The 57,671-nt window shown below is 74.9% G+C and carries 42 protein-coding genes, 1 tRNA gene and 9 pseudogenes (1 of these 52 running past the window's edge); 28 read left to right on the forward strand and 24 right to left on the reverse strand.

All coding sequences use genetic code 11. The annotated features are described in order from the left end of the window. Positions 1–143 precede the first annotated feature (143 nt). On the forward strand, positions 144–1,532 hold the full coding sequence (locus LUW75_RS01570) for a hypothetical protein (RefSeq protein ID WP_250334016.1): 1,389 nt from the start codon (positions 144–146) through the stop codon (positions 1,530–1,532). A gap of 429 nt (positions 1,533–1,961) precedes the next feature. Here the strand turns inward: LUW75_RS01570 and LUW75_RS01575 are convergent, their stop codons facing one another. The 3 genes and pseudogenes from LUW75_RS01575 to LUW75_RS01585 all read right to left on the reverse strand — a co-directional run bounded on the left by LUW75_RS01575 (position 1,962) and on the right by LUW75_RS01585 (position 4,856). Continuing rightward, a complete protein-coding gene (locus LUW75_RS01575) occupies positions 1,962–2,621 on the reverse strand; it encodes a nucleotidyl transferase AbiEii/AbiGii toxin family protein (RefSeq protein ID WP_250334017.1) in 660 nt (219 codons plus the stop codon). Next, on the reverse strand, positions 2,618–2,980 hold the full coding sequence (locus tag LUW75_RS01580; RefSeq protein ID WP_250334018.1) for a hypothetical protein: 363 nt from the start codon (positions 2,978–2,980) through the stop codon (positions 2,618–2,620). Before LUW75_RS01580 ends, LUW75_RS01575 begins: the two co-directional genes overlap by 4 nt. Before the next feature lie 1,076 nt (positions 2,981–4,056). Continuing rightward, positions 4,057–4,856 (reverse strand): annotated as a pseudogene (locus LUW75_RS01585) (IS5 family transposase). A gap of 663 nt (positions 4,857–5,519) precedes the next feature. Between LUW75_RS01585 and LUW75_RS01590 the strand changes: the two are divergent. Together LUW75_RS01590 and LUW75_RS01595 are read left to right on the forward strand one after the other, a co-directional pair. After that, positions 5,520–6,395, forward strand: coding sequence for an alpha/beta fold hydrolase (locus LUW75_RS01590; RefSeq protein ID WP_250334019.1), 876 nt, complete (start codon positions 5,520–5,522; stop codon positions 6,393–6,395). A gap of 255 nt (positions 6,396–6,650) precedes the next feature. Beyond that, positions 6,651–9,758 carry a GmrSD restriction endonuclease domain-containing protein gene (locus LUW75_RS01595; protein ID WP_250334020.1) on the forward strand — a complete coding sequence of 1,036 codons (3,108 nt, stop codon included), beginning with the start codon at positions 6,651–6,653 and terminating at the stop codon, positions 9,756–9,758. 457 nt (positions 9,759–10,215) lie between these two features. Here the strand turns inward: LUW75_RS01595 and LUW75_RS01600 are convergent, their stop codons facing one another. The 6 genes from LUW75_RS01600 to LUW75_RS01625 all read right to left on the reverse strand — a co-directional run bounded on the left by LUW75_RS01600 (position 10,216) and on the right by LUW75_RS01625 (position 15,984). Next, complete coding sequence (locus tag LUW75_RS01600) at positions 10,216–10,425, reverse strand: hypothetical protein (RefSeq protein ID WP_250334021.1); 210 nt, start codon at positions 10,423–10,425, stop codon at positions 10,216–10,218. A gap of 248 nt (positions 10,426–10,673) precedes the next feature. Then, a complete protein-coding gene (locus LUW75_RS01605) occupies positions 10,674–11,147 on the reverse strand; it encodes a protease inhibitor I42 family protein (RefSeq protein WP_250334022.1) in 474 nt (157 codons plus the stop codon). 25 nt (positions 11,148–11,172) lie between these two features. Next, a complete protein-coding gene (locus LUW75_RS01610; protein WP_250334023.1) occupies positions 11,173–12,756 on the reverse strand; it encodes a peptidoglycan-binding protein in 1,584 nt (527 codons plus the stop codon). Between the two features lie 11 nt (positions 12,757–12,767). Further along, positions 12,768–13,154: a hypothetical protein gene (locus LUW75_RS01615; RefSeq protein WP_250334024.1), complete on the reverse strand. Its 387-nt coding sequence runs from the start codon at positions 13,152–13,154 to the stop codon at positions 12,768–12,770. A 167-nt stretch (positions 13,155–13,321) separates the two neighbouring features. After that, on the reverse strand, positions 13,322–14,497 hold the full coding sequence (locus tag LUW75_RS01620) for an amidase family protein (protein ID WP_250334025.1): 1,176 nt from the start codon (positions 14,495–14,497) through the stop codon (positions 13,322–13,324). Between the two features lie 398 nt (positions 14,498–14,895). Next, the gene (locus tag LUW75_RS01625) at positions 14,896–15,984 is read right to left on the reverse strand and encodes a DNA polymerase III subunit beta family protein (protein WP_462933779.1); all 1,089 of its coding nucleotides are present in this window, start codon (positions 15,982–15,984) and stop codon (positions 14,896–14,898) included. A 494-nt stretch (positions 15,985–16,478) separates the two neighbouring features. Here LUW75_RS01625 and LUW75_RS01630 point away from each other — a divergent pair, with 494 nt between their 5' ends. The 3 genes from LUW75_RS01630 to LUW75_RS24235 all read left to right on the forward strand — a co-directional run bounded on the left by LUW75_RS01630 (position 16,479) and on the right by LUW75_RS24235 (position 17,639). Then, a complete protein-coding gene (locus tag LUW75_RS01630) occupies positions 16,479–16,736 on the forward strand; it encodes a hypothetical protein (RefSeq protein WP_250334027.1) in 258 nt (85 codons plus the stop codon). Between the two features lie 95 nt (positions 16,737–16,831). After that, positions 16,832–17,227, forward strand: coding sequence for a DUF6461 domain-containing protein (locus tag LUW75_RS24230; protein ID WP_284453793.1), 396 nt, complete (start codon positions 16,832–16,834; stop codon positions 17,225–17,227). Further along, on the forward strand, positions 17,175–17,639 hold the full coding sequence (locus tag LUW75_RS24235; RefSeq protein WP_284453794.1) for a DUF6461 domain-containing protein: 465 nt from the start codon (positions 17,175–17,177) through the stop codon (positions 17,637–17,639). Before LUW75_RS24230 ends, LUW75_RS24235 begins: the two co-directional genes overlap by 53 nt. Positions 17,640–17,680: 41 nt before the next feature. On the opposite strand, the gene LUW75_RS01640 is transcribed toward LUW75_RS24235, so the two are convergent. Then, positions 17,681–18,439, reverse strand: a complete 759-nt coding sequence (locus LUW75_RS01640; RefSeq protein WP_250334028.1) for an aminotransferase class I/II-fold pyridoxal phosphate-dependent enzyme — start codon at positions 18,437–18,439, stop codon at positions 17,681–17,683. Positions 18,440–18,567: 128 nt separating this feature from the next. On the opposite strand from LUW75_RS01640, the gene LUW75_RS01645 reads away from it, so the two are divergent. Further along, positions 18,568–19,005 carry a YczE/YyaS/YitT family protein gene (locus LUW75_RS01645; RefSeq protein WP_250334029.1) on the forward strand — a complete coding sequence of 146 codons (438 nt, stop codon included), beginning with the start codon at positions 18,568–18,570 and terminating at the stop codon, positions 19,003–19,005. Then, positions 19,002–19,235, forward strand: coding sequence for a hypothetical protein (locus tag LUW75_RS01650; RefSeq protein ID WP_250334030.1), 234 nt, complete (start codon positions 19,002–19,004; stop codon positions 19,233–19,235). Before LUW75_RS01645 ends, LUW75_RS01650 begins: the two co-directional genes overlap by 4 nt. A 130-nt stretch (positions 19,236–19,365) precedes the next feature. Here the strand turns inward: LUW75_RS01650 and LUW75_RS01655 are convergent, their stop codons facing one another. Both LUW75_RS01655 and LUW75_RS01660 read right to left on the reverse strand, forming a co-directional pair. Next, the gene (locus LUW75_RS01655; protein WP_250334031.1) at positions 19,366–20,214 is read right to left on the reverse strand and encodes a rhomboid family intramembrane serine protease; all 849 of its coding nucleotides are present in this window, start codon (positions 20,212–20,214) and stop codon (positions 19,366–19,368) included. 146 nt (positions 20,215–20,360) lie between these two features. Further along, the gene (locus LUW75_RS01660; RefSeq protein WP_250334032.1) at positions 20,361–20,591 is read right to left on the reverse strand and encodes a hypothetical protein; all 231 of its coding nucleotides are present in this window, start codon (positions 20,589–20,591) and stop codon (positions 20,361–20,363) included. Positions 20,592–20,723: 132 nt separating this feature from the next. On the opposite strand from LUW75_RS01660, the gene LUW75_RS01665 reads away from it, so the two are divergent. The 4 genes from LUW75_RS01665 to LUW75_RS01680 all read left to right on the forward strand — a co-directional run bounded on the left by LUW75_RS01665 (position 20,724) and on the right by LUW75_RS01680 (position 23,406). Further along, entirely contained in the window at positions 20,724–21,236 is a 513-nt protein-coding gene (locus LUW75_RS01665) for a gluconokinase (protein WP_250334033.1), read from the forward strand. Between the two features lie 158 nt (positions 21,237–21,394). Next, a complete protein-coding gene (locus tag LUW75_RS01670; RefSeq protein WP_250337509.1) occupies positions 21,395–21,799 on the forward strand; it encodes a DUF1622 domain-containing protein in 405 nt (134 codons plus the stop codon). Next, complete coding sequence (locus LUW75_RS01675) at positions 21,796–22,044, forward strand: hypothetical protein (RefSeq protein WP_250334034.1); 249 nt, start codon at positions 21,796–21,798, stop codon at positions 22,042–22,044. Before LUW75_RS01670 ends, LUW75_RS01675 begins: the two co-directional genes overlap by 4 nt. Positions 22,045–22,350: 306 nt before the next feature. Then, entirely contained in the window at positions 22,351–23,406 is a 1,056-nt protein-coding gene (locus LUW75_RS01680) for a glucose 1-dehydrogenase (protein ID WP_250334035.1), read from the forward strand. A gap of 71 nt (positions 23,407–23,477) precedes the next feature. Here the strand turns inward: LUW75_RS01680 and LUW75_RS01685 are convergent, their stop codons facing one another. The 3 genes from LUW75_RS01685 to LUW75_RS01695 all read right to left on the reverse strand — a co-directional run bounded on the left by LUW75_RS01685 (position 23,478) and on the right by LUW75_RS01695 (position 27,236). After that, on the reverse strand, positions 23,478–25,283 hold the full coding sequence (locus LUW75_RS01685) for a thiamine pyrophosphate-requiring protein (RefSeq protein ID WP_250334036.1): 1,806 nt from the start codon (positions 25,281–25,283) through the stop codon (positions 23,478–23,480). A gap of 181 nt (positions 25,284–25,464) precedes the next feature. After that, on the reverse strand, positions 25,465–26,151 hold the full coding sequence (locus LUW75_RS01690) for an ABC transporter ATP-binding protein (protein ID WP_250334037.1): 687 nt from the start codon (positions 26,149–26,151) through the stop codon (positions 25,465–25,467). Then, entirely contained in the window at positions 26,148–27,236 is a 1,089-nt protein-coding gene (locus tag LUW75_RS01695) for an ABC transporter permease (protein WP_250334038.1), read from the reverse strand. The genes LUW75_RS01690 and LUW75_RS01695 overlap by 4 nt, the downstream gene beginning before the upstream one ends. 737 nt (positions 27,237–27,973) lie before the next feature. Here LUW75_RS01695 and LUW75_RS24850 point away from each other — a divergent pair. Then, a pseudogene (locus tag LUW75_RS24850) lies at positions 27,974–28,531 on the forward strand (sensor histidine kinase); the annotation flags it as partial. A gap of 93 nt (positions 28,532–28,624) precedes the next feature. Then, a pseudogene (locus tag LUW75_RS01705) lies at positions 28,625–29,261 on the forward strand (response regulator). Positions 29,262–29,753: 492 nt separating this feature from the next. On the opposite strand, the pseudogene cimA reads toward LUW75_RS01705, so the two are convergent. The 3 genes and pseudogenes from cimA to LUW75_RS01720 form a co-directional block, all read right to left on the reverse strand. Continuing rightward, positions 29,754–31,322 (reverse strand): annotated as a pseudogene (gene cimA, locus LUW75_RS01710) (citramalate synthase); the annotation flags it as partial. A gap of 369 nt (positions 31,323–31,691) precedes the next feature. Then, positions 31,692–32,183 (reverse strand): hypothetical protein, encoded by a 492-nt coding sequence (locus tag LUW75_RS01715; protein WP_250334039.1) that lies wholly within the window; start codon positions 32,181–32,183, stop codon positions 31,692–31,694. Further along, positions 32,180–33,628 (reverse strand): WGR domain-containing protein, encoded by a 1,449-nt coding sequence (locus tag LUW75_RS01720; protein WP_250334040.1) that lies wholly within the window; start codon positions 33,626–33,628, stop codon positions 32,180–32,182. The genes LUW75_RS01715 and LUW75_RS01720 overlap by 4 nt, the downstream gene beginning before the upstream one ends. A gap of 378 nt (positions 33,629–34,006) precedes the next feature. Between LUW75_RS01720 and LUW75_RS01725 the strand changes: the two genes are divergently transcribed. Continuing rightward, on the forward strand, positions 34,007–34,774 hold the full coding sequence (locus LUW75_RS01725) for a peptidoglycan recognition protein family protein (protein ID WP_250334041.1): 768 nt from the start codon (positions 34,007–34,009) through the stop codon (positions 34,772–34,774). Here the strand turns inward: LUW75_RS01725 and LUW75_RS01730 are convergent. Both LUW75_RS01730 and LUW75_RS01735 read right to left on the reverse strand, forming a co-directional pair. Next, positions 34,740–35,225 (reverse strand): SGNH/GDSL hydrolase family protein, encoded by a 486-nt coding sequence (locus LUW75_RS01730; protein ID WP_250334042.1) that lies wholly within the window; start codon positions 35,223–35,225, stop codon positions 34,740–34,742. The two genes, LUW75_RS01725 and LUW75_RS01730, sit on opposite strands and share 35 nt — an antisense overlap. Beyond that, complete coding sequence (locus tag LUW75_RS01735; protein ID WP_250334043.1) at positions 35,222–35,410, reverse strand: SGNH/GDSL hydrolase family protein; 189 nt, start codon at positions 35,408–35,410, stop codon at positions 35,222–35,224. The genes LUW75_RS01730 and LUW75_RS01735 overlap by 4 nt, the downstream gene beginning before the upstream one ends. A gap of 224 nt (positions 35,411–35,634) precedes the next feature. On the opposite strand from LUW75_RS01735, the pseudogene LUW75_RS01740 reads away from it, so the two are divergent. Both LUW75_RS01740 and LUW75_RS01745 read left to right on the forward strand, forming a co-directional pair. After that, positions 35,635–36,123, forward strand: a pseudogene (locus LUW75_RS01740) (sigma-70 family RNA polymerase sigma factor); the annotation flags it as partial. A gap of 445 nt (positions 36,124–36,568) precedes the next feature. Beyond that, complete coding sequence (locus LUW75_RS01745) at positions 36,569–37,213, forward strand: CAP domain-containing protein (RefSeq protein ID WP_250334044.1); 645 nt, start codon at positions 36,569–36,571, stop codon at positions 37,211–37,213. 16 nt (positions 37,214–37,229) lie between these two features. Here LUW75_RS01745 and LUW75_RS01750 read toward each other — a convergent pair whose 3' ends face one another. Then, positions 37,230–37,793: a CAP domain-containing protein gene (locus LUW75_RS01750; RefSeq protein WP_250337510.1), complete on the reverse strand. Its 564-nt coding sequence runs from the start codon at positions 37,791–37,793 to the stop codon at positions 37,230–37,232. 499 nt (positions 37,794–38,292) lie between these two features. On the opposite strand from LUW75_RS01750, the gene LUW75_RS01755 reads away from it, so the two are divergent. The 9 genes and pseudogenes from LUW75_RS01755 (at position 38,293) to LUW75_RS01800 (ending at position 52,871) form a co-directional block, all read left to right on the forward strand. Next, a complete protein-coding gene (locus LUW75_RS01755) occupies positions 38,293–38,697 on the forward strand; it encodes a CU044_2847 family protein (protein ID WP_250334045.1) in 405 nt (134 codons plus the stop codon). Positions 38,698–38,754: 57 nt separating this feature from the next. Further along, complete coding sequence (locus LUW75_RS01760; RefSeq protein ID WP_250334046.1) at positions 38,755–39,786, forward strand: 2-dehydropantoate 2-reductase; 1,032 nt, start codon at positions 38,755–38,757, stop codon at positions 39,784–39,786. A gap of 141 nt (positions 39,787–39,927) precedes the next feature. Further along, positions 39,928–40,899 carry an RBBP9/YdeN family alpha/beta hydrolase gene (locus tag LUW75_RS01765; protein ID WP_250334047.1) on the forward strand — a complete coding sequence of 324 codons (972 nt, stop codon included), beginning with the start codon at positions 39,928–39,930 and terminating at the stop codon, positions 40,897–40,899. A 485-nt stretch (positions 40,900–41,384) separates the two neighbouring features. Further along, positions 41,385–42,964: pseudogene (locus LUW75_RS01770) on the forward strand (vWA-MoxR associated conflict system protein). Beyond that, a pseudogene (locus LUW75_RS01780) lies at positions 42,961–43,892 on the forward strand (MoxR family ATPase). The pseudogenes LUW75_RS01770 and LUW75_RS01780 overlap by 4 nt, the downstream one beginning before the upstream one ends. After that, the gene (locus LUW75_RS01785; protein WP_250334050.1) at positions 43,885–47,406 is read left to right on the forward strand and encodes an SAV_2336 N-terminal domain-related protein; all 3,522 of its coding nucleotides are present in this window, start codon (positions 43,885–43,887) and stop codon (positions 47,404–47,406) included. The pseudogene LUW75_RS01780 and the gene LUW75_RS01785 overlap by 8 nt, the downstream one beginning before the upstream one ends. Beyond that, complete coding sequence (locus LUW75_RS01790; RefSeq protein ID WP_250334051.1) at positions 47,298–48,914, forward strand: NaeI family type II restriction endonuclease; 1,617 nt, start codon at positions 47,298–47,300, stop codon at positions 48,912–48,914. The genes LUW75_RS01785 and LUW75_RS01790 overlap by 109 nt, the downstream gene beginning before the upstream one ends. A 458-nt stretch (positions 48,915–49,372) precedes the next feature. Continuing rightward, positions 49,373–50,746, forward strand: a pseudogene (locus tag LUW75_RS01795) (DUF7507 domain-containing protein); the annotation flags it as partial. 1,537 nt (positions 50,747–52,283) lie between these two features. Continuing rightward, a complete protein-coding gene (locus LUW75_RS01800; protein ID WP_250334052.1) occupies positions 52,284–52,871 on the forward strand; it encodes an LOG family protein in 588 nt (195 codons plus the stop codon). A 202-nt stretch (positions 52,872–53,073) separates the two neighbouring features. Here LUW75_RS01800 and LUW75_RS01805 read toward each other — a convergent pair. Continuing rightward, positions 53,074–53,147 (reverse strand) — tRNA-Pro (locus tag LUW75_RS01805). A gap of 138 nt (positions 53,148–53,285) precedes the next feature. On the opposite strand from LUW75_RS01805, the pseudogene LUW75_RS01810 reads away from it, so the two are divergent. Further along, positions 53,286–53,810: pseudogene (locus tag LUW75_RS01810) on the forward strand (DUF309 domain-containing protein). A 37-nt stretch (positions 53,811–53,847) separates the two neighbouring features. On the opposite strand, the gene LUW75_RS01815 reads toward LUW75_RS01810, so the two are convergent. Both LUW75_RS01815 and LUW75_RS01820 read right to left on the reverse strand, forming a co-directional pair. Beyond that, positions 53,848–54,228 carry a DUF488 domain-containing protein gene (locus LUW75_RS01815; RefSeq protein WP_250334053.1) on the reverse strand — a complete coding sequence of 127 codons (381 nt, stop codon included), beginning with the start codon at positions 54,226–54,228 and terminating at the stop codon, positions 53,848–53,850. A 346-nt stretch (positions 54,229–54,574) separates the two neighbouring features. Continuing rightward, entirely contained in the window at positions 54,575–55,954 is a 1,380-nt protein-coding gene (locus LUW75_RS01820) for a carbohydrate-binding protein (RefSeq protein ID WP_250334054.1), read from the reverse strand. A 468-nt stretch (positions 55,955–56,422) separates the two neighbouring features. Between LUW75_RS01820 and LUW75_RS01825 the strand changes: the two genes are divergently transcribed. Beyond that, a protein-coding gene (locus LUW75_RS01825) for an NADP-dependent isocitrate dehydrogenase (protein ID WP_250334055.1) crosses the window boundary here: on the forward strand, positions 56,423–57,671 show its 5' portion. Its footprint extends 971 nt past the window's final position; the window shows 1,249 of its 2,220 coding nt (coding positions 1–1,249); the start codon lies at positions 56,423–56,425; the stop codon falls past the right edge of the window.

Below are 57,671 nucleotides of genomic sequence, written 5' to 3' on the forward strand. Positions count from 1 at the left end.
AGCGAGGCGGGGCCAAGGCGCCGAGACCGGCCCGCCCGGGCCGAAGCCCAGGTCACGCGCCCCTGCGCACTTGCGTGCGCCGCTCCTCCCTTCCGTACGGTCCAGCCAATGCGAACCGCCCGCGCACGCCGTGAGGAGAGCTGTTGAAGCCGACCGAGGAAGTGCTCCAGGACCTGACCCAGCCGTCGAACGTCTCCGTCCACTCCGACGTGGCGCTCGTCGGGAAGGTGAAGGCCGCCATCACGGCGGACGACGAGAAGCGGAAGGAGAACGAGGACGAACCGCTCCGCCGGAAGCCCGCCCTCGTCCCGATTCCGCAGACGGAGCTGCCCCAGCAGTTCGAAGTGACCCTCTGGGACGTGCTCCACACCCTCGCCCGGGCCACCTCCCTGTCGTGGCGTGGTGCGAGCCGGGGGCTGGCGGAGCACTGGGGCGCGCTCAAGTACACCCAGGCGCTGGCCGGCGGTCGTGACTCCTTCCTCGGCCTCACCGACGAAGGCCACCGCATCGCGGACCACTACAAGTCGCTGCAGTCCGGCGAGCTCGGCATCGGCTTCGCGCTCACGCTCGCCGAGCACATGCTGCGCAGCCGCTTCCCCGACCACTCGGTGACGATCGTCCCAGCCGACACGGCGTTACGCGCGGGCTGGGCCCTCACCAGCAGGGACAAGGGCGAGAAGGTGAAGTACCGCTATCGTCCCCAGTACTTCGCCGAAGTCTGGCGGCCGGGCGAGCCGTCCCTTGCCATCCCCCTCGCCTGCAAGGGCAACCACAGCGACTCCGCCACCTCCGCCGAGCAGCTGGCGTCCGCCTCGGCTCACGCCGAAGCGGTCCACATCGGCGCGTGGAACGAGACCCCCGGCCTGCTGTTCAGCACGCAGCTCCCGACGGACGGCGGCACGGTGACCGTCCACGCCCTCCAGGCACCGGGCAGCGGCGGTCGGCTGTCCCCGGCAGAGGGCCGGGAAGCGAACCTGAACGCCCCGCCGTTCCAGGCGAACGTGATGCCGGACATCCACCCGCCGGCCGAGGGCCTGGTGGCACCGGAGCCCGTACGGGGCTGCCATGTGCAGCCGAAGGACTACGCCTGGTTCCAGGAGTCCCTGGCCCACACCACCGCGGCGGGCCTCATGGCCTTCACCGGCTCCGGCCACGCCACCGCCCGCCACCTGACTGACCGACAGGGCCGCAAACGCTACACCGGTCTCGAACACGCGGCCAGCATGAGCATCCAGGACGCCGCCCACACCCTCTTCGGCAACGAGTACGTCGGCACCGACCACGTCTTCCGCCTCAACGGCCCCCGCGTCGAGGCGTTCTCCGGCGTGGACGAGGGGGTCTTCCGACTCCTCGCCAGGGGCGACATCGAGGAGTACCGCGCCCTCGTCCACGCGAGCCGCCACGTCCGCCCCCGCCTCACCGTCGACAAGGACTGGGGCGGTCCGGTCTCCGTCCACGCCGACGGCTCTGTCTTCACCCTGCGGCTGCTGCCGGGGCAGAACGAGGAACCCTGCGCGTGCTCGTCTCGCTGACGCACCGCTGAGACGACAGTTCCGTCCGGACGGCCTCTGGGCGGACGACCAAACCACATGACGGCCAGGAGCGTGGGCCTCGACTCGCGGTGACGGTGTAGGCGCGGGCGATGCAGAGCATGGTTTTGCTCACCCGCCCCGAAGGACGGCAGCGGATCCAGCCGGAAGCCTTCCGACCAATTCTTCGAGTGGCCGTTACCGAGTTCCACCGTCGGGGCCCGGACTGGGAGTGGGAGCGGGATGCCGTGTTTGACCGTTACCGCAGCCCGGTTTCGCCGTAAGTCCACTGCGGGGTATCGCGCGGCTGCCCTGCACGACGGATGTGCAGGGCAACCACCCACCGTGGACGGCTCCGGGTTGGAACCTGTTGGCTACACCGCACCCTTTCGTTGCAACAGCGGTAGAGGGGACGGACGCGATGACCGCCTCTCAGGCGTTCTCGTCATGGATTCGCGCACCCAGATCCTCCGCCCACTCCAGCGCCCACGCCTTGAGTTCTTCGATCTGCCGGAAGGTGAGCCCGTACGCGGTGTAGTCCTCATCCTCGTACCAGTCCGCGCCGATCAGCCGGTCCCGGAGGTCCTCGAGACTGAACTCGTCGTGGGCGCGACGGCGGCCCAGGGATTCGAGGTCGGCGGTGGAGCGGTGGCGGGAGGCAGCCTGGACGTCGATGAGATCGCGAACGGTGCCTCGGTCGGCGAGGGCACGGACCTTGGTGCCAATCACGTCGTCGAGGGAAAGAACGGGGCCGTAGGGAGTCTGGGCAGGCGGAGCCCAGAACGCCTCCTTGAGCACGTCGACCTCGCACTCCTCGCCTGTGTCCGGATCGGTGACGAGGAACCGGCCGCTGAGCGGATCGGTCTGGACGTGCGTGGTCCGCCATCCGCGCGCGCTGAGGCCGGCTGTGAGTGAGGCGACGACCTCCTGCATCGGAGCGGGGTTCTCGGTGGCGACATCGAGGTCACGGCTGAAGCGTTCGACCAGGCCGTGGGCCTGCACGGCGTACCCGCCGGTGAGGACCAGAGGGTAGAGGGAGCCGAGGTCGAGGATGTCGGCGAGGAGACGCTCCTGGAGCGGAGTGAGCTTCACGCGGCGGTCATAGCGGCCGGAGCGGTGCGGAGCAGCTCGGGGAAGGCGTCCTCCCAGACCTCGCGGATGTAGGGACTGATCAAGCGCCGCAGCACGGGCCACTGCTCGGCGAGCAGCCGGTGGTGCAGGAGGGTCACCAAATCCTCGTACAGTCCTTCGGCGAGGACGATCCGGTAGAGCGTCATGCGGGACTTCGGACGGTCCAGGCTGTAGCTCGTCCGTCCGGACCAGACGATGTGGAGCGGCAGGTCCACGTTACCCTCGGCGGGGCCGGCCAGCTCCTGCAAGCGCTCGGGCAGTCGGCTGCGGTAGCGGTCCCGCAGCACCTCGGCGCGGGGCGCGGTGATCGTCGTGTCCATGCATCCAGTATCGCCGCTCGGAGGCGGCATGGCGGATACGGGGTCCCCTGCCGCACGTACGGGCCGGGCGGCCGCCCGCCCTTCTCGGACATCTCACCCAGTGGGCGCTTAGCACACATCCTCGCCTACCCGTGCAGGCCCCCAGGTGGCGCGGCAACCGGCTGTCCTGCACGCCCGGACCAGCCCGCCTGCGGGCGCGGGTGATCACGACGCAGCAGGTCACGCGGAGGGCCGCCGCGATCGGACCGGCTGCGGCTTCGGTGGGAGCCAGAGACCTGTCGAGGTCACCCGTCATGGCGGCCACCTGGTCAGCAAGCCGGGACGCTCCCGCGCCCGATGCTGACCGTTTGCTGACCTGAGTGGAGCCATCAAGCTCTGATCTGCAAAAACACCCAAGTGCTAGATCTTGGACTTGAACACAGTACGCAGCACTTTGGACTCCTGTAAGACGGCTCCCTGCCCGCTTTCTGCAGGTCAAGGGCAGCCTCGACCTTACACCGACACCCCCGTTCGATGTTTGTGGGGAACATCGCTCCGGTCAGGCCAGACGGCTTCCCGCCGGGGCTTTCGCGCCGTCATCGGCCCCTATGCGGGAAGACCCGGCGACCCATGCCGACCGGATGCCGACTCGCCTGATGAGCCGTCACCAGGCGGGAGGCCCCTCCGTACACGGACGGCGTGCGTCCACGCACCGCTGACAGTGATGATGTTCACGGTGACGCCGTTGGCGGGTCCGACCCAGCCACTGACGGTGACCGAGCGGCGTACGAGCGGGCGGTGGCCGGCGAGTCCACGCTGTACGCCGTATGGCCCGGTGAGTGGTCCAGCCGCCTTCTCGTGTTCGACGATCTGGGCGAATACGCCAAGGCTCACGGCATCAAGCACGATGTGCAGCGGACAGGACTGACCGAGCATGTTCACCGGTCCGGTGGACCGAACCGGACGGCAAGCGGATTCCTCGCAGCCCGTGCACGGGGAACGAGGCTTGCTGGACTGCGGATGCAAGATCGACGGTCTCGACGCGTTCGCCGAGCAGATGCGGCACGTCCATCGGGTGGAACCGCTAACCGATCGTTTCAGGATGGGGTTCGGAGGCGGCGGAGGCATAGGGGGCTGCAGGCCAGTTCGAGCAGGCCCTGGTGGGGTCGGTACGTCGTTCGTGGCGGGTGCGGAGGGGTTTGAACTGGTGCAGCCAGGCGAAGGCGCGCTCGACGGCCCGGCGGACCTTGCCCGGTCCGGAGCCGTGGGCGACGCCGGGTCGGGCGATCAGCGGTTTGATGCCGCGCTTCCACGGCGGGCGGCGGTACGTGTCGAAGTCGTGGCCCCGGTCGGCGTACAGGTGTCGGGGCTTGCGGCGGGAGCGTTCCCGCCGGCCCCGGATCGGCGGGACGGCGTCGAGCAGGGGCAGGAGCTGGGTGAGGTCGTGCCGGTTGCCGCCGGTGAGGGTGAGGGCGGGGGTGTGCCGTGGCGGTCGACGATCAGGTGGTGCTCGGGGCGGGTGCGGTCGACGGGCGAGGGGCCGACGTGATCCCGCCTTCGAGGGCCTGGACGTGGGAGCCGTGCACGGCTCAGTCGTCCAGGCCCAGCAGGTCGGCGCGGCGTAGTCCGGCCGGCAGGGCGGCGTGCAGGTGTGGCCAGACGCCGGTCCCGGTCCACTCCCGCAGTCGGCGCCGGGCCGTGACTCCGGGGCAGCCCACGGTCTCGACCGGACGTCGCGCCAGGCGACACCGGTCCGCAGGACGTACACGATGCCGGCGAGAGCCGCCCGGTCCGGAACGCGAAGCCGCCCGGGATGCCGGCGGCGCCGGTCGGGAGCGGGCGGCAGCAGCGGGGCCACCGGCTCCCCCGGGTCGTCAGGAACGAGACCAGCACGCACCCGGACACCCTGCCGACCAAGATCGGCGAGTGCGAGACCTGCGGCTCAACCCATTCCGAAACGGCCAGTGAGGCTCCCTGCCTGCGTTTTCGCAGGTCAAGTGCGTTTTCTCTACCCTACGACGAATCGCAGGTCCGGGCAGCGTTCCCCGGGGTTTTCAGGACTCGCGCTGACCACTTGCCGACTTTTCCGACACACCGTCAGGCGGGATCGAGAGGGCTTGACCCGCCCCCTTCACCCCCGGCACGGGGGCAGCACCAGCCTACGCAACGCCCCCGGAAGGCGTCCGTGACCATCACCACTACGACGGTCTGCCCGGAAGCCGGGCGCGAAGGCGGTCGGTCGGCAGTCAAACCGGGCACCGCCCAGAAACCGCCCCGAGCCCTCTTCACCCATCCCCTGGGAGGGGAAGCCCCACGGCCTGACAGCAGATCTGGCAGTCCAAGCGGCGCGGCGACACAGCAGCGGATCCCCGGTTGGGGAACCCGGGGATTTCCGTGACTGGCTTCGTCCACAAGAACGGGCAGGGGAGGTTCACCACTTCGGGGAACACCGGAGTGTGCCTGCCGGGTCCGGCAGCGTGTGGGCTCCGCAGCGCCTGCCTCGTTGCCGCGACCGGTGGCGGGACGGCAGCCGGGACGCGTACGGGGAACAATACGGATCATGGACTACGGCGTGTGCGAACCAGCGAGGCTCGGACAGACCCAACTGCCGGACGGCAGGCTCCTGGGCTGGGCGGAATGGGGACCAGCCGACGGCACCCCAGTGCTGCTGTGCCCGGGGGCGGCCACCAGCAGGCGGCTCGGTTTCGGCGGCGGTGTCATCGACGCAGCAGGCATCCGGCTCATCAGCGTGGACCGGCCCGGCCTTGGCGCCTCCGACCCCGCCCCCGGCCGGACCCTGACCGGCTGGGCCACCGACATGCGGCACCTCATCCAGGAGCACGCCCTGCGAGCCCCGTCGGCGGTGGGGTTCTCGCAAGGGGCACCGTTTGCCCTCGCCCTGGCCGCAGACGGTCTGGTGAACGCGGTGGCCGTGGTGTCCGGCAGCGACGAACTCGCCCATCCTCGCTTCGCACACGCCCTGGCCCCGCAGGTGAGGGACATGGTGAACGCCGTCGCAACCGACCCCGACGCCGCCGAGGCCTCCTTCGCCTGCTTCGGCAGCGCCGACGCGTTGTGGGACCTGATCGTCACGACGAGCCCCGAGGCGGATCGCACGGTCTACACCGACCCGGTCTTCCAACGCGCCTTCCGGCGCGCGATGGACGAGGCGTTCAGCCAGGGCCCAGCCGGCTACGCACGCGACACCGTCCTGGCGATGGGCCCCTGGCCGTTCGACCCGGCTGACATCGCCGTCCCGGTCGAGCTCTGGTACGGAGAGCAAGACACCAGCCCGGTCCACTCCCCGGATCTGGGAGAATCACTCACCCGGATGATCCCCAGGGCAACCCGACACCTGCTTCCCGCCGCCGCGGGCTCCTTGCTCTGGACGCATGCCGAGGCCGTTCTGCGCACCTTGCTGACCCACGCCCGATGACGGCGGTGGAACCGAGCCGCCCACCTGCGGCCAACCGGCTGGACCGGGAGCCGAGCGGCGCTCTGGGGCGGTGCTTCCCGAGGTGGTGACCGTCTGCTGCCCGTTCCCGTGAACAGAACCGGTTCGGGACGGGTGCCGGTTCCCCGGACGGCCGCCAGGGCGGGGGCTGCGGGGTTCCCGCGCCGAGGAGGTGAAGGGAGTGGGTGACGTCGTCCGGGCCGAGGCGGGCGGCGAGAGCGGGACGAACGCGGGGGGATGGTCTTCCCCCACGCACGTCCCGTCCTCCGCGTCCACCGCCGGCGGCCCACCGGCCGACGCGGGAGTCGCGAGACGGTCTGCGCCGTCACCGGCCTCGACGCCCACCGGACCACCCGGGCCGAACTCGCCACCGCCGTCCGCGGCCACTGGACCGTGGAGGCGCTGCACCGCGTCAGAGACGCGACCTGCGCCGACGGCGCCTCCGTCGTCCACACCGGCGACGCACCTCGCGTGACGGCGTCCCTCCGCGACCCGCCCGTCGGCCTCACCACCCTCGGAGCCGTCAACATCGCCGAAACCGCCCGGCAGTCCGCGACCAGCCCGAACGAGCCCTCCCGCTCCTGGGCATCGCCGACAACCCCGGCCCCCGGGAAACCTGATCGAGCCCTGCGCGGGGCCGGCTCACGAGGTGCGGTGCGCCCAGGTCCGACGATTCAGCGCCTCATGGGGTTTTCCGGTACGGGGGCCGCCCGGGCCTGGTGTAATCGGTGGCGGACGATCGAGGATCAGGGGGCCGTCGTGCAGGCCAAGGAGACGTTGTTCGCCGATCTCGTGCAGGGCCGGGCCCAGCAGTTCCAAGTTCCGCTCTACCAGCGGACGTACTCCTGGACCGAGAAGCACCTCAAACAGCTCTGGAGCGACGTCCTGGAGCAGGCCGGGCTGCTCGAGTCGGCGGAGGAGAAGGCGAGCACGCACTTCCTCGGCTCGGTGGTGCTCGCGCCCTCGCCGCAGAACGAGGCGACGTTCCCCCGATGGCTCGTCGTCGACGGTCAGCAGCGACTGACCACGCTGTCCCTGGCCCTGGCCGCCATCCGCGATCACATCGCGGACGACGAGCCGGACGAGGCCGAGCGCATCAACGAGGAATACCTGATCAACAAGCGGAAGAGCGGCGGCGACCACCTCCGTCTGCTGCCGACGCAGGCGGACCGGCCTCAGTTCGCCGCCCACATCCGCAGCTCCCTCACCGGTCAGGCCACCGGCGGCGGCATCGCCACCGCCTACGCGTTCTTCCGCAGGAAGCTCGTCGAGGCGGACGATCCGGCGGCCCCGCAGGACGTGTTCCGCATCGAGCAGGCGATCACCTCCCGGCTCGCGCTGGTGGCGGTGACCGCCGAGCGCGGTGACAACGTCCACCGCATCTTCGAGTCGCTCAACAACACCGGCCTCAAGCTGAGCCAGGCCGACCTGCTGCGCAACTACCTCTTCATGCGGCTTCCGACGCGTGGCGAGCACGTCTACGAGAGCTACTGGCTCCCCCTGCAGAGGAGCCTGAGCAACGACGAGCTGGAACAGCTCATGTGGCTGCAACTCGTACTCGACGGAGATGACCGGGTTCGCCGCCAAGACCTCTATGCCGCCCAGCAGAGGCGCTTCGAGGACACGAAGGCCGGCGAGGCGGAGATCGAGGCGTACATCAAGGAACTGCACCGCCGCAGCGCCCACTTCCGCCGGCTGCTGCACCCGGAGGAAGAGCCCGACCCCGCGGTCCGGGACGCGCTCCGCCGCCTGGACGCGTGGCAGGCGGCCGTCACCTACCCCGCCCTGATGCTGCTGTTCGACCGGCGTGAGCGCGGGGAGCTGGACTCCGCCGGGACCGTCCGCGCCCTGGCGTACGTCGAGAGCTTCCTCGTCCGCCGGATGATCTGCCGCGTCCCGACCAACAACCTCAACCGGATCTTCCAGGCCGTGCCCGGACAGCTCCCGCTCGACGTGCCCGTCACCGAGGGGCTGCACCGGCTCCTCTCCTCCGAGAACCGCTTCTGGCCCGACGACGCCGAACTGCGCGAGAAGATCAGGACCGCGCCGTTCTACCAGTACGGCCGGTGGCAGCAGCGCAAGCTGGTGCTGCAACGGCTGGAGGAGAGCTACGGGCATCCCGAACCGGTCGACTTCGCCGCCGCGCAGCTCACCGTCGAGCACGTCATGCCGCAGTCGCCCGGCGACGAGTGGCTGCGCGCCCTGGGCGAGGAGGCCGACGAGGGCGAGACCGCGGAGGAACTGCACGCCCGGCTCCAGCACACCCTCGGCAACCTGACCCTCACCGCGGTCAACGCGGAGCTGTCCAACCACCCCTTCGACCGGAAGCAGGACCTGCTGCGGGGCAGCCACCTGGAGATGAACCGCCGCATCGCCGCCACCGGGCGCTGGGGCGTGCGCGAGATCCTGGCCCGCGCCGACGAACTCGCGGACCGCGCGATCGCGTTGTGGCCGGCTCCGCTGCGCGGAGTGGGCCGCGCGGAGCGCAGCCGCGACTGGCAGCTCGCCCACCAGGTCCTCGCCGCGCTCCCCCACGGCACCTGGACCTCCTACGGCGACCTCGCCGCGTTCCTCGGCTCCGGTGCCCAGGCCGTGGGCAACCACCTGGCCAACACCCCCGGAGTGGTCAACGCGTACCGCGTCCTCACCTCCGAGGGCAAGGTCTCCGACGGCTTCCGGTGGGCCGCACCCCAGGAGGCGGGAAGCGACGACGTCCGCGCCCGGCTGACCGCCGACGGCGTCCGCTTCACGGCCACCGGGGCCGCCGACCCGGCGCAGCGGCTCACCGCCGACGACCTCGCCGCGCTGCTCGCCGGTACGGACGACGACCGGGCGGACGGCGAGGACACCGCTCGGGACGGAACCGCGGGAACGCCGGGCGGGGAGACCCGCGCCGAGCGGTTCTTCCGCCAGCTCGCCGCGGACGACTCCCCCGAGACGGTCGAAGCGGTCCGCGCGCTCTTCGCCCACTGGGAGGCACTGGGCGGCTGGATCGGCCACGGCGCCGGACACGTCACCACGAGCGCGTACCTCATGCTCGGCGAGGCGGGCGGCCCCGGGCGCGGCGTCTGGCCGATGACGCTCCACCCCGGTACCGGGCGCGGGGGCACGGCGGAGGTGGTGTTCCAGTACATGGCCGCACGGGAACCGTTCACCGACCGCACGCTGCGCGCCGAACTCCTGACCCGTCTCAACGCCCTGGACGGCGTCGGCATCCCGGAGGGCAAGCTGGAGCTGCGTCCCAGCATCCGGCTGTCCCTGCTGGAGGAGGAGCGCAACCGGGAGCTGCTCACCGAGACGCTGACGTGGTTCCGCGACCGCTGGGAGAGCCGGGGATCGTCCTGAGCGGTGCCCGCCGGGCGCACTGGGTCCGCACCGTCTTGCCGCCCGGCGGGCACGGCTCGCAGCCCCGGGTGTCGGCGTGCGAGGCGACCGGGAGCAGACCTCGTCCGGACTCGCCGCCGGCGTCGGTGGCCGGAGTCGGCACGGGCCGGTCGACGGGGGCCGCAGCGAACAGCACCGGCGGTCAGAGGAGAAGCCGACGTCGCGGTGGACGGCGCCGCTCCCCGCGCCTGGGGCGGCACCGGTCTCGGGCCGGTGCCGCCGGTGCCGGTGGTCGACGGGTCCGGCCGGTTCCCCGGGCCGGCCGTCGCCCGGGTCCCACCGCCGCGGTCCGGACCGGGCCCGGGGGCGGGGGGCCGCGGGTTCGACCGTTACCGCGGCCCGGTCCCGCCCTGGGTCCCCCCACGGGTGCCGCCCGGCGGCCCCGCAGCCGCCGCCGGGCCCGGAGCGGCCGCTCGGGTCACGTGCTCCGGCCCCGCGCCCGGGTCAGCTGCTTCAGTTCGATGATGGTGGCGACGGCGCGCAGCCAGGTGGCCGCGGTGTCGTCGGCGCCGATCCCGCCCGCGGGTTCGACACCGGCCCGCAGCCACTCGCGTACGAGGACGGCCGCCTCCCTGCGGGGCAGGGGCTCGGGCAGCTCCGCGGCGCGGGCGAGCCCGCCGGCGCGCACGGTGTCGGCGAGGAACGCGACCGAGCGCGGCTCGGTGCCGAGGCGGTCGAGGATGACGGCCGCGGCCGCGGCGCCGTCGCCGAACAGGGCGGTGCGCAGGGGGCCGGGTCCGGCGGTGAGGCCGTAACGCAGCAGTGCGGTGACGTCGAGCCGGGCCAGTTCGTCGTCCGTGCGGTCCGGCGGGTGCGGGGGTCGTCGTTCATGGTGGGGCCTCGGGGTCGCGTCTCGTGTGACTGGTCCGCTGCGGCTCAGTCGACGGTGACGGTGTAGGTGATGCGCTCGGGCGCCTGGGTGGGGGCGGTCGCCCCCGCGGTCGGGGTGGTGGAGGGGCCGGTCGTCTCGGGGGGCGCGGTGGAGGTGTTGCCCCGGCAGGTGGTGAAGGTGCAGTGCAGCAGCGTGAACCGGGTGGTCCCCCTGCCCTTGGCCTCGAAGGTGAAGGTGAGCCGGCCGCCGGAACCGGCCGCGGGTTTCCCGCCGGAGCCGGGCGTGTACTTCCGGCCCAGGCTGACCAGCACGGAGCTGTCGGGCTCGGGGCCGACCAGGTACCAGTACTCGCGGGTGGAGGCGTTCTGGTCGACGGTGAGCGTGAAGCGCTCGCCCGGCTCGGCGGTGATGCCGGTGTCCTCCACCGGGTGGCTCGTGGTGGTCGTGGGGCGGTTCGCGGAGCCGCCGGCCGGGTCGTCGGAGCCCGGGCCGCAGCCCGTGGCGAGGGCGAGGAGCACGGCCGCGGTCGCGGCCCCGCCCCTGCTACCGGGGGAGATACACGCTGTACGCGTCGGGGAGATCACTGTTGGAAGCCTTGCCCATGCGGCCGTTGATGAAGTCGTCCTCGCTGACCCAGGTGGTCGAGCCCCAGGGGTTGTACACCTGGAGCATGTCACCCTCCTGGGCGATGATGGTCATCGCGTGGGCGCCCTCCTTGCCCGAGACGTCGACGGGTACCGGCCGTCCCTGCGCCACCGACTTCTCGACTTCGGTGAGGACCGCCCTGCGTTCGGCGGCGCCGTCCAGGTCCCGGCGCTCGTAGTCGGTGCCGGTGGCCCGGCCGACGGTGGTGTCGTTGATCCGTTCCTGCCCCTCCGGCCCCATGCCGTTCCAGTTCTCGCCGCCGTCGCCCTCGGTGTGCAGCCGGTGCTGTTCGGCCACCAGCCGCTGCCTGAAGGCGTCGGGGTCGTCCTGCTGCCCGTCGGGGCCGCCGGTGAGGTAGAGCGCGTACAGGGGGTCGACCATGGCGCGGGACGTGACGGTGGACGAGGCCACGCAGGTGCCCTCGGAGCCGTCGCCGCCCTGGACCCATCGCTGGCCGCGGAACGCGGCGTAGTCCTTGTTGTTGTTCGAACCGTCCGGCGCCAGGCCCTCGTCGTCCATGCTGTCCGGGGCGGTGACCACCGGGGTGAGGTGCCGGCGCAGCCAGTCGGGGTCCTTGCCGTGGATCTTGTCCTGGAACTTCCCGATCTCGTCGACGCTGTGGCCTGCGGCCAGGGCCTTCATCAGATAGGCCCGCTCCTGCGGGGTCTCCGCCTTCGCCAGCATCCGCTCCATGGCCGTCTCGTCGTCGAGGCTCAGCAGGTCCATGCGCGTCGACGCGCGGGCCAGGTCGCCGGCCGTGAGGATCTCGTTCAGCTCGGCGTCGGCGCCCGCGACGCCGGTGTCGGCGAGCATCAGCTTGTCGACGGCGGTGAGTTCGCTGGTCTCCATCTTCCCGGCCCGTGCCTCGGCGGCCCACTTGTTCAGGTCCCGGGCCGCGACGCGGGTGGCCTCCTGCGCCTCGGAGACGGCGTCGTGCATCAGGTCGACCGCGTAGGAGCCGAAGTGGGCGGCGTTCAGGCGGTCCCACTCCTCCTCGTCGTCCTCGTGCAGGTCGTCGAAGAAGCCGTCCCTGCCGCCGAGCGTCTTCCTCTGCTCCAGCAGCTGGCCGCGGCCCTGCTCGTCCTTGCGCTGCGCGGCGCCGATCGCGTCGGCCAGCGTCAGCAGCACCGTCGTGCACTCCCGGAACGCCTCGCCCATCTGGCTCGCCGACCGCCCGGCGGCCTTCACCGCGTTGGAGGCGAGGACGCTCGTGTCGCCGACCCACACCTCCGGAAGGCCCTTGCGAGCCACCCGGTCGACCTGGTCGAAGACGCCGCCGACCTGGTCGACCTGGCTGCGGTACAGCCTGGCCAGGCCCTCCAGCACGCCGGGGTCGCCGCCCGGTGCGGGCACCGAGAGGGCGTCGTCGATCAGGTCGAGGAGCTCGTTCTTGCTTCCAGCACCGAGCATCTTCTTGGACAGCCCGGCGAGCCACGCGAGGCGGAAGGAGGGGGAGTCGAAGGGAGAGGAGAAGAACGACACCGGCCCCTCCCTCAGTAGCCCGACAGGGCCGAGGTGCGCCCGTCCCGCGTCGGTGCGCCGGCGCGGCCGCCCGCGTCGCCGGTGGGGACGCCGTCCACGCGCGTCCGCACCAGGCCGTCGGTGCCGCGGTAGGTCTTCTCGGCCAGCTGCACCTTGCCGCCGAGTTCGTGCAGCGCCGACGCCAGGGTCTTGGCCTCCGCCTCCCACGCCTTGACGAAGGCGTTCAGCGCCGACGCGGCGTCGGCGCCGCCGACGTCGCCGTACGAGTACTTCATGCGGGGCCTGACCGCCGAGCCGACGCCGTCCATGTCCGTGCCGGCGTCGTCGAGTTGCCGGGCCGGGCCGGTCATAGCCGCCTTGACCTGGTAGCCGTCCGAGCCCACCGCGCCTCCCCGCATGTCTTCGATCGCGACCGCGGGCAGGTTAACACGCACCGCACACACGAACGATCACACCTCTCCCGTCACACACGCCTCCTCCACACCACCCATCCACGGCATGCCCGGGCGAGCGGGCGCCCGCGGGCCGGGTGCCGGTCGGTGGCCGGTGACCGCGCCGGCCGGGCTCAGGCCGTCGTGGCGGGCGGAACGGCTCCCGTCCGGGTGGCGCGGTCGGCGAGGTCCAGCAGCAGCCGCTCCCCGCGCGGGCGGGCCACGAGCTGGAGGCCGACGGGCTCCCCCCGCGGGGTGGCGCCGGCCGGCAGGCTGAGGGCAGGGTGCCCGCTGATGTTGAACGCCCAGGTCAGCGCAACGCTCATCCGGTCCCCGGGGCCGCCGTGGCCGTGCGGCGGGTTCGGCGTGGTGGGCGTGAGGACGAGGTCGGTCCGCTCGAAGAGGCCGGTCAGCCGTTCCCCGTTGGCCGCGATTCTCCGGACGTCGCCCGGGGAGGGCGAGCCCGCGCGGAGGGCCGCCCACGCCGGAGCGGGGTCGACGAGCGCGAGGTCGGCGGTCTCGTCCACGGTGACCAGTCCGGCCCCGGCGAGCGCGTCGGCGGCGCGCCGGGCGACGGCGGCGACCGCGGGATCGGTGTCGGCGTACCCCAGGGTGGCCGACCAGACCGCGGCGAGCGGACGCGCGGGGCGCGGGGCGGCCGCCTCGGGTGCCCCGCCGACCGCGTCGAGGTAGGCGAGGACGTCGCCGGGGGTCCGTGCCAGGACTCCGGGCGAGTTCAGGCCCGCGCGGTCACGGGCGGGCAGGAGGCCGTTGGTGGGCTTGAACCCGATGACGCCGCACCAGGCGGCGGGGATGCGCACCGACCCGGCGCCGTCCGAGCCGCTGGCGAGGGGGACGAGGCCGGCGGCGACCGCGACGGCCGAGCCCGCGGAGGACCCTCCGGGGGACCACGCCGGGTCGAGCGGGTTGAGGGTGGGACCGCGGTCGGTGTGCCCGTACGTCTGCCAGCCCCGGGCGGTGCGCGGCGCCGACGTGGCGCCGACCGGTACGCACCCGGCCGCCGCCAGGCGCCTGTTCTGGTAGGAGTCGGGCCCCTCGCCGGTCTTGACCCCGAGCGGTACGCCCGCGAGCGGCAGCCGGGCACCGCCGGCGATCCGGGCGTCCACCCGTGCGGCCCCGGCCACCGCCCGCTCGGGCCAGACCTCGGTGAACGCGCGCAGTTTCGGGTCGCGCTCGCCGATGCGGGCCAGCGCCGCGGTGACGGCCTCGACGGCCGTCAGGGTGCCGCACCCCACCAGCCGGGCGATGTCCCGGGCCGACAGGGCCGCGTACTCGCGGGTGGTGATCACAGGCGCTCCCCTCCGGCCCCGGGAGCGGGACACCGCGCTTCCCGTCGTCCTCTCGGGCCGGGAAGTATACGGAGCCCGGGTCCACGCCGGACGGCACCGGCCTTCCCGCCCGGCCCACGGCCCGCCCGCCGGTCGCCCGACCCGGGAACCGCGCACCCGGCCGGGCGTCGCCCCTTGCTGCCGGGGCGGAGCCGCCGACCCCGGCCCTCCCGTCCACGCCCCGCACCACACCTCGGGGGGACGGCCCGGCAGGACGGGTGAGTCGGGGCGGTTCCACCCGGACCGCGTCCCGGGGCGTTCGCGGGGCCCCGCCCGCGCCCGGTGTCCGCGGCGCCCGGTACGGGCGGTACGGACGCCGGGCGCGGGCGGTGTGGACGGCCGGATGGGGGGTTCCGCGGTCAGTTCTCCAGGCGGACCGGCATCAGCAGGGAGAAGGTCTCCTCGTCGTCCAGGCGGCGGACCGCGAGGGGCGCCGTCGGGGAACCGAACTCCAGGACGAGCCGGTCCCGGGCTCCGGCGGCGAGCGCGTCCAGCAGGAAGGCCCGGTTGACGGCGACGTTGTCCGGGTCGTCCTCACCGTCATCGCACAGGGTCACCGTGCCGTCGTCCGCCGCCCGGAGCACGCTGAGGCCGTGGGGCACGCCGTCCTCCCCGCGCGCCTCGCCGGTGCGCACGGGGCCGGTCCGCACCGCCTCCCGGAAGGCCGGCGCGTCGACGACGGCGCGGCGTCCGGCCGGCAGGCGGACCAGGCGGCGGTAGTCGGGGAAGTCGTGGTCGAGGCACTGGCCGGCCGTCCGGCGGTCCACGGTCTCCAGTGCGGCCCGCGTCCCGTCCAGCGCGAGTTCGGCCGGTCCCCCGCCGCCCAGCAGCGCCCGCATCGCGTCCGTGAGCGGGGCCGGCACGAGGGCCCGGACGCGAGGGCCGCCGTACCCCGCGGTGCCCACTCGCGCGACGGCCATCCGGTAGCGGTCGGTGGCCACGACACGGAGGCCGTCGCCCTCCACGTCGAACAGGACGCCGTGGAGCATCGGCAGCTCCGGGTCGGTGCCGACCGCGAAGCGGACCGCGTCCAGTGCGGCGGCCAGCGCGGGGGCGGGGACCGTCAGCCGGGCGGTGCCGGCGGTGTCACGGGGCAAGGCCATGGGGTTCTCCCTGTGGTCGAGTAGAGATCGGAGCGTGGAGAACTCGCTGCGGGCGTCGGACAGCCCGCGTTCGAGACGGCGCAGGTGCGTCTGCAGGAGCCCGCGCACCAGGTCGGTGTCCTCGTTGGACCAGCCGGCCAGCACCAGCCGGATGTCGGCGAGCGGCATGGCGGCCCGGCGCAGCCGAGCCAGCAGCCGGGCCTCCGCCACCTGCTCCTCGGCGTACCAGCGGTAGCCGCTCACCGGGTCCACCCGGGCCGGGGCCAGCACCCCGGCCCTGTCGTAGAACCGCAGGGTGCTCACGCCCAGTCCGCTGTCCCGGGCCATCTCGCCGATGCTGCGCATCTCGTTCTCCACACCCGGAACTCTGCGCCCTGCACAAGGTCGAGGGTCAATCCCGGGCGTCCGGTCCCGGCACGGCCGGGGCGCGGGGCGGTCGGGGCGCGGGGCGGTCGGGGCGCGGGGCGGTCGGGGCGCGGGGCGGTCGGGGCGCGGGGCGGTCGGCCCGCGCCCGGCGGATCGCCGGGCTGCCCGACGCGTCCGTCCCCGTCGCGCCGCCGCTGCGGCGCCTGTGCCCCGGCCGCCGGAAGACGACCGTTCCCCCGCCGGCCGCGCTGCCGCGCTGCGGCTCCGGCGCGCCGATCGGCCTCGGCAGGACGAGGGCGACCGCACGCCCGTGAAGGGCACGGACGCCGACGGGGCCGCCGCTGCTTCGCCGGGGCCCACCGGGGGCCGGGCCGGCCAATGCAGTTGCCTTTGAGTCGCGGGGGATCGTCACCCTGTCTGTGACGGAGTAGGGCGCAGGCCGGCAGGTTAGGCACGTTCCGTACCATCCGTAGGTGATCAATCCGTTCTTCCACACACCCGGACGCCGCTTCATCGCCCTGGCCGCGCTGGTTGCCGTCGTCGCCTTCGGGTGGTACGCCGTTCAGCCGGTCTATCCACGATGCACGATCGGGGTCGGCTCAGGGTCCCTCGTGTCCGCCGGCACCTCGGCGGAAGAGATGGAAGCCGTAGCCCGGCAGGCTTACGAGGACGCCTTGGCCGACGGCGCATGCGGACCATCACACGCTCGATTCCGAGACTGGATTGGCTGACCTGAGCCCGCATCCCCGAAGCGCTGCGGCTCTTGGTGTCGTCGTGGGAGTCTCGGGCTGCAAGTCTGTCAGTGTTGGGAGGCAGACTGCTGTGCATGACTTTGGTGACTGCGCGGGATTACGCCTGGATCCGCTCCTCCCGGATGCTCGGCGACGCACTGAGGGGCGGATACGGCCTGGCCCTCGTCCGCGGCACCACCCCCACCGACGTACTGCGTCTGATGGAGACCGAGCCGAAGGGCACGGGTGAGGGACTGGACGCTCTGGTCGAGGAGCATCCGGAGCATCGCGATGCGACGGATTACCGGGACGACTCCTTCATCGCGGGAACCTTCACCGTGCCGGGCACAGACGGCGAGTGGACGCTCGTCTTCGACTTCAACGGGGGGCGTGGGGATGTCACGGTTCATGCCGTCCCTGTCGCAGGACGGGCGAGCCGTGTCGCATTCCACCAACGGGGGCGCGCCGATCGACCTCTTCGACTGGTTTGAGGACGGTGAGCTGCGGACCGGCTTCGAACGGCCCACGAACAGGTATGGCAGCACCCCGGACGAGCTGGTCCCGATGATGCGTGAGATCGGCTTCGACCTGACCGAGGACGAGGACGACACAGGCCCGGACACCGATACCAAGGCGGCGGTACTTGCCCTCACCGAGCGTCTGACGGGCGTACGACTCACAGAGGAACTTCTCAGGAATGCCCAGTACCACTTCGGGCACGTTCCTGAGGCGCCCGCCGCGGAGTGGACGAAGATGGTCATCGACGTCACCGGCGCGGACGGGGAACGGTTCTACAAAGAGGTCACCCGTGAGGAGGTGGAAGCCGCCTCGTCGGCACGGTCCTCCTCCTGCCCCCGGTGGCGCCGTGGACACACCGGGCCTTTTCGACCCGGCCGTGCGTAGGGCGGCTTCAGGCAACCGGCCTGCGGCGCCTCGCGGCACCGTCACCGGTCGGCGGTCGGGCCGAAAGGGCTCGCCCACCCGGCCGCTGGCCGGAGGGGGGGACCCGCCGGCGGGGCCGCCCCGCCGGGAGGGACGGCCCGGTCCGAGGGCGTCACGGCGACGGGCAGGAGGCGGGCCCGCGCCTCGGTGAACGCACGGATCGCGTGCGGGTGGGTCGGGTGGTCGATCAGGACCTTGTCGCGCGGGGACAGGAGCGTCCGCGCCAGGAGGGCGAGGGCGTGCTGTGCGCCGTTGGTGATCAGGCTGTGGTCGGGTGGCGTGGGCAGTCCGCGCCGCCGGTACCAGTCGGCGACCGCCTCCCGCAGCTCGGTGGTGCCGTTCCGGTCGTAGCCGTGCCGCTCGAAGTGGCGTGGCAGGTGTTCGAGAGCGGCCGCGAACGCGGCGTGGAGGATCTCGGCGGGCGCGGGTGGCGCGGCGAAGGACAAGTCGATGGTCGACGGATCCGTACCCGCCCGGCGCTCGGGCGGCGTGTCGCCGGGGAGCCGCACGGTCGCCCGGGCACGCTCGCGCGTGGCGAGGCACCCGTGCTCGACCAGGGTGCGGTACGCGGTGCCGACGGTGGTCCTGCCGGTGCCGAGCGCGGCGGCCAGGTCACGCTCGCCCGGCAGGGTCGAGCCGAGGGGGAGCCGCCAGTCCAGGACCAGCAGCCGCAGCCTGTCGGAGAGCCTCCGGTGCGCCGGTCCGGGCCCCTCCTGCCAGGCCCCGACCATGCGCGCCACCGCGTGCGAAGTGATCTTCACTCGGCCAGCGTGGCCGTTCTGGCCGTGGAAACGAGGTCCGGATACCCGGAAGCCCTGCCCCATGGCACCTCCTGACCCCCTGCGCCCCCGCCCGCCTCGGCCCCCACGGCCGGTCCCCGGCGGTCCCCGTGAGCGCCTTCGCCCAGATCCGGGCGGGCCGAAAGGCGCGTCGCGTCCCCCAGCTGCTGATCGGCCTGGTGGGATACGGAGCCGCCGTGGCGGTGCTCGTCCACGCCGGTCCGGGACCCGCCGGCTGGAACGTGCTCGCGGACGGCACCGCCAGGACCCTCGGCATCTCGTTCGGCTGGGCGACGAACCTGATCTCCCTCCTCGTACTCCTCGCGTGGATCCCGATGCGGGAACCGCCGGGTCTCGGCACGCTCCTCAACGTCGCCGTCGTCGGATTCGCCGCGGACGCCACCGCGGCCCCGCTTCCCCGTCCGCACGGAGCACCCGTCGAGATCGGTCACCTCGCACTCGGTCTCGTGGTCTCGTCGCGCTGGCCTTCTTCGACGCCCTCTACCTCGGCGCGCAGTTCGGAGCGGGCCCGCGCGACGGCGTCGTGACCGGACTCGTCCGGCTCACCCGCCTGCCCGTCGCGGTCGTGCGCACCGGCGTCGAGGTCACCGTCGCGGGCACCGGTTGGCTCCCGGGCGGGGCCGTCGGGGCGGGAACCGTGCTCGTCGCCATGTGCACGGGGCCGCTCGTCGGCTACTTCCTGCCCCGCGTGACGGTCCGCCTTCCCACCCCGGCCCCGGCCCCGTCCCCGGCCGGGGGCGGACGGCCCGGCCGGTGAGCGGCGGGCGCGCCGCCGCTCACCGGAACGCCCCGTTCCACCGCGCGCACGTCAGCCGGTCCCGGCGGGCGGGAAGTCCGGGACCGGCTGCCTCGGGGGCCCGGCCCGAGGCGCGGTCCGCCCGGCGGGGTCACCGGCCCGGACGCGGGCGTCCCGGCCTGGCGGGGCCGGGGCGCGCCCGTCTCCCCCACGGCGGTCGCGGCGGCTCGGGTGGCGGCGGGGTGTTCCGGCGCAGCGGCACGGCGCACGCCATCCCCACCACGAAGCCGACGACGTGCGCCAGGTACGCCACGGTCCCGGTATGCGAGACGCCCGCCCCGTACGAGTACACGGCCTGGAGGACGAACCACAGTCCGAGCACCGTCCAGGCGGGCAGGCGCAGCGGCAGGAGGATCAGGAACGGCACGAGGGCCCACACCCTGGCCCGGGGGTACAGCACCAGGTAGGCGCCCAGGACTCCGGCGACGGCGCCCGAGGCGCCGATCATCGGCGTGCCCGAGCCCGCGTCGACCAGGGCGAAGCCGTAGGTGGCGGCATAGCCGCAGAGTCCGTAGAACAGCAGGTACCGCACCCTGCCGAGGCGGTCCTCGACGTTGTCGCCGAACACCCAGAGGAACAGCATGTTGCCGAGCAGGTGCAGCCAGCCGCCGTGCAGGAACATCGCCGTCAGGACGGACAGCGGCGGCGACTTGTCGTAACCGGGCGGCCCCAGGAGGCAGCCCGGGCCGGAGGGGCCCACCGCGGCCTGGCCCGTGGGCACCAGCTCCGGCAGCCGGCCGTGGACCAGTTCGCGCGGTACGGCCGCCCACTGCCCGAGGAACGCCTCCAGCCGGCACGCCTGGGCCAGACCGCCCTCGCCCGCCAGCGAGCCCGCCATCCCCGGGGTCCGCAGGAAGACGACGAAGTTGGCGGCGATCAACGCGTACGTCACCCAGGGGATCCGCCGCGCCGGGTTCACGTCGTGAACGGGAATGACCACGTCGGCTCACTGCCCGGTCGTCAGCGTATGAATCCGACCGGTCACCGCCGGTCCTCTCGCCCTGGTCGCCACCGGTCCTCCTCGCCGTGAGTCGTCACGGGCCGTCGGGGATCGCCACGGGGCGCCACGGGACCCGTCGGGGATCGTCACGGGTCGTCGCGGGCGCCGGAGGTCGTCACGGCCCATCGCGGATGTCGGGAGTCGTCACGAGTCGGTCTCCGGCTCCCCGCCCCCGACGCGTCCTCGGACGCGCCCCCGCCGTCCCGCTCCGCGCCGCGCTCCTGCGGCCGGTCGCTCCCGCGCTCCTCCTCCGGGTGGACGTCCTTCTCACCCGTGACCCGCTCCAGCGGGCTCTCGTGGCTCTCCGGTCCGGTCATGGCCACTCCTCACCTCGTGTGCCGTACCCCCGCCGGGTCACCCGGACGGCCGGGCTCAATCCCCCTCGCGTACGGAACGCACCGGGCGGGTACCCGGTCCGTCCGAAGAACGATGCCGAACGGGGACGGGACATGCCGGATCACGCTCCTCCACTGGTCGTCGTCGCGGGGGTCTCGGGCTCCGGCAAGTCCACGGTCGGCCGGGCCCTGGCACAGCGCCTGGGCGTTCCGTACGGGGAGGGGGACGACCTCCACCCCCGGGGGAACATCGAGAAGATGCGGGCCGGCGTGCCCCTGGACGACGAGGACAGGGCGCCCTGGCTGGACCGGGTCGCCGGGTGGCTGCACGACCGCCTCGACAGCGGCGGCGTCATCGCCTGCTCCGCCCTCAAGCGGAGCTACCGGGACAGGCTCGCCTCCGTGGCCCCGCGCGTGTTCTTCGTCCACCTGCACGGTCCGGCCGAGCTGATCGCCGCCCGCCTCACCGCCCGGCGCGGCCACTTCATGCCCCCAGGCCTGCTGCGCTCGCAGTACGACGCCCTGGAACCGCCGGCTCCCGACGAGCACGGCGCCGTGGTGTCCGTGGAGGGCACGCCCGAGGAGACCACGGCGCTGGCGCTCGCCGCGGTGAGGGCCGCCTCGTGAGGTGCGCGGCCGCCGGACCCTCCGTGTACCGGTGGTGCGGGCCGGGCGGGCTGAGTGGGCCGGGCGGGCCCGATGGGCGGGCCGGGTGAGTCCGGTGGACCGGGCGGGCCGGACGCGGCATCGGTGGGGAGGCCCGGGGGTACCCGCCTGCCATGATCATGTCGATGGAGCTCCTGCCCGAGTCGACCCTGCGCGAGGTCATCGGCCTGCTGGTGCGGCTCGTCGAGTCGGCCGGGGCGCTGATCATCTTCATCGGTGCGGTCTGGGCGTTCGTGCAGTTCGTCAGGGCCGGTGTGCGCAGGCCCGACCGGGTGGCCGGGTTCAACCGGATCCGGCTCGGCCTCGGGCGCTTCCTCGTACTGGGCCTGGAATTCCAGTTGGCGGGGGACGTGCTGCGCACGGCGGTCGCGCCGAGCTTCACCGAGATCGGGCAGTTGGCGGCGATCGCGGCCATCCGTACCGCGCTCAACTACTTCCTCGGGCGCGAGATCGCGCAGGAGCGGACGGAGATCACCGACGACGGCGGGCCGCTGGAGCGGTCCGTCCCGGGGACTTCGTCGTGAACGCCTGGCTGCAGGCCGCGTCCGTGCTGGTCACCGGCGCGGGACTGGTCTCGGCGGCGGTCGCCTGCCGGCTGACCGGGGACGCCCGCCGCGCCCTGGCCGTCCTGCTGGACTTCCTGACCGCGGCCGGTCTGATGCGACTGACCGGGGACCCGTCGTGGGGCGGCATCCTGGCGGCTGCCGCCGTGGTCGCGCTGCGCCGTGTGATCGGGTCAGGCCTGGGGCTGTCACGTGCCGCGCCGTAGGGCCGGGCCCCGGGCCGGGGCGCACACCGGCCGGGGGCGGGACCGGACGGCCGGGCCGGGGCCCCGCCGGGCCCGGAATCCCGCCGGAGCGGGGCGGTGCCTTCACGGGGCGACTGTCCCCTCCCGCCCCCGCTCGCCGGCGGGTGCCGCCGCGGCCTCCCCCGCGGCGGAACGGAGCGGCGGGCCGCGGCCCGTGTCCCTCGCCGGGAAACGGCCCCGTGCTCCCCCGGCGCAAAACGGTCCCGTGCCCCTCCCCGACGTGGAACAGGCCCGTGCTCCCCTGACGTGGAACGGAAAGGACGGCCCATGCGCGCACTGACCCTCCGCCCCGGCCCCGCGGCCTCGATGGAGGTCCGCGATCTCCCCCCGCCCGACCCCGGCCCCGGGGAGCTGCTGGTACGGGGGCTGGCGCTGGGGGTCTGCGGCACCGACCGGGAGATCGCCGGCGGGCGCTACGGCGCCGCGCCCGCCGGGCGGGACTGGATGGTGCTCGGCCACGAGTCGCTGGGGCGGGTCGAGCAGGCGCCGCCCGGGAGCGGCTTCTCCCCCGGCGACCTGGTGGTCGGCGTGGTCCGCCGCCCGGACCCCGTCCCGTGCGGGGCGTGTGCCCGCGGGTACTTCGACATGTGCCGCAACGGCCGCTACCGGGAGCGGGGTATCAAGGAGCTCGACGGCTACGGCGCGGAGCACTGGACCGTGGAGTGCGACTACGCCGTCGCCCTGGACCCCGGTCTGGAGGGTGTGGGGGTCCTCCTGGAGCCGACGTCCATCGTGGTCAAGGCGTGGCAGCAGGTCGACCTGGTGGGAGGCCGCTCCTGGTTCGAACCGCGGCGCGTCCTCGTGACCGGGGCCGGTCCCGTCGGTCTGCTCGCCGCGCTGGTCGGCGTGGAGCGGGGCCTGGAGGTGCACGTGCTGGACCGGGTCGGGCGGGGCCCGAAGCCGGGGCTCGTGCGGTCCCTCGGCGCGGCGTACCACAGCGCCGGGCCCCGGGAGGTGATGGACGGGGTGCGGCCCGACGTCGTCATCGAGGCGACCGGTGCCGCACAGGTCGTGTTCGCGGCCCTGTCCGGCACCGCGCCGTACGGCGTCCTGTGCCTGACCGGGGTTTCCCCCGCCGGTCGGCGGGTCACGGTGGACGCGGGGGCGGTCAACCGCGATCTGGTCCTGGAGAACGACGCGGTGGTCGGCTCGGTGAACGCCAACCTCGACCACTACCGGCAGGCCGCCTCGCTACTGGCCCGGGCCGACCGGTCGTGGCTGGGCGGCCTGATCACCCGGCGGGTGCCGCTGGACCGCTTCCGCGAGGCGTTCACCGCGCACGACGACGACGTCAAGGTCGTGATCGACCTCTCCCGCCCCTGACCGCCGCCGGCCCCGGCCGGGGCGCGGGGCGGGGGCCTGCCGGGGAGCGGGGCGGGGCCGGGTCGGTCCCGTCAGGCGGAGCCGCGGCCGCCGGTCAGGTGGTCGGCGAGGCCGGCGAGCTTCTGCCGGACGCCGCGGGTGACGACGCCCACCCCGTCGGGGTCCCGGAGGGCGGCCTTCGCGGTCTTCGCCCCCTGCTCCGCCGTGACGTGCGGCGGGATGGGGGCGACGTCCGCGTCGACCTTGAACTCCAGGACGACCGGCCGGTCGCTGCGCAGGGCCTCGTCCCAGGCCGCGCCGACCCTCTCCGGGTCGTCGCAGTGGACGCCCCCGAGCCCGAGGAGTTCGGCGTACCGCGCGTACGGCACGTCCGGGATGTCCTGGGAGCCGGGGAACTTGGGGTCGCCGGCGAGGGCGCGCTGCTCCCAGGTGACCTGGTTGAGGTCCTGGTTGTTGAAGACGCAGAAGACCAGCGGTGGGCCGCCCGCGAGCCGGTCCCAGTACCTCTTCACGGTGATCATCTCGTTCATGCCGTTCATCTGGAACGCCCCGTCCCCGATGAAGGCGATCACCGGCCGGTCCGGATGGGCGAAGCGGGCGGCGATGGCGTACGGGGTGGCGGGGCCCATCGTCGCGAGCGTGCCGGACAGCGAGGCGTGCATGCCCTTCCGGAGCTTCAGGTGGCGGGCCCACCAGTTGGTGGCCGATCCGGAGTCCGCAGTGAGGATGCAGCGGTCGGGAAGGCGCGGCGACAGCTCGGCGGCGACGCTCTGGGGGTTGACCTTGCCGTCGAAGCTCTGGTGGGCGCGCCGGTCGAGGACGCGGTACCACTCCTCGACGTCCTTCTCGATCCTCCCGCGCCAGGAGCGGTCCTCCTTGCGGTGCAGCAGCGGGATCAGCGCCCTGAGCGTCTCCCGGGCGTCGCCGACGAGGTGGGCCTCCATCGGGTAGCGCATGCCGATCATGCGGCCGTCGATGTCGATCTCGACGCCGCGGGCCTGCCCCTCGTCGGGGAGCCACTCGGCGTACGGGAAGGACGTGCCGACCATGAACAGGGTGTCGCAGCCGCGGATCATCTCGTCGCTGGCCCTGCTGCCGAGCAGGCCGATCGGTCCGGTGACGAACGGCAGGTCGTCGGGGAGGACCTCGCGGCCGAGGAGCGCCTTGGCGACGCCGGCGCCGAGGAGTTCGGCGGTCTCCGCGAGCTCGGCCTCGGCGTGCGCGGCGCCCTGGCCGACGACCATGGCGACCCTGGCGCCCTCGTTGAGGACGTCCGCGGCCCTGCGGAGCTCGGCCTCGTCGGGCAGCACGCGCGGGCGGCTCCAGCCGATGCTGGAGTAGACGGAGCCGTGTTCCTTGGGCGGTGAGGGCTGTGCCTCCTCCTCCTGGACGTCCGCCGGGATGATGACCGTGGCGACGGAGCGGGTGGTGAGCGCGGTCTTGAACGCCCGGTCCACGACGTGCCGCGCCTGGCCGGGGTGCATGACCACCTGGCAGTACTCGGACACGTCGGCGAAGACCTGTTCGAGGGGGATCTCCTGCTGGTAGGAGGAACCGAGACTGGTCCTGCGCTGTTGGCCGACGATCGCGACGACGGGCCGGCGGTCCAGTTTGGCGTCGTACAGGCCGTTGAGCAGGTGGATCGCGCCCGGTCCGGACGTGGCGACGCAACAGCCGACCTCGTCGGTGAACTTGGCGTGCCCGCACGCCATGAACGCGGCGGCCTCCTCGTGCCGCGCCTGGATGAACTCCGGCCCGTCCCCGGCCCGGCCGAAGGCGCCGAGCAGGCCGTTGATCCCGTCGCCGGGGTACCCGTAGACGCGTTCGACGCCCCATCCGCGCAGCCGTTCCAGTACGTAGTCGGCCACCGAAGCCATGGCTTCTCCCTCCGGCCCCTGGCGGGCCGTCTCGACGCACGCCGGTCGTGCCCTCCGGGTGACCGCCGCGCGGGTGCGCAAACCCGGCCCGGGCGGGGCCTCCCCCGCCGCGCCTCCCCCGTCGCACCCCGTCCGGACGCGGCCCGGGCGGGGGCGGGGAGGACCGGACGGGCCGGGCCGGCTACCGGGCGGTGCGGGAGGCGAGGCGCAGGCGCCCGTCGCGGACCTCGGCGATCCGGTCGGCCGCGGTGAGGTGGGTGCGGTCGTGGGTGACCAGGACGGTCGCGGTGGCCCGCTGGTGGGTGAGACGGGTGATCAGCTCGATGACGGCGGCGCCGCGTTCGCGGTCGAGGGCGCTGGTGGGTTCGTCGACCAGCAGGACGGTGGGGTCGTTCATCAGGGCGCGGGCGATGTTGATCCGCTGGCGCTGGCCGCCGGAGAGCCGGTGGGGCCGCCGGTCGGCCTGGTCGGCGAGGCCGACGGCGTCGAGCAGCTCCATCGCCCGGCCCCGGGCGGCACGCGGCTTGCGGCCGTCGATCCGCGCCATGACCTGGAGCTGTTCGGCGGCGGTGAGGGAGGGCAGCAGGTTGGGCTGCTGGAAGACGATGCCGATCCGGCGGCGGCGCAGCTCGGCGAGTTCGCCGCGGGACATGCCGGTGGTGTCGGTGCCGGCGACGGTGACGGTGCCGGCGTCGGGGGTGATGAGGGTGGCGGCGACCGCGAGGAGGCTGGACTTGCCGGAGCCGGAGGGGCCGACGACGGCGGTCAGGCTGCCCTCGGGCACTTCCAGGGTGACGCGGTCGAGGGCGGTCAGGCGGGAGTCGCCGTCGGGGTAGGTGAGGGTGACGTCGGTCAGGCTCAGGCTCATCGGGCGCTCCCCAGGGCGGTCAGCGGGTCGACGGAGGTGATGCGGCGGACGGACAGGGCGGCGCCGAGCAGACCGAGCGCGATCATCACGGCGGCCGGGGGGAGGACGGTGGCGGGGGTGAGGAGGAACGGTACGGCCGAGCCCGCGAGGAGGGCGCCGACGCCGGCGGCGAGGCCGGTGCCGACCAGGGTGCCGCCGGCCAGCAGGACGGCCGCCTGGCCGAGGGCGTCCTCGAGGAGGCCGGCGGTGGAGGCGCCCAGCGCCTTGAGGACGGCGACGTCGCCGCTGCGCTGGATGGTCCACACGGTGAAGAAAGCGCCGATGACGAGCGCGGAGATCGCGAAGAGGAAGCCGCGCATCAGCTGCAGCGAGCCGTTCTCGGAGGCGTAGGAGCCGATCGCGGACAGCGATTCGTCCGTGGAGACCGTCCTGGTGCCCGCGGCCCGGTCGGCCGCCCCGAGGTCGGCGCCGGGGGCGGTGTCCAGGACGATGACGGTGGCGGTCGGCGCGTCGGCCCCGCCCGTGGGGGGCGCGATCCTCCGCCACAGGTCCAGGCTGGTCCAGACGACCGGGGTGTGGCTGAAGAAGGCGTCACCGCTCACGGCGGCGACGGTCACCTCCTGTCCGGCGAGGGTGAGGGCGTCGCCCGTCTCCACTCCGAGGTCGGCGGCGGCGGCGGTGGACAGGACCGCCGCACGGCCGTCGATCCTGTCGCCCAGGGGGGCGAGCACGGAGCCGGGCCGGACGCCGAAGGCCGAGACGCCGGCGCTCCCGGCCCCGGCGCTCGCCCTGGTGGTGGTGATGCCCAGCGGCTCGGCGCCGTCCACCCCGGGCGTCCTGGCCCACCGCCGCCACTGCCCCTCCTCGACGGTGGAGTTCGCGTACGACGGTTCCTCCCCGGCGCCGGGGGCGTCGAAGGCGATCGCGTCGGCGGGCAGGGAGGTGATCGCGGAGGTGTTCTGCCGGCCCAGGCCGGCGGTCAGTCCGGACAGCAGCCCGACCAGCAGGGTGATCAGCACGATGGCGGTGCCCATCAGGGCGAAGCGCCCCTTGGCGAACTTCAGGTCTCTCCAGGCGACGAACACGGCGTGGTGTGCCCTTTCACGGGTGGGGACGTGGGACCCCCACCGTCGCCGCCGGCCCCCCGGCCGGGCATCCGGCCCAGGACGGCAATCGGCGCGCCGAAGGACGGTACGTCGCTTCCCACTTTCGATGGAGGCCGCGCCGCGGGGTCCCTCCTTAGGCTGGGGGAACTGTGAACACCACCGCTCCCGTCCTCATCCCCACCACCCGCGCCCTGGCCTGGTGCCTGCACCTGCTGCTCGCCGGGCTGCTCGCGCTGGCCGGCATCCGGGCCGTGGCGGGCGGCCGTCCGCACGCCGGCTGGGTCGTCGCCGCGGCGGTGGCGTGCGGCCTGCTGTACGCGGCCGGCCCCGCACTGCCCCGCGTGAGCCGCTCGCGGCGGGCCGCCGCGCTGTGGCTGGCCGGCGTGGGGGCCCTCTGGCTGGTGCTGCTGGCCCTGTCCCCCGACGGGGTGTGGGTGGCGTTCCCGCTGTACTTCCTCCAGCTCCACTTGCTGCCCCGCCGCGCCGGGTCCGCCGCCGTGACGGCCACCGCGGCGGCGGCCGTCCTCGGATTCGCCTCGCACCACGGGTCGTTCGAGGCGACGGTGCCGATCGGTCCGGCCCTGGGCGCCGCCGTGGCGGTCGCGGTGGTGCGGGGGTACCAGACCCTGTACCGGGAGAGCGAGCGGCGCAGGCACCTGATCGAGGAGCTCACCGCCACCCGCGCCGACCTGGCCGCCGCCCAGCACACCGCCGGCGTGCTGGCCGAGCGCGAGCGCCTGGCCCGCGAGATCCACGACACCCTCGCCCAGGGCCTCTCCAGCATCCAGCTGCTGCTGCGCGCCGCCGAACGCGCCCTGCCCGGCACGCCGGAGAACGCCGCCCGCTACGTCGACCGGGCCCGGCAGACGGCCGTCGACAACCTCGCCGAGGCCCGCCGCTTCGTCGCCGCCCTCGCCCCGCCCGCCCTGGAGGGCAGCACCCTGGCCGACGCGCTGGAACGCCTGTGCGCCACCACCAGCACCCGCCATCGGATCGCCGCGCGCTTCCACCTCTTTGGCGACCCCGTCCCGCTGCCGACCGCGCACGAGGTCGCGCTGCTGCGGATCGCCCAGTCCGCCCTCGCGAACACGGTCCGCCACGCCGGGGCCGCCACCGCCGAGGTGACCCTCCGCTACCTCGGCGACCAGGTGGCCGTGGACGTCGTCGACGACGGACGCGGCTTCGACCCCGGCGACCTGCCCGTCCCCGATCCGCAGTCCGGCGGGTTCGGGCTGGCCGCCATACGCGCCCGCGCCCGCGCCCTCGGCGGCACCCTCGCCGTCGAGTCCGCACCCGGCCGCGGCACCGCCCTGGCCGCCCGCCTGCCCCTCGCCCAGTCCCCCCGACCCCGCTCCCGAGGCCCGCCCGTGACCGACACGCCCATCCGCCTGCTCCTGGCCGACGACCACCCCGTCGTACGAGCGGGGCTGCGCGCCGTACTGGAGACCGAACCCGGCATCGACGTGGTGGCCGAGGCCGCCACCGCCGAGGCCGCCGTCGACCGCGCCGCCCGGGGCGACGTCGACGTCGTCCTCATGGACCTCCAGTTCGGCGGGGGGATGAACGGCGCCGAGGCCACCGCCGCCATCACCGCCCGCTCCGGCGCCCCCCGCGTACTGATCGTCACCACCTACGACACCGACGCCGACACCCTTCCCGCCATCGAGGCCGGGGCCACCGGCTACCTGCTCAAGGACGCGCCGCCCGAGGACCTGGCCGCGGCGGTGCGCACCGCCGCGGCGGGCCGTACGACGCTGGCGCCCGCCGTCGCGGACCGGTTGATGAACCGGCTGCGCACCCCCGGCACCGCCCTGAGCCGACGGGAGACCGAGGTGCTCGCCCTGGTCGCCGAGGGCCTGTCCAACCAGGCCGTCGGCGACCGGCTCCACCTCACCGAGGGGGACCGTCAAGTCCCACCTGGCCCGCGTCTACGCCAAGCTCGACGTCGACTCCCGCACCGCCGCCGTCGCCGCCGCCACCCGTCTCGGCCTCATCCGCCGGTGACGGCCCGGAGCGTCCTCCTCCCCCGGCGCGGCGCCCCGCCCGGCGCCCGTGTCCCACCGGGCACCGGCGCCGGGCACGAGGGCGCCGGCGTCGGATCCCGTGCGCCGCGCCCGCGCTCCACGGGCACCCCGGGGACGCCTCGGCGGTGGGTGCCCGGGGACGCGTGCGGCGGCCCGGGCACCCCGGTCCGCGGTCCTAGGACGGGGCCGGCTGCGCCTCGGTGACGGCCAGCGCGTCCACCATGCGGTTCAGCTTGCCGCGCGCCCGTACGGCGTGGGCCTGCGGCACCCGGATCTCGGCGGTGGCCCGGGCGGCGTCCGCCACCGTGTACGACAGCGCCAGCACCGGCGTGCTGCTCAGCGTCGCGGCGATCCGGCCCAGCGCTCCGCGGCTGTCCCGGAGCGTCACGGTGAGCGTGCACGCCGCGTCGTCCCGTGCCGCCCCCGTCCCCTCCCCGAGCGGTTCGGGGGCGGTGTGCCCGCCGGATCCGCGCCCGACGTACCGGAGTCCGTACGTGTACGCGTCCACCAGCGCCTCGCAAGACGCGGCGAGCACGTTGCCCGCGACGCCGACCGTCTGCCACGCCCCGTGCCCGTCGGTGACGCTCACCAGGACGCGGGTCCTCGCCGCGGTGCCGTGGCGGCCCTCCAGGATGCGGACCTTGTAGTCGACCAGCTCGAACCGCGACACCTCCGGGTAGGCCGACCGCAGCGCCCGGCGCAGCGCGCGGTCCAGGGCGTTCACCGGGCCGTTGCCCTCGGCGGTGGCGACGGCCCTCGCGCCCCGGGCGCGGAGCTTCACCGTCGCCTCCGCGTCCCGCGGCGCGCCCGGCCCGTCTTCCGCGATCACCCTCCAGGACTCCAGCTCAAAGCGGGGCTCCCCGCGTCCTTCGGTTTCTTCGCGCAGGAGGAGTTCGAAGGAGGCGTCGGCGGCCTCGTAGGTGTACCCCCGCAGCTCACGCTCCTTGACCCGCGCCACCACCCGCCCCACCAACTCCCGATCCCCACCCAACTCCACCCCCAACTCCCTGCCCTTCAACTCCACCGAAGCACGACCCGCCATGTCCGACACCAACATGCGCATCGTGTTGCCCACCCGCTCCGGATCCACATGCTGATACAGACCCGGATCCACCTTGACCGCCGAAGCGTGCAACCCCGCCTTGTGCGCGAAAGCCGACACCCCCACATACGGCCGATGCGCCGCAGGCGCGAGATTGACCACCTCCGCAACCGCATGGGAGATCCGCGTCATCTCCGCCAACGCCCCCACCGGCAACACCCTCCTGCCGTACTTCAACTCCAACGCCGCCACCACCGAGAACAGATCCGCATTACCCACCCGCTCCCCGTAACCGTTGGCGGTGCACTGCACATGACTGGCCCCCGCCTCCACCGCCGCCAGCGTATTGGCCACCGCACACCCCGCATCGTCCTGGGCATGAATCCCCACACGCACCCCACCGGCCACCACCCGCGAAACCACCCCGTGAACCTCCGACGGCAACATCCCGCCATTGGTGTCACACAACACCACCACCTCCGCACCCGCCCCCCACGCCGCATCCACCACCGACCGCGCATACGCCTCATTGCCCCGATACCCGTCGAAGAAGTGCTCACAGTCCACGAACACCCGCCGCCCCCGCTCCCGCAGATACGCCACCGTCTCCCGCACCATCGCCAAGTTCTCCTCCAACGTGGTCCGCAACGCCAGCTCCACATGCCGGTCATGCGCCTTGGCCACCAACGTCACCACCGAAGCACCCGACTCCACCAACGCCCCCACCTGCGGATCACTCTCCACCCGCACCCCCGGACGCCGCGTCGCACCGAACGCCACCAACCGGGCGTGACGCAACTCCACCTCCCGCGCCGCCCGCGCGAAGAACTCCGTATCCCGCGGATTGGCCCCCGGCCACCCCCCCTCGACGAACCCCACCCCGAACTCATCCAGATACCGGGCGATACTCAACTTGTCCGCCACACTCAGACTGATCCCCTCCCGCTGAGCACCATCACGCAACGTCGTGTCGAAAACATGAAAACCGTCGTGTGCCATGGCGGGTTTTTCCTATCCAGGTCTGCCGGGCCGGGTGGGGCCGTTCGTGTCAGGGGACCGAGGGGGAAAACAAAAAGACCCCTCGCGGAGTGCGAGAGGTCTGCGTGCGGGCGGTGAGCCGCCTGGGAGGGTTCGCCTCCAGGTCATCTCGGTGCCGGCACGCTGGCGCTAATAATGAGCTGGCGCTGCATGGCGGCGATCTTTGCATGACGCGGCCGCCGCGGAAAGGCCGTCTCACCTTTTGGACATGCCGCCCGGGTCGGCGGCCGGGTCGGCGGCCGGGGAAGCCGCGCCGCCGGCACCGCCGCGCAGGGCTCCGGCGCCGGTGCCGGCGGCGCGGGACGGCGGTGTTCCGGGTGTCCGCCCCGGTCAGCCGGGGGCGGGCACCGGCTCGACCTCCAGGTGGCGCCGCCGCCGGGGACCCCGGTACAGCAGGGCCTCCCAGCCCAGCCGCTCCAGTGCCCGGGCGCAACGGGCCAGGGCGGTCTCCTCCTCCTGCGCGGCGCCGCCGCCCGGGGGTCCCAGCCACTCCACCCGCACCTGCCCCGGCCGCTCGCCGGGGCCGACGCGGTAGCCGGTCCTCACGCGCCGCCCCCCGGCGTCCAGCGCGGACGGCGGGAAGCCGGCCGCCTCCAGGGCCAGGGCGACCGCCCTCACCGGCCGGTTGCGCTCCCACGGGGCCGGTACGCCCCCGGGGTCGCCGCCCGCGGCGGTGGTGAGCCGCCGGATCTGGAGCAGCCCTTCGTACGCCGCCCGGACCTCGGCGGCACGCCGCCCGGCCGCCGTCGGGTCGGTCTCCGGTTCCGGAAGCGGGGGGCCGTCCCCGGTGGCCGCCTCGAACGCGCCGCCCGCCCCGGTCACAGCAGCCGCCTGATGTCGCCGCGGACCCGGTAGAAGCCGCCCGCCGCGGCGTGCAGCGCGTCCACCGCGTACCGTGCGCCGGGCTCCCGTATCGCGCGCGGGAACTGGACGTTCCACGACGGCTCGTACCCCTCGGACACGACGTGCACCCGGAGCCTGCCGCCGTCCTGGACGCACTCCACGACGACCGAGCCCGCCGGGGCGTCCGCCACCGCGGCCACCGAGGCCGGGGCCGTCACCGGGGCGTACGTCGGCAGGGCGGCGGCGAGCTTCACGTCCCGCGCCACCGGGACCGTGCCGCGCTGGGCGGCCCCGATCGCCGCCTCCCCCGCGTCCACGCAGACCAGTGAACCGTCCGTGGTGACCAGGTAGAGCCGCTCGTCCCGGTACTGCATGGACAGGGCCGAACCGCCGCCCGTGCCGAGCTTCCACAGGCGCGTGCCGTCCCGGTCGAAGCAATACACGGAGGACGCCGCGTCACCGGCGAAGACGAACCGCCCGCCGGGCGACGTGGCGCAGGAGTAGACGGCGCCGTCGCAGGCGTAGGTCGCCTCGATCCGGCCGTCGTCCTTCGACAGCCGCTGCACGACGCGGTGCGCGGTCCCCGCGTACACCGCCGTGTCCTCCTGCCAGCCGAAGAGGACGCCGCCGCGGGTCTCCGTGTGCCACACCTCGCCGCCGCCGTCGGGCGCGTACGCCGTCACGCCCCGGTGGTGGCCGTGGTAGACGGCCCGGTCGTCGGCGCGGACCATCCAGGCGTGCTCGCCCCGTCCGCGGCGGACCCACTGGTGCTCGTCCTCGTGGTCGATGACAGTGAGCCGGCCGGCGCGGTCCGACACGTTCAGCACGCCCTCGTGGATGTCGAGCCAGAAGATGTCCACGTCGGCGGCGATGTCGTACGCCGCGAACGGGAGCTTCGACGACAGGTCGTACACGCGGCCGTCGTCGCAGCCGGCGTAGATCCAGAAGTCGTCCGCGACCAGGCACTTCACGCCGTCGGGCAGGCTGAAGCGGGCGAGGACGGCGCCGTCGTGGTCCAGGGTGTAGACGTCGCCCGCCTGGTTGCCGACCCAGCAGCGGTCGTCGTCGACGTGGACGCCGAACGCCGACGATCCCGTCCGGAACCGCCACAGCACCGGTGCGACCGCGCGGGCCGTCGACGGGGCCGACGCGACCTGGCGGCGGGTCACCGAGCGCGGGGCCCGCTGCCCCGGGACGGCCGGCGCGTACCCCTTGCGGACCTTCTCGCCGACCTTCCTCGCCGCGGCGGCGCGCGCCTTCTCCGCCGTGGGGAAGGCGGACGTCTGGGTCTGGCCGGCGGCCCCGATCCTTCCGTACCTCACCGTCACCACCTGGCCGTCGACGGCCACCTCGTAGAACTTGTGCGCACCACCGCCGTCCTGCGACAGCTCCAGGTACGTCGTCTCCGCGGACACAGCGGACATGGCTGGCAGCCCCTCCCCGAGCGGACCCGGCGGCCTGTTCCGCGGGTCCCACTGGGAAGACCGTAGGGCGCGGCACTGACATCGACGGCGGCACCCGGCGGCGCTCGGGTCGCCGCGCCCGCCCCCGGGCGCCGGCCGGCGTCCCGCCGGGCCGTCCCCGGGCCGTCCGACGCCGGCACACGGGCCCCGGTGGTCGTCGCCCGGGCATCCGGCGGGCGCCCCGCCGGATGCCCGGCGCCGGTCGTCCGTGCCGCGGCCCGGCGCCGCCGTCCCGTACGGACCACTCCGGCGGGCGGCCGTCGGCACCGTCGGCGACGATGGTCCCGACGAGGAGGAAGACCACGGCCGGGGCGGTTCGCCGCGGAGGAGGCGGGGAGCATGCGTCTGCCGCAGACCCGCGGGGCCCGCGCCGCCACGTCGCTGACCGTCCTCGGGGTGCTCGTGACGGCGAACCTCGTCCTCGGACCCTCGTCGGGCCCTCGGGGGCACGGCGCCGTCGACCCCGGAGGCGCCGCCTCGCAGCGCGCGGCCCGTCACCAGGGCCCGCGGCCGGTGATCGTGACCCGCGCCGCGTGGGGCGCCCAGACCGTTTCGACGGCGCCCGCCGCCCGGTACGCGCCGACGGTGCGGGCCGCCGTCGTCCACCACACGAGCACCCCGAACGGGTACGACTGCGCGAGCGTCCCCGCGACGCTGCGCGACCTGTACGCGGGGCACGCCCACGGTCGGGACTGGGACGACATCGGCTACAACTTCCTCGTCGACGCCTGCGGCACCATCTACGAGGGCCGGGCCGGCGGCGTCGACCGGGCCGTGGTCGGCGCCCACACCAAGGGGTTCAACGAGGGGACCGTCGGCATCGCGGCGATCGGCACGTTCTCGCAGGGCGTCCGGGTGCCCGAGCCGATGATCGACGCGATCGCGCGGCTGGTCGCCTGGAAACTGGACCCCTCCGGGGCCGATCCCCGCGGTACGGTCACCCTCGTCTCGACGAGTGGCGAATCGCGCTTCCCGGAGGGCACGGCGGCCGTGCTGCCCGTCGTCGGGGGCCACACGGACGGCTACGCGACCCGCTGCCCGGGCGCCGCCCTGTACGCGAGGCTGCCCGACATCAGCGCCCGGGCGGCCCGGCTGCAACGGCGCTGATCCACGCGTCGGCGAGCAGCTGGTGGCCCGCCGGAGTCGGGTGCACGCCGTCGCGGACCCAGTGGGCCGCCGGAGCACGGCGCAGTGCCTCGTCGAACACGGGCTGGAGTCTGACGAGTTCCACGTGGTGGGCGGCGGCGAGTTCGGCGACCGCGTGCTGCCGTAACTGCACCTGGGCGGCGAGCGCCTCGTCGAAGTCCGCGCCCGGGCCGCCGGGGAGGCAGAACGGCTCGCACAGCAGGACCCGCGTCGTGGGGAGCGCCCGGAGGGTGCGGGTGAGCAGGATGTCGTAGACCGCGCGGAAGTCGTCCGCGTCGATGTCGCAGGACTCGCCGTCCACCACGCGCCACGCGTCGTTGACGCCGACCAGGACCGACAGGACGTCGGGGGCCGGGTCGAGCGCGTCCGCCTGCCAGCGGGCGGCCAGTTCGGTGACCCTGTCGCCGCTCACCCCCGGTTGGTGACGCGCCACCGGTGGCCGGGAGCCCTGGTCGCGGCGCGGGCGGCGACCAGGTACACGTAGCCGTGTCCGAGGGCCGCGTTGGCGTCGGCGTGCGGGCGCCGGTCGCGGCCGCCGTCGGTGATCGAGTCGCCCTGGAAGAGGATGTGCGAGCCGGCGGGGACGTTCAGCGGCATGTGGACTCCGGAAGCGGGGGCCTTCGGCCCGGACCTGGACGGTTTCACGTGGAACGTAGTTTCCGCGCTCCGCGCTCGGCAAGGGTCGGTGAGCACCTTCCGTCCGGCGGGGGTTGGGGCGGGCGGACCGGGATGCGTAGGGTCCGGCTGTTTTCCGTTGTCGGGGCCGCGCCGCGGGATCCCCCGACCACAGGACCGTGCGGAACGACGGGGCGAGGCGGGGCATGCACAGGGACAGCGAGCACGTACCGGAACTGGTGAGCGCGGCGCGGGCGGGGGACGCCCGGGCGCGTGAGCGGCTCGTCGAGGACTACCTGCCGCTGGTCTACAACGTGGTGGGGCGGGCGCTGGACGGGCACGCGGACGTGGACGACGTGGTCCAGGACACCATGTTCCGGGCGCTGGACGGGCTGGACGGGCTCCGCGAGCCGTCCCGGTTCCGCTCCTGGCTGGTCGCCATAGCGATGAACCAGGTACGCCGCCGCTGGAACGACCGCCGGCAGGCACCGGTCGCGTCGCTGGACCACGTCGTGGAACGGCCTGATCCGGCGGGGGACTTCGTGGACCTGACGATCCTGCGGCTCGGCCTCTCCGGCCAGCGGCGGGAGGTCGCCGAGGCGACCCGGTGGCTCGACGAGGGCGACCGGGCGCTGCTGTCCCTGTGGTGGCAGGAGGTGGCGGGCAGGCTGACGCGCGCGGAGCTGACCGAGGCGCTGGGGGTCTCGGCACGGCACGCGGCGGTGCGGGTGCAGCGGATGAAGGCCCGGTTGGAGACGGGCCGGGTGGTGGTGCGCGCCCTGGCGGCGAAGCCCCGGTGCGGTGTGCTGTCGCGGCTGACGGCGGACTGGGACGGCCGGCCGGCCCCGGTGTGGCGCAAGCGCGTCGCCCGGCACGTCCGCGGCTGCCGCGCCTGCGGCGGGCACCGGGCCGGTCTGATGCCGGCCGAGGGGCTGCTGGCCGGTCTGGTCCTGGTCGCCCCGCTGTCCGGGTACCCGGCGGTGCCCGCGGCGGGCGCGGGGGGCGGGTGCGGCGGCCGCCTCCGCGTCCGGTGCGGTGCCGGGCGGTACGGCGGCCGGGGCCCCCGCCGTGCGGGAGGGCGCCGCGCACGGCGGGGGCCCCGGCCCGGGGGGTCCGGTCGGGGACGCGGCACGCCGGTGGGTGCCCGCGGCGGCCGGGGGCGCGCTGGTCGGCGGCGCACTGCTGGCCGCGCTGTGGCCGGCGGCGCCCGACGCCCCCGTACCCATCGAGAAGGACCGGGCCCCGAGGGGGGCCGCCGCGCCGGCGTCCCCGGCCGGGGCGTCCGGCGCGTCCCGTACGCCCTCCCCCGCCGCCTCCCCCGCGCCGACCGCTCCCGGCGGCCCGGCGGCCTCCGCGGCGCCGGTGCCGGAGGCGTCTCCGAGCGTCAGGCGCACGATCGGGCCGAGCACGGCGCAGCGGCTGACCGGCCTGGTCAACGCCCGGCGCGCAGAGGCCGGTTGCGCCCCGCTGCGCCTGGACCCCCGGCTGACGGCGGCGGCCCGGTCCCATGCGCGCGACATGGTGGCGCGGCGCTACTTCGCCCACGCCGACCCGGAAGGCCGGCAGGCGGACGCGCGGATGTCCGACGCCGGGTACGACGCGGCCGCGTGGGCCGAGAACCTGCATCTGGGCCCCCGGGACGCGGCGGCGGTCGTCGCCGACTGGATGGACGGTTCGTACCACGAGCGGAACATGCTCGGCTGCCGCTACCGGGACACCGGTGTGGCGGCGGTGCCGGGACCGGAGGGCACCGTGTGGGTGCAGATCCTGGCCGGCCCGGCGTGAGAGGCGGTGCGGGGGACTAGGCGGCGACGCCGAAGTTCTGCACCCACCACGGGCCGTTGGAGCGGAGGGTCACGCCCACGCCGATGTCCCGGAAGGCGCAGTCGAGGATGTTCGCGCGGTGACCGGGGCTCTTCATCCAGTCGCGCACGGCGGTGTCCGGGTCCCGGGGACCGCGGTGGATGTTCTCCGCCCAGGTCCTCCAGCGGTAGCCGGCGGCCCCGATCCGGTCGCCCGCGCTGCGCCCCTCGGGGGTGTCGTGCGCGTAGTAGCCGCGGGCGGCCATGTCGTCGGCGTGGCCCTGGGCGGCCCTCTGGAGGCGGGCGTCGGCGTGGAGCGCGGGGCATCCGGCCTTCGCGCGTTCGGCGTTGACGAGGTCGAGGACGCGGCGCGCGTGATCGGCGGCCGCCCCGCCGGGCCGGGAGGGGCGGGCCCGGTGGGGGCCCGCACCGCCCCGGCGCGCGGCGGGCGGGGCGGAGGGGGTTTCGGGGGGCCGGCCGCGGTGTGCCGGTCCGGCGGGGCGGGGGCGGTCCGGGCGGGGGCGGGGACGGCGGGCGGGGCGTGCGGCGACGGGGGTGCCGATATGGACGGGCCGGGCCCGGGGGTGCGGGGGTCCGCGGGGGCCGTGGCGGCGGAGGCGCTCGGGGAGCGGTCACCGTGGAGCGGTACGGGCGCCGTCGTACGGGCGGTCAGGGAGCCGCCCTCCCCGCCGGGGCCGTCGAGGACGGCGGTGCCGGCCACCACCGCGGCGACGGCCACCGCGCCGGCGACGACGGTGCCGACGCCCTGGTAGGTCCAGCGCCGTTTCGCGTGGCGCCGCGGCGCCGCGGCGGCCCGGCGGCCGGGGTGGTCCTGTCGGTCTCGGGGGTGCTGCACGGTCACTTCGCTCTCCGCTCTCCTGCGAGGACTGCCGGCTGTGGTCCGGCGAAGGGGAGATCGGGCGAGACGGCCGTGACAACACTTTCCGCGGAGGAGGACGCCCGGTGGGGGCGTCCCGGGGCGGCGGTCGCGCGCGGTGGCGGGGTCGGCCCCTTCGGGCGGCCCGGTGTGCGGTGGGCGCGCGGCTGCGCGAGACTGGCCCCGTGAGTCGGCTGATCACTTTCGAGGTGGGCGACGGCGGTGACGGCACGGCCGTCTTCGAGGTGGACGACGGCCTGGTTCCGGTGGGCCCGGAGGGCTTCCCCGGCGAATCGGTCGCGGACCGGGCCCGGGTGTCGCTCCAGGAGGCCCTCGACCAGCTGGGCCCCGCCCTGGCGCAGGTCTTCGGCGTGCTCCGCCGCCTGGGGCCCCAGGAGGCGGTGGTGGACTTCGGCCTCAAGGTGGGCGGCGAGGGCGGCATCGTCGTGGCGAAGGGCACGACGGAGGTGAACTTCGCCGTCCGTCTCGTGTGGAGACGGGACCGCGCCCCCTCCGCGGACGTGGACGGGGAGACGGAGGTGGACGCGGGCGGGGAGGCGGACGCGGCGGCGGGCACGGGCGGGGAGTGACGGACGCGGACGCGGGCGCACCTCGACTCCGGTGCGCGCCGGCGTCACACTGGCCGCATGCCACTGAGGATCGCCGTGTTCGGCGCGGGGAGTATCGGCTGCCACCTGGGCGGATTCCTCGCCGCCGGTTGCGAGGTGACGCTCGTCGGCCGCCCCTCCGCGATGGAGGCCGTACGGGAACGGGGGCTGCGGCTGACGGGCGGGGGCCGTCCGGACCTGCGGGTGGCCCCGGCGCTGCTGCGGGCGTCGAGCGAGGCGCGGGACGTGTCGGGCGCCGACTACGTGCTGGTCACGGTCAAGTCGGGAGCGGCGCGCGAGGCCGCCGAGGCGGTCGGCCCGTACCTGGGCGCGGACACCGTGGTGGTGGGTTTCCAGAACGGGCTGCGGGGCCCGGAGACGCTGCGGTCCGCCCTGCCGGCGGGCACGGCGGTGCTGACGGGCGTGGTCGGGTACAACGTGGTGCGCACCGGTCCCGCGGCCTTCCACCAGGGCACGACCGGTGCGCTGATGATCGACGACGCGCCCGACGCGGGGCCGCTGGCGGCGGCGCTGCGGCGGGCCGGGCTGGAGGTCGAGCCGCACGGTGACATGCGGTGCGTCCAGTACGCGAAGCTGCTGATGAACCTGAACAACGCGGTCAACGCCCTGTCGGGGCTGCCGCTGCGCGACCAGCTGGGGGCGCGGGCCTACCGGCGGTGCCTGGCGCTGTGCCAGGAGGAGGCGCTGGCGGCGTACCGGGCGGAGGGCGTGGCCCCGGCGCGGCTGGGGCCCGTACCGGCGTCGGTGACGCCCTGGCTGCTGCGCCTGCCGGACGGGGTGTTCCGGCGGGTGGCGGCGGCGTCGCTGCGGGTGGACGCGCACGCCCGGTCGTCGATGTGGGAGGACCTGGAGCGGGGCCGGCCCACGGAGATCGACACGCTGCAGGGGGAGGTCGTGGCGCTGGCCGCCCGGCACGGTCTGCGCGCCCCGGTGAACGCGCGGCTGGTCGAGTTGGTGCGGGAGGCGGAGGCGGCCGTTGCGGGGCGGTCCCGCCGCTGGTCGGGGACGGATCTGTACGCGGAGTTGAGCGCCGCGGCACGACGCGGGTAGGTGGTCGCGACGACATGCGGCCCCGGTGCCGCGCGCACGGCGGAACCGCGCCGTCCGCCGGGGTCGTCCACAGGGGTTGCCGGTCCTCCTCTCCACGCGAAAAGATCGTTCTCCGCTGAGAAGCCGACGAAGGGGGGAGCGGTGAGACCTCGTCTGGTGTTCGTCCACGGCATCGGAGGTCCCCGGGACGCCGAGGCGGATCTGGAGGAGTGGTTACGCGCGGCGGCGCACGGCGCCCGCGCGGCCGGCCACGGCGACAGGCTGTCCGGGCTGACCGGGGGCTGGGCCGCCGACGTCCGCTTCGCCTACTACGGCGACCTGTTCCGCACGCCCGGCTCGCAGGGGACGGGGGCCGCAGCGGCGGGGCCGCGGGCGTCCCGTCGGGGCGAGGAGCTGGTCGCCGGGTTGCTGCTGGAGGCCGTCGACGAACGGCTGGCGGACCCGGCGACGACCCCCGGGGAGGCCCGGGTGCTGCACCACGCCCGGACGCAGCTGGCCCCGCCCGGTGACGCGCAGGGGGCGGGTGCGCCCGGCCGGCACGTCGTGAACGCGCTGACGAGCCTGATGGCGCTGCCCGGCCTGCGGTCCGCGGGCGGTTGGCTCAGCGCCCGGCTCACGGCGGGCACGCTCGGTCAGGTGGCCCGCTACCTCAACCGCGACGAGCCCGGGGAGGACGGGGCGCACCTGGACGTCCGGATCCGCCGGAGGGTGACCGCCTGCCTGGACGCCGACGGGCCGACGGTGGTGGTCGCGCACTCGCTGGGCACGGTGGTCGCCCTGGAGGCCCTGCACGCGCACCGGGGCGAGGTGCCGCTGCTGATCACCCTGGGGTCGCCGATCGGGACGCGGACGGCGGTGCTGCCCCGTGTGCGTCCGCAACCGCCGAGCGCTCCGGCGTGCGTGGGCCGGTGGCTCAACTTCTGGGACCGCGACGACATCGTGGCCGCTCGTCCCCGGCTGGAGGACTTCGTCCTGCCGAACGCCTCCTCGGTCCGCCCCGTGAGCAGCCGGGTCGACTCGGACGGCGCCTGGGTGCACCCGGCGGCCAAGTACCTGGCGCAGGCCGCCGTGGCGGGTCCGCTCGTCGAGGCCCTGGCCGCCGCGGGGTCATGACCGGCCCGCGGCACGCCCTGGTGATCGGGGCGCAGTGCCCCGACCTGGGTCCGCTGGAGGAACTGGAGGAGGCGGCTCGGGCGCTGCACGACACGCTGACGGCGCCGTGGGCGGGCGGCTGCGAGAAGGACCCTCCGGGCAGGACGACGCTGCTGTGCGGTGGCGGGGTGACGCGCACGGACGTCGAGGCGGCGATCCGCACGGCGGCGCTCGACGCGGGCGACGCGGGGGCGGTGCTGGTCGTGGCGCTGCTCGGCCACGGAATGGCCTCCGGGGCGGGGCTGTACTTCATGGCGGGCGACTCGCTGGCGGAGGCGCCTCTGACGGCGGTGGACGTGGGGTCGCTTCTGACACAGGCGCTGGACACCCGGGGCCTGGCGGGTGTCATCGCCATCGTGGACACGTGCCACGCGGGGAACGCGGTGCCGGATCTGAAGTCCGTCGCCAACGGCATCCGGCAGGGCGACACGCGGTTGTCGCTCCTCATGGGCTCGGGTGCGGCGGAGGAGGCGTACGGGCTGCGGTTCAGCCGGACGCTGGTGAGGGTGCTCCGGGAGGGGCTGCCCTCGGCGGGCGGGACCCTGGCCCCGGACGCCGTCGTGGAGGCCGTGCGCGGCGACGGCGGCACGGCGGGGCAGGCGATCCTGCGGGCCGAGTTCGACGGGGCGCGTTTCGGGTCCGGTCCACTGTGGCTGGCCCGCAACCCCCGGCACGCGCCCGCCGCGGGCGCGTTGCTGGGCCGGGTCGGGGCGGAGGAGCTGACCCGGGCGGTCGCCGCGGTGGACGGGGCGCCGCCCGCCGGGCCGGTGACCACGGCCCGGGACCTCGACGCGGTGCGGTGCGCCCTGGTGGCGGCCCCGCCGTCCCCCGCCCGGGAGTGGGCGCTCGACGTGGTGGACGCGCTGGACGCCGCGGCGCGGACCGTCGGCCTGCTCGGCGCCTGGCCCGGGAGACCGCTCACGTCGGGGCTCCTGCGGCGGACGTTCACCGCGGCGTGCCCCGGCCCCGTGCAGTCGCCGCCCGCCGCGTCGGGCACGGACCTGCTGCGCGACACCGTCGAGCACCTGCTGCTCCGGGCGCCGACGGCGGGGGACGGCGGCTGGGGCCGCTCGTCGACTTCGTGGCGCTGCTGGCGCACGGGACGGGCGTGGAGCCGGGGACGCCCGCCGTGCGCGGCTGGGCGGCGGCCCTGGGAGCGGTGATCGACCTGAACGACGCGTTCGAGCGGCTCGCCGACCGGACGCGTGAGACGCGGCTGCGACTGGTGGTGAGCCTGCACGCGGCCGTCGGCGACGAGTGGCCGGAGTCGCTGGCGGCCTGGCTGCTGGACGGCGGGGAGGTGTGCGACCGCGAGGAGTTCGCGTGCAGCCCGGACCGGGCCGGTGTGGAGCTGCGGTTGGGCGCCGTGCTGCGGTGGGCGTCCCGGCTGGCCGCCGCCGTGGACGTACCGCTGCGCCGGGTGGAGGTCGCCGCACCCGCCGCGCTGCTGCTGCAGTGGCGTCCGGAGGAGACCGACTTCGGGATGCGGCTGGGTGCCGAGTACGACGTCGTCCTGCGGTGGAGCGACCGCATCCAGCCGCCCGACCACCTGTGGTGGATCAACGACCGGGCGCGCCGGACGCTCCGCGCCATGGAGGAGGGCGGTCCCGACGGCACGCGGCTGGAGTGGCTCGGCGAGACCGACACCCGGCAGGTGCGGGAGCTCCGCGACCGGCTGCTGGGCGGGCCGCGCACGCGTGCGGTCGCGCTGGAGCACCGGCCGCCGCACCTCGGCGACCTGTTCGAGACGCTGCTCGCGTCGTCCCCCATCGTGCTGTGGCCGGACGAGGAGGCCCACGGCGTCCCGACCGAGGCGCGCCGCTACCTGGACGCGTACTGGCACCTGCTGCCCGGTGAGTTCTGCCGGGCGTACCGCGACCGGTGGAGCGGCCGCCCCGCCCCGGCCTCCGGTCGGGCGGGGCGGAGGCACCTGGCGCGGATGCGGACCGTGTGGGACGACGCGGAGTGGCTGGAGTTCTGCAGGTGGTTCGAGCAGTTCACGACGGATGGGGAGAGTCCCGCATGACCTGGCAGCCTTTCTACGCGGGGACCGGAACGCCGCGCGAGCGGGTGGAACTGGCCCCGCCGCCGCCGTGGCGGGTGTTCCCCCGCAGCTCCCTGCACGAGCAGTTCGTCCCCCGCGGGGCCTGGTGGAGGCGGTGAACGCCGCGCTGCTCCTGCGCCGCCCCCTGCTGCTGACCGGCCCGGCGGGATCGGGCAAGTCCACGGTGATCGAGCAGGTCGCGGTGGAGCTGGGCCTGGGTCCGGTGCTGCGCTGGCACATCACGTCCCGCAGCGGCCTCACGGACGCCCTGTACCGGTACGACGCCCTGGGCAGGATCCACGCGCAGCGGCTGGAGGGGCCGGACGGCGGCGACGACATCGCGCCGTTCCTGCGGATGGGCCCCCTCGGCACGGCGCTCCTGCCGACGCGCCGGCCCCGGGCGCTGCTGGTCGACGAGATCGACAAGAGCGATCTGGACCTCCCCAGCGACCTGCTGGACGTGCTGGAGCGGGGCGAGTTCGAGATCCCGGAGCTGGCCCGGTACGGCAGGGACGTGGTGGCCGTCCGGGAGTGGGGCGGCGACGCGTACCACGAGGTGACGCGGGGCCGGGTGCGGTGCACGGAGTTCCCGTTCATCGTGATGACCAGCAACGGGGAGCGGGACTTCCCGGCCGCGTTCCTGCGCCGGTGCATCCGCTTCACGATGCCGATGCCGACGCCGGAGACCCTGCTCAGGGTCGTCGCGGCACACCTGGGCGCCGACACGGCGCGGTCGGAGGCGGCCGGAGAGCTGGTGGAGACGTTCGTCGGGCGGCTCACAGCCGGCGAGAGCCTCGCCGTGGACCAGCTGCTCAACGCCGTCCACCTGCTGACCGGGGACGGGGCACCGGACGACGAGCGGCGGCAGGCCGTCGTGGACCTGCTGCTGCGGGAGCTGTCCCGTGCCTGACGCGCTGGGCCGGGTCCTGTCCGCACTGCGCGCGGCCGTCCCGCACCTCGACCCGGCCGAGGACGGCGGCGCGGGGCCCGGCGGGCTCGACGGTACGGCGCTGGCGGAGGCCCTCTGGCTGGCGGCCGCGATGGCGCGCGACCGCCCGGCGCCGCCCGCGCCCGCTCCGCCGCCGTCCGCGGCCCCGGGGGGCGACGCGCCCGCGCCGAGGGGGGCGGATCCGGAGCGGCCGCCGCGAAGACCGCCGGAGCGGCCGCACGCGCCGGCGTCCTCCGACGCGGCGGCGCCCCCCGCCGACGCGCGCGGGCTGCACGAGCGGCTGCCCGGGGCGGGTACGCGGTTGCGCGGCCACGCCGTGGCGGCGCCCCGCGCCACGGGACTGCCCCGCGCGCTGGAGGTGACGCGGGCGCTGCGGCCGTGGAAACGCCCCTGGCCGGAGGGGCGGCGCGCGGCACTGGACATCGAGGCGACCGTGGAGGGCTACGCCCGCAGCGGTGAGCTGCTTCCCGTGTTCTCCGCCGCTCCCGAGCGGTGGTTCGACCTGACGCTGGTCGTCGACCGCTCCCCCAACATGCGGGTGTGGGAGGAGACCCTCGACGACTTCACCGCCGTCCTCGACCGGCTGGGTGCCTTCCGCACGCTCCGGGTGAGGGACCTGCTGTTCGACGGGGCCGGTCGCCCGCAGGCGCCGGGCCAGCTGCGCCAGGCGGACGGGCGGCGGCTGGTCGTCGTCGTGTCCGACTGCGTGTCCGCACCGTGGCGCACGTCGCCCGTGTGGCGGCTGCTGCGGGAGTGGGCGGCCACGACGCCCACGGCACTGCTGAACCCGCTCCCGGCGAAGCTGTGGCGGCGCGGCGGGCTGGACCTCCCCACGGTCCGGTTCACGCCCGCCGCACCCGGCGCCCACCGCAGCCGCCTCCCCCACGCGGCCCCCTCGCTGCTCGGCCTCCCCGAGCCGGCGGGCGCCCCGCGCGGCGGCACGCCCGCCGGCGGGGACGCCGACCGGCGCGAGGCGGGGGCGTGGCTGCCGGTCCCGGTGCTGTCGCTGTCGCCGCACTCGCTGGACCGCTGGTCGCGGGCCGCGATGCGCGGCGCTCCCGAGGGCTGCACGGCCGTCCTCGTCCCGCCGGGCGGGCGGCCTCCGGGCCGGCCCCGGAGGCGCGCCGTACCGCTGCCTCCCGGCACGGCCGCGGAGGGCTTCCTCCGCACGGCCGCCCCCCGGGCGGTGCGGCTCGCGGTGCTGTGCGCGCCGTTCGACCGGCTCAGCCTGCGGCTGCTGCACGTGATCCGGCGGGAGCTGGTGCCCGACGCGACGACCGCCGACGTGGCGGAGGCCGTGACGAGCGGGCTGTTCGAGCTGGAGCAGCCCTCCGGCGGTTCCGGTCCGCTGGAGCTGCTCCTGCCCGAGGAGGTCCGGGCGGTCCTGCGGAGACGGCTCCCGGCGCACGAGGCGTGGCGGGTCCACCAGGCCCTCGACCGGCACGTGGCGTCCCTCGGCGACGGCCGGCCGGGGCTGCGTTCGGTGGCGTACGACGCGTCCGCACCCCGTGAGCTGCCCGCCGAGCAGGAGGCGTTCGCCCGGGCGTCCCGGCAGACGCTGGAACTGCTGGGGCTGGCGGTGCCCGGGGAGAGGGTGCCCGCGTCCGGCGGGGACGGGGAGGGGCGCGGGCCCGGCGCGTCCGGCGTGTTCCCGCCCCCGCCCGAGAGGTTCGTCCGACGAGAGCACGCCGCCGACTCCCTCCTCGCCCGGCTCGTGGACCCGGCCGCCGGGACCGTGTGGGTGACCGCGGCCGGGGACGGCCCCGGCGCGGGCAGGACGGCACTGGCGCTGCACGTGGCCCACCGCTTCCCCGGCGAACGGCACTTCGTGGACATGCGTGGTTCGGGCGACCACCCCGTGCCGCCCGAGGCGGCGCTGCACCGTCTGCTGTCCTCCCTGGGGGCGTCCGGCGGTGAGGAGGCGCGGGGCACCGAGGAGCTGGCAGCCGCGTTGGCGGAGGCGGTCGGTGGGCGGCGTGTGCTGCTCGTCCTCGACGACGTGCCCGAGCCCGCGCGGATGGAGCGGCTGCTGCCGTCCGCACCCGGCTGCGCCGTGCTCGCCACGACCCGGGGGGACGTGCCGCAGGGGTACCGGTTGGCGTCCCTGTCCGACCACGGGGCCGTGGAGCTCCTCGCCGCCTGGGCCGGCCTGCGGGAGCACGGGGAGCACGCCGCCCTGCGGGAGCTGACGGCCGGCCGCGTGCGGCAGCCGCTCACCCTCCGGATCGTCGGCTCCTGGATCGCCTCGGGTTCCGCGCCGTCCCTGCCCGAGCTGTCCCGGCTGGCCCACGAGGTCGGGCCCGGTGCGGTGCGTCCGTTCCCGGAGGAGGACCCGGCCGCCGTCCTCCTCCACCTGCGCCTGCGGGCCCTGCCGGACCGGGAGCGGGAGGCGCTGCGCCGCTTCGCGTTCGTACCGACCGGGGAACTGACCCGCACCGAGGCCTGGGCCCTCCTGGGGGACGACCGGGCCGCCCGCGCGGTACTCGGCCGGCTGGCCGCGGCGGGCCTGCTGGACCGGCGGGGCGCCGGGGTGTACCGCATGCCGGAGGAGGTGCGCCGCGAAGTGGGCCGGGAGGGCGGGTACGAGGTGGCGGCGGAGCCGTACCTCCGGCGGCTCGTCAGCCACCACCTCACCCGCGCCGCCGCGCTGTACGAGGAGGACCACCCCGGCTCCGCCCTCGCGGAGAACCTGCGGGTGCGGGCCGCCGGCGCCGCCGACGACCCCGCCTCGCGGCACGTCTGGCTCGACAACGCCCTGGTGCTGGCCGCCACGGCCGGCGTCCTGCCGCCGGAGCGCCTGGCGGACCTGTTGCTGCTCCTCCACGCCCGCGGCGCCTCGGCCGCCCACCGGTCGCGGTTCGAGCGCGCCGCGAGGGCCGTGATCCGGGTGGCCTCCGGGCGGTCCGAGGGGGCGGTGCTCCGCCGGTCCGTGGCGGCCCTGGCCCTGGCGCGGTACGCCGCCGGGGCGGTCGCCGACGCCGCGGCGGCGCTGGAGGGGGTGGCAGAGGAGGAGTGGGAGCGGGACGGCGCCCTGCGCGGACCGGTGAAACGGCTGGCCGGGCAGCTCGCCGCGGCGAGGGGTGCCCCGGCCGAGGCCGAGGGGTTCCTGCGGCGGGCGCTCGACGCCTTCCGCGCCGACGGCGACCGCTTCGGCACGGCGGCGGCCTGCCTGGACCTGGCGTCGGTCCTCGTCCGCCTCGGCCGGGCCGACGAGGTGCTCCCGATCGTGCGGGAGGCGCTCGGCTGCTACGCCGACTCGGTCCCCCACCCCCTGATGCGCGGTGCCCTCCTGGCGCTGGAGGACGCGCTCGCGGAGGCCGGTCGGCACCGCGAGTTGCTCGCCGTGCGCAGGGCGCTCCTCGCCCAGTGCGAGACGGAGGGCGGGGACGCCTGCGCCGAAGCCCGGCTCCTGATCCGCATCGCGCGGACCCTGATCGCACTCGGCGAGCACGCCGAGGCCCGGGGGTCGCGCTGAGGGCACTGGAGCAGCTGGACGGCCCCGGCACGGAGGCGGACGGGGAGGAGGCCCGGCGGCTGCTCGACGCCGCGTTCGAAACGGATGCCGGCCCTCCCGGCCCCCCGGTCATCGTCGCCGTCGGGACGGACGGTGATCACCTGGCGACGGGTAAGGCCCTCTCGCTGGCCCTGGTCTCCCTGAACGAGAGCGGCGTACCGGGGCTGTCGGGCCACCGACTTCTGGTCGAGGAGGACCGGTGCCTGCTGTTCCTGCCCCCCGGTGTCCCGCTCGACGCGCTGCTCGGCGGGCTGGCGGAGCGGCTGCCGGACGAGCTGGAGGCCGCCGGGCGGCACCCGGCGGCGCGCCTGGCCGTCCACGTGGGCTCCACCGGCGGGTCCGGCGCGGAGGAGGCGCAGTCCGGCCCGGACGTGCGGCTCACGGCGGCCATGCTGGGATCCTCGGAGTTCCGGGCGCTCTGCGAGAACTTCCCCTTCCACCCCGTCCTGTGCGTCTCGCCCGAGGCGTTCGGCCGACTCGGTCCCCGGGACGGCGCCGGGCTCGTGGCCGGGCGGTTCGTGCCGCGCGAGGTCACCTGGACGGACGGCCGGGTGGTGTGCGTCGTCCTCGCTCCGCACCTCGACCTGTCCGTGTACGACACCGAACTGCTCATGCTGGCCCGGCTGTTCAACGACCTCGACCCGGACGGTCGGGCGATGGCGGCGGCCGTGCGGGAGTCCCTGGACGCGGTGCTCGACCCGGAGGGCACCGGCCGTTACGACGCGGTGGGGCTGGACGACCGGGAAAAGGCCCTGATCGGGCCGCGGCTGGAGCTGGCGCTGCGACGCCTGTTCCCCGCCGCGCCGCCGTTCCGGCTGAGGCTGTCCCTGGGCGGCGCCCGGGGCTGGGCCTCGTCCTCGCGGGCCGAGCACGGCGACATCTGCCTGGTCGTCCGGGTCCACGACGCGCACGCCCGCTGGTCGGCCGGTCTGCTGCGGATACGCCCGGAGACGGCGGTCGCGCCGGTGCGCCGGGACGCGGCGTCACCGCTCGCCGCGGAGGCGTGGTCGGCGGTGCTGTGGCTGCGCCGCGGCGCGCCGCTGCCGGAGAACGTCCTGCTGCGCCTGTCCGAGGCGGACCGCGCCGCGGTCCTGGCGCCCGGGTCCGCGGTGGACCGCACGGCGGAGCTGTTCCGGCGGGTGCGGGGGCGGCCGGTGCCCGAGGCGGCGCTGCGGGCCGTGACGCGGCGCCGCGACGGCGCCCGCCTGGTCCGTGAGGCGGCCGCGGTGCTCCGGGGGGAGGGTGTGCTGGTGGTGGGCGGCAACCGGCGGGGGCGGGAGCTGGCCGGGGCGCTGCGGATCCCGGTGCCCGACGCGGACGCGTACGTGAGCGTGCGGTTGACCCGCCGCCGCCCGCACCACGACGGGCCGTCGGTCCTCGCGGGGGGTGTGGCCTGGGTGGTGGCCGGTCCGGGCGATCCGGCGGAGCCGCTCCCGCAGGACCTGCCGCCCCCCCGGCGGCCCAGATGACCCGGCGCCGGGAGTCGGTGGCCGGGGGCGGAGGCCGGATCGCAAGCCCGCGGGCCGGGTCCCCTCCCCGCGGGTGCCGGCGGGGGGTGGCGGGCGGAGGGCGGCGCGGTGGCCCGGCCGTCAATGCGCCGTAGTGCAGGTTCAGTCACCCGGGTGAAGGGGCGAGACGATTATGAACCTCTTTTCGGCCAATCACGTCGATACGATCGATCGGCGTGGGATGTGTGGGATCCGAGCGTTCCGACAGCCGCCGTCCGGGTGGGTGGCGGACCATGCGTTTACCGGAAAGTATGCCCGCAAACGCATGGTGGGGGGCTGGCCGGGATGAGCCAGCGACGGCTTTCCGTCGGTTCCGATCTGCGCTGTCCTTCCCGGGCTGCCGGTGGCCGGTCCGGACCCGCACGGGTTCGGACCGGCCACCTGTACGCCCCAGTCACATCGAACCGAGGGGGACAGCCGTGTCCACACCCGCCCCACTCCGTGTAGCACTGATCAACGGCAGCTTCGAACGGCCCGCCGTCACCGGGTACGAGATCCTTCCCGACGCCTCCCAGTCCCAGGCGCCCAAGCACGTCCCCGGCTGGCGCACCACCGCCACCGACCACATGATCGAGCTGTGGCACTCCGGGTTCCTCGGCGTACCCGCCGCGCACGGCGTGCAGTTCGCCGAACTGAACGCCAACCAGGTCTCCACCCTCTACCAGGACCTGCCGACCACCCCGGGGTCGAAGCTGTACTGGCGGCTGTACCACCGCGGGCGCAACGGGCAGGACACCATGGCGCTGGACATCGGCGCACCCGGGGCGGTGGTGGAGCAGCGGCGGTTCACCGACGGCAACACCGCCTGGGGCTTCCACACCGGTACCTACACCGTCCCACCCGGGCAGACCATGACCCGCTTCGCGTTCCGCTCCATCGCGGCGGCCGGCGGCAACCAGGGCATCGGCAACTTCCTGGACGGGGTCTTCTTCGGCACCGCCCCGCACGTGGTCCTCACCAAGAGCGCCATCCCGGAGGGGCCGCTGGAGATCGGTGACGTCATCACCTACCGCATCACGGCGAGAAACGAGGGTGGCGGTGCGGCCGAGGCGCTGACCCTGACCGACGTGATCCCGCCCGGTACCACCTACGTGCCCGGCTCCCTCCACATCGTGGAGGGCCCCAACACCGGGCCGAAGACCGACCAACCGGGGGACGACCAGGCGTACTTCGACGCCGCACAGAACCGGGTCGTCTTCCACCTCGGCGAGGGCGCCACCAGCGGGCAGTCCGGAAGTCTGCCCAACACCGAGACCCTGCCCGGTGGGACGACGGTGGAGTACCGGGTCAGGATCGACCAGGCCAGTGCCGGCGGCCAGGTCGCCAACACCGCCACCGCCACCTACGAGAACCGCCTGGGCCCGACCCCGGAACCGCTGACCGCCACTTCCAACGAGGCGGTCACCCGGGTCCGCCCGGCAGCCGACCTGTCCGTGGTCAAGGCCGCGGACGCCACCACCGTCACCGTCGGCCAGACGGTCACCTACCGGGTCACGGTCCGCAACGCCGGCCCCAACCAGGCCACCGGGGTCACCGTCGCCGACCAACTCCCCGACGGGCTCGCCTTCCTGTCCGCCGCCGCCACCGCCGGCGCGTACGACCCCGCCACCGGCCTGTGGACCGTCGGCGACCTCGCCGAGGGCGCCACCGCCACCCTCACCCTCCAGGCCAAGGCCACCCGGACCGGATCGGTCGCCAACGCCGCAACCGTCCACGGCAACGAAACCGACCCCGACAGCGACGACAACACCAACAGCGTCACCGTCTGCGTCGAGGCCGCCGCCCCCTGCTGCGGCACCCCGGGCCGTGGACCCTGCGGACCCTGCCCGCCGACGATCGACCCCGCCCCCTGCAACGCGCTGACCTGCACCCCCAACGGCCTGCTGGTCCCCCGCACCGACTACACCGGTCTCACCGGGTCCCGGGTCCCCGCCGTCGGCACCGAACGGTCCGTCGACATCGACGTGACCGTGGACGGGGACTGTCCCAGGACCGTCACCGTCGGCGCACGCCTCACACCGTGGGCCGGCCAGAGCGGCTTCACCCCGGACGTCGACATCAACATCCTCCCAAGGCCGCTCGAGGAGTGGTTCGACGTGCCGGACACCGACCTGACGCTGCCCGAGGCGGGCAGGTACGCCATCGACCTCGACGCGCGCGCACGGATCGCCGCCCGGCTCCCGCACTGGTCCAACGTCAGCTTCCGCGTCTTCGACGTGACGGCGAACGCGCCGGTCCCGGGAACGCAACTCTGGACGGTGGGCATGGCGTTCTTCGGGCCGAGCCCGGGCAACGAGATGGCCGTCGACGACTCCGCGCACCTCAGCAGGCTCTACACGGTGGACGGCCCGAGGACCCTGCGCGTCCAGGCGCGCCGCCGGCAGCACGACCGCCCGGACCTCGACCTCCAGCCCGCCATGGAGACGGACATCGTCGGGTACACCGGCATCCGCGCCATCAAGATCAACGACTGAGGCGTACCCCGGCGGTCCACCGGGACGACGAAGACGACAGGAGGAGGACCGAAGTCCCGGCGGCCCCGGCCGCCGGGACCGGGGCGACGACACGCCCCGGTCCGGCACCCCGTTCCGGCCGCGCAACGCTGCCGGGACCGAAGCGTTCCGCGGCCACGGGGCGTCCGTCGGCGACGGCCCGTCCCGCCTCGGCCGGGAACCGGTTCGCCGCCCGGGAGAACGGCCCACGGGAGAAGGTTCCGGGCCCGGGGTACGTCCCACCCCGGCCCCCTGCCCAGCGCGGCCCCCTCCAGCGGGCCCGCTTCGACGGCCGCTCCCCGCGGACGTGTCCCGCGTTCGGCGTCGAGACCTCCGGCAAGGCCACGACGGGGGCGACCCGGACACGTCGTCCCGCCCCCGTAGGCCTCGCCACCCCGCTCGGCCCCGTCGTCACTTCCGTGTCGGCCGCCGAGCCGGCCCCGGAAGGACGTGCCCCCTTCTTCGCCGGCCGCGCTACAGCCGCCTGTCCGTTCGCGTGGCTTCGCCGCTGTCGACGTTGGGGGACGTCTGGACCTGCTCCCGTCCAGACCGCTGTGGGTGGAACGGCGGCTTGGGCAAAACCCTCTTCGCTGCAGGCGCCGGGCTTCGAGCCGAGCGGAGGCGCGCTCACCGGACATGCAGGCGGACGCGGGCCGGGGAGGCGCCCGTCGCTCCTGGTCGGCTTTTCCGGAAAGGGAGCCTTGGCTCCTCGGTCGCGGCGTGGCCACCGGCCGCCCAACGGAGCCGCGAACCGCTCCGTGGGCCCTTTCCCAGGAGAGTCCTGGTCGGCGCCGAAGTGTTTGTGGTAGACCGGGGGCCGTCGCAACCGTTCTCGGAGATGTTCATGCGCCGCCTCGCCGTCTTCCTCGCCTCGTCCAGCGGCCACGATCCGGCGCACGCCGAACTGGCTGCCGGCGTGGGCGCGGAGCTGGCCCGGCGGGGGATCGGTCTCGTCTACGGCGGTGGCCGCCGGGGGCTGATGGGCGTGGTGGCGGACAGTGCGCTGGAGGCGGGGGGCGAGGTCATCGGCGTCATGCCGCGCAGCATGGTCGAGCGGGAGTGGGCACACAAGCAGGTGACGAAACTGCTCATGTGCGACTCGATGCACGAGCGCAAGGCGCTCATGACCCGGTACGCCGACGCCTTCGTCGCCCTGCCCGGCGGGCTCGGCACCCTGGAGGAGGTTTTCGAGGTGTGGTCCTGGCGCCAGCTCGGTTTCCACGCCAAGCCCGTCGGCTTCCTCGACGCCGGAGGCTTCTGGACACCGCTGCTCGACGCCCTGCGCGGCATCGCCGACTCCGGCTTCCTCCCCGCATCCACCCTGGACGACCTCGCCGTCGCGCCCGACCTGCCCGGTCTGCTGGAGATGCTGGAGGAGCGGCTGCGTGGTGCCCCGCAGCCCGCGCACGGAGAGGGTCTGCGGTAGCCCGGCCGGGACCGCGGTGATGCAGGCGACGGCCGGATGACACGGTCCGGTCGTGAGGCGTTGCCCTCCGGTGTACGGAGGAGGCGTACGCGCACCTGCCGGATCGTGATCTCGCGGCCGAGGAGGAGACGCTGGTCCCCAAAACGATCGGGAGCCGGTTTCGAGTACCTTCGAAACCGGCCCTGACCTGCGGCTTCGCAAGTCGGGACGACAGGATTTGAACCTGCGACCCCTTGACCCCCAGTCAAGTGCGCTACCAAGCTGCGCCACGTCCCGATGCGCTCAGCCCCGGTCACCGCCGGGTGAGTGCGCAAGAGAACACTACCTCACCGCGCGGGCAGGTCCGAAAGGACACGGTGGGCGCGGGCGGCCCGGGCGCCGGAGCCGCCCGCGCCGGGCGGGGACAATGGACGGATGGACGGGATCCGGAGGGACCGCGACGCGGAAGGGCGCGCCCGCAGTGCGCGGCCCCGGGACGGCCTGGGCAGACCGCTGCCGTACGGGGTCCCGGGGGTGGAGCGGCAGCCCGAGGGGTGGAGCGCTCCCCCGAGGGGAGCCTGCGGGAGGCACAGCGGCTGCTGGACGCGGGACTGCCGTTCCACGCGCACGAGGTCCTGGAGGACGCCTGGAAGGCGTGCGGTGGGACGGTCCGGGAGCCGGAGCGCGAGCTGTGGCGCGGGTTGGCACAGCTGGCGGTCGGGCTGACGCACGCGGCGCGCGGCAACGCCGCGGGCGGGGGGCGGCTGCTGCTGCGCGGAGCGGAGCGGATCGGTCCGTACGGGGGAGGAAGGCGGCTCCCCGGGGCCGTACGGGATCGACGTGGACGGTCTGACCGCGTGGGCGCAGGGGCTGGCGGAGCGGCTGCGCGGGGACGCGGGGGGCGCCCCGGGTCCGGGGGTGGACCCGGTGGCGGAGGCGCCCCGGCTGACGGCGCGCTAGCCGGACCGGTGGGGCGGGGCCGCGGGGAGGAGCGCGGTCATCCGCCGCCGAGTCGGTCGCGCAGGACGGCGGCGTGGCTGCGCTCGGGTTCCCTGGCGGCGGTCAGCAGGGTGAGCGGTCCCCGCCTCGCGAGCTCCCGGATGCCGTCGAGGGCCTCGGCGGCCTCGGGTGCGGCGAGCTCGGTCTCGTACCGGCGCCGAAACTCCTCGAACACCTCGTCGGACGCGGCGCCGGCCGCGTGGAACCAGCGGCGCAACCCGGTCGACGGGGTGACGGGCCTGGGCCACCGGTCGACCCGCGCGTCGGCCTTGGCGAGTCCGCGCGGCCACAGCCGGTCGACGAGCACCCGTGTCCCGTCGCCGGGCTCGGAGGGCTCGTACACCCGGCGCAACCGGACGCGGGGCGCGGAACGGCTCACGTCCCCAGCGTCCCCTCTCCCCCGCCCCCCGGCAACGCCTGCCGGCCGCCGGGGCGGCCTCGTCGCCCGGTGGCCGGATGGCCGGATGGCCGGATGGCCGGATGGTCCGCGCTTCGCGGCCGGCGTGCCGACCGGGGCCGACACGCCGGTACGGGGAACGGCACAGGAGCCGGAGCGGCGGAACGCCGACCGCACGGCGGCGGGGAGGCGGAGGGGCGGAACGGGGCCGGGAGGCGCGGTGCCGGGGGCGGGACCGCCCCTTCGGCGCCGCCCGCCCCCGCGAGGGGCGGGCGGCGGGGTCCGAACGGCCGGCGGCCACGGCGCCTTCGCGGCGGAGACCCCGCGCCTACACGCGCTGCCAGAGCGCCGGCACGTTCGGCGGCTCCCAGCCCGCCCTGGCCTGGTGCGGCTGGAGGCAGCGGTAGGTCGCGCCGTCGTACGCGACCTGGTCGCCGGCGCCGTACACGGTGCCCGTCGCCCACGTGCCGCCCGGTTCGGCCGGTGGCGCGTCCGGCCCCGACCCGCCGGGGTCCGCGGTGGTGGTGAGGGTGAGCCCGTACGTCCGCAGGATCGGGTTGATCGGCTGGTGGTACGTCGTGCCGCCCGACCGGCAGTCGCCGGAGCCGCCCGAGGTGACGCCCTGGGCCTGGCTGCCGGAGACGAACGAGCCGCCCGAGTCGCCGGGCTCGGCGCACACCGACGTGCGGGTGAGGCCGCTGACGGTGCCCTCCGGGTAGGTGACGCTCGCGCCGTGCTGCTGGATCGTCCCGCAGTGCCAGCCGGTGGTGGATCCCGACCGGCAGGTCGACGCGCCGACGACGGCCTGCGTCGAACCGGTGACCGGCACGTTCTGGCCGTCCGCTCCCCTGACGTACGGGGTGGCGCGCCAGTCGGCGTTCGCCGCCACCCACGCCATGTCGCGGCCGGGGAAGACCGACCCCTGGAAAATGCCCTGCGGGACCCCGTTGAAGCCGCTGGTGACGGTGCCCACGCGACCGCAGTGGCCGGCGGTGGCGAAGCCGTGCCGGGCGTCCCTGGTGACGGAGAAGCCGACCGAGCAGCGGCTGCCGCCGCTCGTGTAGTACGCGTCGCCGCCCCGGATGTCGTACACCGGGCGCGGCCGCTCGGCGGACGCCTCGACGCGGACGAGGGCCCGGTCGACGCCCGCGGCCTTCAGGAGGGACTCGGCGGCGGCCCGCCTGACCGCCCGGAGGGTGACGGAGTTGGTGCGCACGTCGACGTACCAGACGGGTACGTCGAGGGTGCCGGTGCGGGCCGCGGCACGGTCGAGGGCGTCCTTGGCGGTGTCGAGCGCGGCCAGGGTGTGGCGGACGACCACGGCCTCGGCCCCGGCCTCCCGGATCGCGGGGGCGTCGGCCGGATCGGTGGTGGCGACGGTGAGGGTCGCCGACTCCGCGCCCCTCACCCAGGCGCCCGCGTAGTCCGCGCCGAGGGTACCGCCGAGGCGGCCGGCCACCGCGCCGGCCTCGGCCTCGTTCACCATGCGCCGCTGGGCCTGGGAAGCGGTCAGTCCGAGGTCCCGCTGCATCGCGGCGAGTACGCCGGGGGACGGCTGGTCGGCTCCCATGCTCACCGCAGCCGGCGGCGGGGTGGTGGCGGGCGGAGCCGGCGCGGCGGCCGCCGCGCCGGGGAGCACGGCCGGCACGAGTGCGCCGACGGCCGCGGCGGTGGCGGCCCACACGGCTCCGGCGTGTCTGTGGAGCATCTGGTGTTCTCCTCGGTGTCGGTGGGGTCCCGAAACCGTAGGTCTTGCCGAAAACGTCTCAGGAAATGTCGTTTCGCCCCCCGTTCGGCGTTACGGGAGGGGCGGAGCCCTCCAGGCGGCGTAATCGCGGCCGCGGACCGCCGCCGACGCGACCGGCACCGCGGGCGCCGGCCGGGTCCGGCACCGGGACGTACGGGAGGCGGCGCCGCGGGTTCCGGTCACGACGCGACCGGGGACGCACCCGTCCGGCGCCGGACGGCGACCGGCGCCTCGGGTTCCGGCCGGGGGCGGAGGGGGCGCGCCCGCGTCCCCGCGTCACCCCGCCGGCCGGTCCGGGCGGCGCCCGGACCCCGGGGCCGCTTCGGGGAGGGCCGCTCCGGCAATCCGCGGGAGGGGTCTGTCGAGAGGGGGTCGGTCACGAGATATCTTGATGTCGAGCAATGTTACAGACGTGGAGCGGAGCACCCGGTGACTGACTCGACCATCATCTACACCCACACTGACGAGGCCCCGGCCCTGGCGACGTACTCGTTCCTGCCCGTGGTCCAGGCGTACGCCTCGGCGGCCGGCGTCAGCGTCGAGACCCGCGACATCTCGCTGGCGGGGCGGATCATCGCCTCCTTCCCGGAGCACCTCCAGGAGGGCCAGCGCATCGACGACGCGCTGGCCGAGCTCGGCGAGCTGGCCAAGACCCCCGGTGCCAACATCATCAAGCTGCCGAACATCTCGGCGTCGATCCCGCAGCTGAAGGCCGCCGTCGCGGAGCTGCAGGAGAAGGGCTACGCCCTCCCGGACTACCCGGACGACCCGAAGACGGACGAGGAGCGCGAGATCCGCGCCCGGTACGACAAGGTCAAGGGCAGCGCCGTCAACCCGGTCCTGCGCGAGGGCAACTCCGACCGCCGCGCCCCCGCCTCGGTCAAGAACTACGCCAAGGCGCACCCGCACCGCATGGGCGCCTGGACGGCCGACTCCAAGACCAACGTGGCGACGATGGGTGCCGACGACTTCCGGTCCACCGAGAAGTCCGAGGTGATCGCCGAGGACGACACGCTGCGCATCGAACTGGTCGGCGAGGACGGCACGGCGACGGTGCTGCGCGAGTCCGTGCCGGTCCTGGCGGGCGAGGTCGTGGACGCTTCGGTGATGCGCGTCGGGGCGCTGCGCGCCTTCCTCGCGGAGCAGGTCGCCCGCGCCAAGGCCGAGGGCGTGCTGTTCTCCGTCCACCTGAAGGCGACGATGATGAAGGTCTCCGACCCGATCGTCTTCGGCCACGTGGTCCGGGCGTTCTTCCCCAAGACCTTCGCCGCCTACGGCGACGTGCTCGCCGGCGCCGGCCTCAGCCCGAACGACGGCCTCGGCGCGATCCTGAAGGGCCTGGAGTCCCTGCCGCAGGGCGAGGAGATCAAGGCGTCCTTCGACGCCGAGCTGGCCGAGGGCCCGGCCCTCGCCATGGTCGACTCGGACCGCGGCATCACCAACCTGCACGTGCCGAGCGACGTCATCGTCGACGCCTCCATGCCGGCCATGATCCGCACCTCCGGCCACATGTGGGGCCCGGACGGCAAGGAGGCCGACACGCTCGCGGTCCTCCCGGACAGCAGCTACTCCGGCGTGTACCAGGCCGTCATCGAGGACTGCCGCGCCAACGGCGCCTTCGACCCGGCGACCATGGGCTCCGTCCCGAACGTCGGCCTCATGGCGCAGAAGGCCGAGG

The organism is Streptomyces sp. MRC013 (assembly GCF_023614235.1).
GTDB lineage: Bacteria > Actinomycetota > Actinomycetes > Streptomycetales > Streptomycetaceae > Streptomyces.

Bases quoted from the DNA above. Each gene is read 5' to 3' on its own strand.
- LUW75_RS01685 (WP_250334036.1), bottom strand. From the start codon at position 25,283: ATGGCTTCGGTGGCCGACTACGTACTGGAACGGCTGCGCGGATGGGGC.
- LUW75_RS01665 (WP_250334033.1), top strand. From the start codon at position 20,724: ATGCCGGATCACGCTCCTCCACTGGTCGTCGTCGCGGGGGTCTCGGGC.
- LUW75_RS01590 (WP_250334019.1), top strand. From the start codon at position 5,520: ATGGACTACGGCGTGTGCGAACCAGCGAGGCTCGGACAGACCCAACTG.
- LUW75_RS24230 (WP_284453793.1), top strand. From the start codon at position 16,832: ATGACTTTGGTGACTGCGCGGGATTACGCCTGGATCCGCTCCTCCCGG.
- LUW75_RS01580 (WP_250334018.1), bottom strand. From the start codon at position 2,980: ATGGACACGACGATCACCGCGCCCCGCGCCGAGGTGCTGCGGGACCGC.
- LUW75_RS01660 (WP_250334032.1), bottom strand. From the start codon at position 20,591: ATGACCGGACCGGAGAGCCACGAGAGCCCGCTGGAGCGGGTCACGGGT.
- LUW75_RS01615 (WP_250334024.1), bottom strand. From the start codon at position 13,154: ATGCGGGGAGGCGCGGTGGGCTCGGACGGCTACCAGGTCAAGGCGGCT.
- LUW75_RS01760 (WP_250334046.1), top strand. From the start codon at position 38,755: ATGCCACTGAGGATCGCCGTGTTCGGCGCGGGGAGTATCGGCTGCCAC.
- LUW75_RS01820 (WP_250334054.1), bottom strand. From the start codon at position 55,954: ATGCTCCACAGACACGCCGGAGCCGTGTGGGCCGCCACCGCCGCGGCC.
- LUW75_RS01800 (WP_250334052.1), top strand. From the start codon at position 52,284: ATGTTCATGCGCCGCCTCGCCGTCTTCCTCGCCTCGTCCAGCGGCCAC.
- LUW75_RS01735 (WP_250334043.1), bottom strand. From the start codon at position 35,410: ATGCCGCTGAACGTCCCCGCCGGCTCGCACATCCTCTTCCAGGGCGAC.
- LUW75_RS01670 (WP_250337509.1), top strand. From the start codon at position 21,395: ATGTCGATGGAGCTCCTGCCCGAGTCGACCCTGCGCGAGGTCATCGGC.
- LUW75_RS01625 (WP_462933779.1), bottom strand. From the start codon at position 15,984: ATGCGCAGCATCGGCGAGATGGCCCGGGACAGCGGACTGGGCGTGAGC.
- LUW75_RS01725 (WP_250334041.1), top strand. From the start codon at position 34,007: ATGCGTCTGCCGCAGACCCGCGGGGCCCGCGCCGCCACGTCGCTGACC.
- LUW75_RS01720 (WP_250334040.1), bottom strand. From the start codon at position 33,628: ATGTCCGCTGTGTCCGCGGAGACGACGTACCTGGAGCTGTCGCAGGAC.
- LUW75_RS01680 (WP_250334035.1), top strand. From the start codon at position 22,351: ATGCGCGCACTGACCCTCCGCCCCGGCCCCGCGGCCTCGATGGAGGTC.
- LUW75_RS01690 (WP_250334037.1), bottom strand. From the start codon at position 26,151: ATGAGCCTGAGCCTGACCGACGTCACCCTCACCTACCCCGACGGCGAC.
- LUW75_RS01595 (WP_250334020.1), top strand. From the start codon at position 6,651: ATGGTCTTCCCCCACGCACGTCCCGTCCTCCGCGTCCACCGCCGGCGG.